Source organism: Bacillus sp. AY2-1, assembly GCF_008368965.1.
In the GTDB taxonomy this organism is placed as follows: domain Bacteria; phylum Bacillota; class Bacilli; order Bacillales; family Bacillaceae_G; genus Bacillus_A; species Bacillus_A thuringiensis_S.
Window position 1 is genome coordinate 1 of the sequence record NZ_QPEL01000020.1, and the last position, 57,671, is coordinate 57,671.

A 57,671-nucleotide genomic window follows, 5' to 3' on the forward strand; every position below is an offset into this window, starting at 1 on the left:
AAAATAGCTCCCCTATACAGGAATTTACCTTTTTATTTTTCTTGAAGTTTGTCATAATAATATTATTGTCTCAGTTTTCTTATACAAGGAGAGTTGTATTTATGTCGTTTTCATGGAAACGTTTCTTACAAATCGGGAAAATTATCTTCCCATTTGTTGTATTAACAATTGTATTCTTTCAAGCAAAAAAAGAATTAGCGGGCATTTCTTTTTTAGAAGCGATTGATACAATTAAAAACATTCCAACTGGAGGAGTCTTTTTAGCAATTACACTTGGTGCATTCGCTGTATCAACAATGTTCTTTTATGACTATGTTATGCTTCGTTACTTAAAAGCTGATATCCCTGTCCAAAAGATTTTCCGTATCTCGTGGATTGCTAATACTTTAAATGGATTTATCGGGTTTGGTGGTCTAGTTGGAGCTGGCGTACGCACAATGCTTTATCGTCCATACATAAAAGAAAATGGAAAACTTATTAAAAGTATCGCTTGGATGACAACTGCCTTTATTAATGGATTAGCCATTCTTTCATTTCTTGGTCTTATCGGAATATTAGACACGAGATTTATTTTGCATGAAAAACCATGGCTATGGCCTGTTCTTATCTTCTTTGCTCTTTTCGTCCCTATATATATCGGATTTTCTAAATTAAAAAATAGAAAAGCGATGCAAACAGAGGGACAAGAAGAAGAGGAGAAAAACCCAACTGTTTTATACTCATTAGTTTCATTAGTCGAATGGGTATCTGCTGGTATTGTTATGTACGTCATATTACTATTATTTGGAATTGAAATCGAATTCCAAAAGTTTTTAGGCGTATATGTCATTGCTGCTTTAGCTGGTGTCGTTAGTCTTGTTCCTGGTGGTCTTGGATCATTTGATCTTGTCTTCTTAACTGGGCTTGGGCAATACGGCATCGATACAGGTGTTTTGCTTCCTGCTATGTTATTATATCGTCTCGTCTATTACATCTTACCATTCTGCCTTGGTCTCATTTTTGCAGCTTTTGACATGACAGGAGTAGCCATTAAAAAGTTTGAAGATAAACCCTTTATTGCGCCTGCATTAGAGACAACTGGTGTTATATGGACTTTGCAGCGTGACTTTCTAGGAAAGTTAGGTTCTTGGGCATCTGCTGCTTTAACAGTATTTGCTGGCTTAATGGTTATTTTATCAACTATTCTACCGACAAGTATAAATCGGGCACACGCCTTACATATTCTAGCTCCAAAACATCTTATTCAATTTTCTTTTAGCTTATCGCTAACATTCGGTATTCTCCTCCTCATTCTTTCACGAGGGATATATTACGGAACAAAACGTTCTTATTATATGACGATTGTTTCTTTAATTGGAGCGGCTATTTTTAATACACTAAAAGGAATTGATGTTGAAGAAACTTTTATTTTATTAATCGTACTCGCTGTATTGTATATGCTTCGTAAAAGGTTTGTACGTGAGAAAATGGAAGTCTCACTTTCCGATATCGTAAAAGTTTTTATATTCCTACTTGTAACGTTATATTTATATAAAAACTTAGGTATTTTATTTGCAAGTGCAAAAGAAGCTTTCCAACCTGATTTTGTCGTTCGTAATATTACACAAGTGAAACGAAGTGCATTAGCAGCTGCCTTTTTTGTTCCTACTTTTTTACTAATTGGTTCACTCATTGCAAATCGTTATCGAAATGAATTTCCCGGGCAACCAGCTAATGATAAAAGATTACAAAACTTCTTAGATGAACATGGTGGAAATGTACTTAGTCATTTAGGTTTTTTAGGAGATAAACAGTTCTTTTTCAGTAGTGATGGAAAAGCACTCATTCTCTTCTCAATAACTGGAAAACGACTTATTGTACTAGGTGATCCAATCGGGGACCCTTCCTCCTATCGTACTGTATTGCAAGAGTTTTTAGCTGAGGCTGATCGATTTGGATACATTTGTGTATTCTACCAAATTGAAAGTAAATGGATGAGTTTATATCACGATTTTGGTTATAACTTCTTTAAGCTCGGTGAAGAAGCTGTTGTTGATTTAAATACATTTACAATAACAGGAAAGAAACGCGCTGGCATGCGAGCTACTTTCAACCGTTTTGAAAGAGAAGGCTATACATTCTCTATTCATGAGCCACCTTTCTCAGACGAATTATATGAAGAGTTAAGAAAAGTTTCAGATGCATGGCTTGGTGGAAAAAAAGAGAAAGGTTTTTCACTCGGATACTTCGATCGTGAATATATTAGTCGCGCTCCCATTGCAACATTATCTGATGCGGATGGAAAAATTATTGCATTCACAACATTCATGCCCGTATATCAAAACGGATCATTATCTGTCGATTTAATGCGATATTATCCAGATGCGCCTAGCGGCATTATGGACGCAATTTTCATCCACTTATTCCAATGGGCAAAAGAAAATGAATACCACTCCTTTAATATTGGTATGGCACCACTTTCAAATGTTGGTTTATCCACACAGTCTTTCTGGTCTGAACGAGTGGCTGCTGCAATCTTTAATAACGTTCGTTATACGTATAGTTTCAGCGGATTACGACATTTTAAAGAAAAATATAAACCAGCATGGAGCGGTAAATATTTAGCATTTAGGAAGAATCATTCTTTACCAATTACAATGCTCTCTGTAACAAAATTAATAGGAAAAAGAAAAAACAGCTAAATTCTTAGCTGTTTTTTCTTTTTTGAACTTGTACAATAAATTCTTTTTCATATTTCTTACCATTTATATAGAAATTCCCCCACATTTTATACGTACCCTCGGCAGGAAATGTAATACGGTATTGTAATTGTTCATCCGTATCCACAGGCATAGCGTATAAAAAGTTCTCCTTCGTTTCATCCACGATATAGAGTGACTCTACTTCTCCTCTCTCTGAATGTAATTTCAATTTTTCACCCTTTTTCGCTTGAAACTGAAATGTTAACGTAACTGGTTCATTCGGATGTAATGCGCCAAATAAAAGAGAAACTTCATACTCCCCTATTTTTTTTGTAAGTACACTGTCGATTGGAAATTTCACTTTTTTCTTATTGTTCTCCTCTTTCGTTCTACCAAAATCTTTCCTAGCGAATGACTCTACGGACTTATTTTTATCTTCGTATAAAAATATCGTATATTCTTCATCTTTCGCTATTTTGGAAGATAACTTATATGACCCGTTCCCTGCAAATGTAGGTTTAATTTGTTGTATGTGTTTTAACTGTCCATCTACAATCACTGCCCGTATTTGATCATTTACACCACGAATTTCATTATTCTTTTTGTTTAACAACTGAAATACAATATCTACTTTCTCATTTCCCTTTCCATTTGACACATCCCACTTTACTTCCTGAACATCTCCTACAGTCTCTTCGTTTTCTTGATATTTTTTTATGTAAAATCCTCCTGCCACAATAAGTACTAACGCAATAAGCCCAATGACAAGATTTTTCAAAACATCACCTACCATTTTTATTGTCTCTGTTCACATAAAACTTCTTAAGCTATATATTCTAGATTATGATTTATGAAATCCTCCTATTTTGCACATATTACAAATAATAAAAAGATTTTAATTGAAAGGATTCGTAGTGTATAATGCAAATGATATTGATTTCTATCAATACATTATAAGGAGGACTTTTCATGAGTGTACATATCGAAGCAAAACAAGGCGAAATCGCTGAATCTATTCTATTACCAGGTGATCCATTACGTGCAAAATATATCGCTGAAACATTTCTAGAGGATGTTACTTGCTATAATAACGTACGTGGTATGTTAGGTTTTACTGGAACTTATAAAGGAAAACGTGTATCTGTTCAAGGTACAGGTATGGGTGTTCCTTCTATTTCTATTTATGTAAACGAATTAATCCAAAGCTACGGAGTTAAAAATTTAATTCGCGTTGGCACTTGCGGTGCAATTCAAAAAGATGTAAAAGTTCGTGATGTTATTATCGCAATGACGGCTTGTACTGATTCTAATATGAACCGTTTAACATTCCCAGGATTTGATTTCGCACCAGCTGCAAACTTTGATCTTTTAAAGAAAGCTTACGATGCTGGAACTGAAAAAGGATTACACGTTCGTGTCGGTAACGTCTTAACAGCAGATGTGTTTTATCGCGAAAGCATGGACATGGTTAAAAAACTTGGAGATTACGGTGTATTAGCAGTAGAAATGGAAACAACTGCTCTTTATACATTAGCAGCGAAATACGGCGTAAATGCATTATCTGTATTAACAGTTAGCGATCACATCTTCACTGGCGAAGAAACAACATCTGAAGAGCGTCAAACTACATTTAACGAAATGATTGAAATCGCTTTAGATGCAGCAATTCAACAATAATACACTAAAGAACTTGTCATACGTCTGGCGAGTTCTTTTTATGTGACTTTTTATAAATAACTATTTTATAAAGAGACAGATTTCTCCCCTCTACTTTATTGTAACGTTTGTTATAATAAAGTGAAACTTTAATCAGTGGTTTTTTTCCATCCCCCACTGATTATTAGTTGAACCAATCAGGCTTTTACGGACAGTTGATCTCCCACCTAACTCCCTTGTATTCGCCGAATTTTGAAGTGGAAGTCTTATTGCCCGAGCGGGATAAAGAAATCATTTACAGTATTTCTCATAAGAGGTGACGCAGTGAAAAACAGAAGTATCGTCTTTAAACTATTTTTATTAACATCAACTTTATTTACAATAATATTCCTACTTTTTTTCCTAGGACAATCTCTATTTTTAGAGAAATTTTATATTAATAAAAAAGTAAAAACAGTTCAAACTGCTTTTGAAAAATTCGTAGATAATTATGACAAAAGTGATAAAAGTTATGAGAAAGTTAGAAAACTAAAACAAGAATTTCATGATAAAACAAATGCCGATATGCAGTTTTTGGATTCTAACGGCATTATTAAAAAAGTGATAACAAATACTATATCGATGTATTTAATCCCAACAATAATAAACAGTATTCCATTCCACTCAATAACCTTTTAACACCAGAAGAATATAATAAATTCGAAAATTTAGGTTTAAAAAAAGATGTAATAATTAATGTTGATGGAGTCGTACAAGAGAATAATATTATTACACCACAAAAATTAGGAACGAATTATAATCAATGGCAAAACGAACATTTCTATTCGGATTTTCAGTCAATTAATGGTAATCCTTCTAAGAATAGACTTGCAAGCCGATACAAATCTACAACTCGTATCGTCTTTACAGGTGTTATAACTAAGTTACAGCTCCCATCAAAAGCTGAGGTTCGTCTTGCAAATGATATTGAAACATTACAAGCCGTTCAATATTTTGCAGATATTATTAGAGATGGCACTTCTAACTCGAACCAATTAAACACTTTCATATTAGATGGCGGCGAAAATATAAAAAATAGTATCTTTGTAAAGCCGATTATAGAAAACGGAAAGATTACAGAATATGCTTTTGCGATAGCGTCTTTACAACCCGTTAATGAAGCGATGCTAGTTTTAAAAGACTATTATGTTTATGCCTTAATCATCGTGTTTCTCGTTATTATTTTGTTATCCTTCTACTACTCAAAAATCATTGTTAAGCCATTAATTAAAATGAATCGTGTTACAAAAAAAATGGCTAATTTTGATTTCAGCGAGAAATTACCTGTTACAGCCGACGATGAAATTGGTGGGCTTTCCGGCAGTATCAATACATTATCTGTAAATTTAAAAGATCGAATCGATCGATTAAATGTTGCCAATACAAAGTTACAACAAGACATTGAACGTGAACGTCAATTAGAGAAAACAAGAAAAGAATTCATTTCTGGCGTATCACACGAATTAAAAACACCACTGAGTGTAATTAGAAGTTTTGCAGAAGGTATTAAAGATGGTGTTAGTAAGGATACTTCGTATTATACTGATGTTATTTTAGAAGAAACAGAAAATATGAACAGGCTGATTGTTGAAATGTTAGAATTAGCAAAGTTAGAATCTGGTACTTACAAACTAGATATGACGACGTTCTCAATTGGTGAATTAACGCAACAAGTCTATACAAAATTATTATTTAGCATGGAAGAAAAGCATCTACAAGTGAACGTCGATGCAGACCCTTCTATACTTGTTAAAGCAAATCGTAGCCGTATTGAGCAAGTAGTTGTGAACTTACTAAGTAATGCCATCCGCTATACGCCGGATGGAGAAAAAATACAAGTCTCCATTATAGAAGCAGAAGATACCGTAAAAATCGAAATCGAAAATACAGGAAACCCTATCCCTGAAGAAAGTCTTGAAAAAATTTGGGATCGCTTCTATCGCCTAGATGCATCACGTAGCCGTCACACCGGAGGTACCGGTCTCGGATTATCTATTGTAAAAAACATTTTAGACCTCCATCATGCCGAGTACGGTGTGTATAATACGACTAACAGTGTTGTATTCTATTTCAATTTACAAAAAGTAAAAGAAGTCAAATAATTTGTCTTAATTTCACTAGGAGTTCACATGAAATTCACACTCTCCCTTTATAGTAAGAAACAAGTTAATCCTTTCCTTTACACATATAAAAGAGGAGAGTGCGTGAAATGAAACAAGCAGGACAACCTATTCAAAATGAAAAACAATTAGAAACTATCAAAAATATACTTTTACAATCTTCGAAACGTGATGGCTTATTATTCGTATTAGCTGTAAATTCTGGCTTAAAAGTAAGTGAAATCTTACAATTAAAAGTTAGTGATGTAATCGATGAAAATGAAAATGTTCGCCATTCCATTTTATTTTACAATGAAAAAGTGAAGAAACATAAATGGTTTGCTGTAAATGAAGACTTACAGCACGCAATCGAAGACTACATGAAAGAACGTAAAACTTGGAAACGTAATGAACCATTGTTAAAATCTCAAAAAGGAACAAAATCTATTACGAGACAACATGCATGGTACATTTTAAACAAAGCTGCAAAAGAAGTTGGATTAGAAGGGATTAGCTCACATACACTTCGAAAAACTTGGGGTTATTGTGCATACAAATCAGGTGTTGATATTGCATTTTTACAACACTTCTTTGATCACAGTACTCCATCAAAAACTTTAAAGTATATCGGTATTGCTTAATAACTCTTATACATAAAAAAGGTTACCATTTGAAAATTTGGTAACCTTTTTTATATTTCATATTCTCTTTTCTTGTCTCTCCTATACTGTAGTGGTACTCTAATAATAAGGGGGAGAAATTATGAACACACTTACAATTGAATTACCAAAAGAAACGGCTGAAAAACTTGATTTATTAAAACAAGCTTACGAAAAGAAAACAGGTGCTTCTATCTCTGAGAGCACTCTCGTGCAAACACTTATCTCAAAAGAATTTATCCAGGCGATAACTCCTTTTGATTTACAACAATTCATCAACGGAAAAGAACAGCATTAATGCTGTTCTTTTTTTATCTCTATTTAAAATATACAAAGTTTTTTATATATTTTTAGAAAAACCATTGACAATGATAATGATAACCATTATCATTTATTATGAAGCCAACAATTGATGAATCAACCAAACGCTCAGTAACATTGTTACCCCTCTTTTTCATATAGAAAGGCACTGTACATTCCCCCTGTTTGTACAGTGCCTTTCTTGTTTATTATCATTCAAAAAAATTTAATTGCTCCGGCTTCGGCTCACCATATGTAATGTTCATCATTTTCATAAGCTGTTTCGCATTATCTGCTGCATCCCCACCTGAATTGTTGTTAAACAGTACGTATATATCCTTTGTTTTCTTTTTTAATTGCTCTAGTCGTTCCACCCATTCTTCCAGTTCTTTATTGTTGTAGCGATATAAACAACGAACCGCTCTCCAATTTTCCCCTTTATCAAGCCAACCATGAACATTTCGACCGTGAAAACGTATTAATGCCATGTTTGAATTCGTAACCTCTAATACGAGTGGCACAGAACCTATCCCAGCCTGTGGTTCATCACAAATTGTATGAACCCATTTCTCCTGTTCTAGAAACTGTAACGTCTTATCTCTCATTTCTGGATAAAACCATGTTTGATTTCGAAATTCTATTGCACATGGTAAACCTTCCATTTTTTCTTTCGTATATCGAAGAAAATCTACATTTTTCTTTTTGCAATCAAACCATGGTGGATATTGAAATAAAATTGTTTTTAATTTATTAGCTTCTATTAAAGGAAGAATGGACTGCTTATACACATCAAACATCTCATCAAACGTAGAAAAAGGAAATTCCCCTTTCATATGTCCTGTCATTCCTTGATACGCTTTTACGACAAAAGAAAAATCTTTCGGCGTTTCCATTGCCCATTTTATATAATTTCGTGCAGGTTGCATCGCGTAAAATGAACTATCCACTTCCACAATAGGAAAATACTCACTATATGTTCGTAATTTATTTCTATTTTCATAGGAATCTACGTATAAAGAATCATGATCTCCCCATCCTGTCACTCCAATGAACAGCACATATATTCCTCCCTTTTTAACTTTATCTTCTATTCACTCCCCAAACACTTTTGCTAATCAATTTCATTAAGTGGCCCTTTCTTTAAGAGTATCCTTATTAAAATATGATATACTATATGGAAGAATTTTTAAAATGAGGGGTTATTTATTTATGCTTCCAAACGATGCTACTGTATCTCATGAAAAACGAATTGAAGAACTAGAAAATAAAGTGCGTTTTTATGAAGAACTTGTAAATCAATTACCACATCATTTCACATACAAAAATCCACATATTGGTTTACAAATAAAGAAAACTAGAGCAACTCATTCCATTCAAGAAATACCAAAAGAGAATAAAGAGGCTCATTTTCAACTTACTTGTGATTCATTATTCTTATTTGAACAACTTGAAAAACACTTTGTACATATTTTTGATGCCTTTTCACATCATGTAACCTTTGTCGATAGTAAAGGGAATATTACTTTATGTAATCAAGTTGCCGCAGATGATTTCGGTGTAATACGAAATGATATTATCGGAAAACCGATTCAACAATTACTAAGCTTGCCGGAAGAAAAAATTAAAGCGATTGAAACATTAAGAACGGGAACAGAAATATATAATGAAGAAGTTTTAGACAAAAACTATGGCATTATAAACAACCGAATTATTCGCGATTATAACGGGGAGATTTTTAGGGTTATTAGTGTCTTTCATTATTTAAACACAGAGCGTGATGCAGAGAAGTTTTCGTTAGCAGGACGAATCGCAGCCGGAATTGCACACGAGGTACGAAACCCTCTTACGACAGTACGAGGATACTTACAATTTTTACAAGAAAGTGTTTCTCCATCAAATAAAGAGTTATTTAAAAGCTTACTTATCCCTGAATTAGATCGTGCAAATAGTATTATTACAAAATTTTTAGCCATTTCAAAAACACGTGAATTTACAAGAGAACCGTTTCCTATTAATACATTTTTATGCGACTATATTCAACAGTTACTAGCTAGTGAAGTCTTCTTGCATAACATTTCAATTGATTATAACTTTTCTAATGAATTAGATGATATTTTAGTCAATATTGATCGACATGAACTTGTTCAAGTATTTTTAAACCTATTTCAAAATGCCGTCGATGCTCAAGGCGAAAAGCCTCTTTCTATTCAAATCACTAGTTATCGCCTAGATAACTTCGTTCGGATTACTTTCACAGACAATGGAATTGGTATTCCTCTAGCTATTCAAGAATATATCTTTGATCCATTCTTCTCAACGAAGGATTCGGGGACAGGACTAGGCTTATCAGTAACAAAAAAAATCATCCAAAATCATAACGGTACGCTCAAAATGACTAGTGATCCAGACGGTACAACCTTCACTATTTCTATTCCGATTTTACCTAAAGTAAATCGTGAAGCAATTAACTTATAAAATGAGAATGCTGTTCTATTAACTCCCTTTAATTGTTAAGCACACTCTAACAATTAAAGGGAGTTTTTTAAAACATATAGATTTTTCTCTACTTCTTTATTGTTCGTGTTAGGTAGGTAAACTTCTTATTTTTTGAGAAATAGTAGTTTGTCCATCACGAATTTAATTTAAATTTCATTATAATATATAGTAACGACTATTATTCTATGAAAGAAAGGAATGCAAAGATAAACAACAAAAATAAAGGGAAAGTATTTTATGGTAATGATTGTTGCGAAGTAAGAGCTTGTAGTTATATCAACATCTCTAAGTCCGAACTTAAATAATTTGTTAGACTTCTTCAAGCTCTCGGCCAAGCTATTCAAGCTGTCTTAGTTCAATATGGATCTGGTTCCTAGGTGGAGGCGCTACTGGACCAGCGGGTACTCCGATTCGGGTAACTATAGCTGCAATAGGAAACTCCAATGCTCAAACAATATCAACTGGAATTAATATTCAATTAAATCAAGTTTTTGAAATAAATAATATTAACTTTAATGACACTACACATACTTTACAGGCGTATATGATATTAGTTTCTCGGCATCTACAACTTTCCCAGGCTCTTCACCGTTTGGATTCGGTATTTCATTCAATGGCCAACCACCTACTCGTAATTTTTCAACTAATGTTATCGGTAGTGCTGTTTCTTTCTCTACAATTGTTACTTTACAAGCTGGTACAACGATTTCTGTACAACCTACAGCAAATACTATTTCTATTCCTAACACGGGCGATACAACTGCGACACTATCTGTACTCCGAATTTACTAACCACAATTTCCGATAATATTTTGGGAGGACTAAACACATTTATAAGTAATAGGTGTGATTTTGATTGTCTATTAAATCTCTCTTTTAATAAAAAGGAGCACTTATTTGGGAGGATAAGTGCTCCTTCTTTACGTTTCTTTACCTCAAATTTACTCTATCTTAATCCTCATTTTGTATGATAAATAATGAAGTCAAAGATATGAAAGAGGGATGAAAAATGAGAGTTATGTCACCGATACGCATTTGGATTGCTCTTATGATATGCATTATTTTATGTGTAGGGTTTTTTTTAACTCTAAAATATTCTACTATTTCAAAAGCAGAGAGAAAAACAGTTCCATACACACTTTTGTATACGAAACAAAACAACATCCTTTATTCCAATTCCACAAATAATGAAAAAAAAGTTATAAAAGGAATGCTTATTACGAAAGCTTCTAGTTACGAAACTCTACTTCAAATTACTGAAACGATTAAAGATCAGTATACAAATAAAGGAATTGATGAAATCACGCTGACTATCCATAATGAAAATAATGGTAGTTATGAAGAAGAATTACCATACGAACCGATTAGTAAAGGAACAATAATCATCACATACGATTCTCAATCCTTTGGCAGTACCAACATTACTCTTAATGAATAGTAGCATTTACCCCACTAATTATGAGCTCACTTCATTTTTCACATGAGAAAGAGGCGAATAACGAAATTCGCCTCTTTCTTTTACCATAACGATGGAATCCACTCTTTTACTTTATTAAACCACTCTTGCTGTTCTTTTTTCCTTTTTTGTTCTTCTTCTTGCCTTTTCTTTTCTTCTTCTTTTCTTCGCTTTTCTTCTTCAATTGTTTGCAATTGTTTTTTATAGTCCGCCTCAGATATTAACGACAATTGGAACGCTTTTTGGGCTGGGTTTGCATTTGCTTTTTTCATGATATCCCGGAACATCGTCGTTGTAATTTGACTACCACCTGGAACATAATGCTCGCTATCTGTTTTGTCATATCCTACCCAAACTGCACCTACTAAATCTGGTGTGTATCCTACAAACCACGAGTCCTTTGCCCCTACGCTCGGGCCATTTACAAGTTGAGTAGTCCCTGTCTTCCCTGCTGTATCAACATTAGTAACTTTCGCTTTTCCACCTGTTCCCTTTTCTACAACACCTTTTAATAAATACGTCATCTTTTGAGCAATTTTCTCACTCGTCACTCGTGTCTCTTTCTTATACCATTTCCCTATTATTTCCCCTTCAGCATTTTGAACTTCTCTAATTGCATGAGCCTCTACTTGAACCCCATCATTAGCAAATGTACTATATGCTTGGGCCATTACAAATGGTGATGTCCCTACATGCATCCCACCTAAAGCAATTGGATACGTACGGTCTTCTGGTACTAACGGAATACCAAATCGCTCTAAAGATTTCAATCCTTTATCTAATCCTATTTGTTCTAATAGCCACACAGCGGAAACATTATACGACTTTGCTACCGCTTCATACATTGTCACATTACCATGAAAGGCCTGATCACTATTTTTCGGTTCATATTCTTTAATATGAAATGGTTCATCTTTTAATATATCGTATACTTCATACCCTTGTTCTAAAGCGGGTACATATACAGCTAGAGGCTTTAATGTTGAACCTGGCTGTCTTTTTAATTGCGTAGCATGATTAAATTGTAAAAACTGATATGGTCCTCTACCTCCAACTAAAGCTGGAACACCGCCTGTTTTTGGATTTATAAGGACTACACCCGTTTGCATAAGTTGATCTGAGCCACTATCTTTGAAATAACTATCATTATTCACAACACCTTCTACAGCTTGTTGTTTTTTCGGATCAAGCTCTGTATAAATACGATAACCACCTGCTAAAATTTCATTTTGTGTTAATTCATACTTATCCATCGCTTCTCTAACTATATAGTCTACATATTGGGAGTATTTACCTTTGTATTTATCATCAACCCCACGTTTTAATACAAGGCCTGACTCTTTTTCTTTATTGTATTGCTCTTCAGAAATATATCCTTGTTCCTTCATTAAACTTAATACGACATTACGTCGTTCAATTGATTTATTAAAGTTTTTATAAGGAGAATACGCAGACGGCGCTTTAATTAAACCTGCAATCGTTGCAGCTTCTGAAATTGATAAATCTTTTACCTCTTTATCAAAATAAGATTTAGCTGCCCTCTTTATTCCCCAAGCACCTTCCCCAAAATAAATTTGATTCATATACATTTCAATAATTTCATCTTTTGTATAAGTACGTTCTATTTTTTTGGTTAAAAAGTATTCCTTTATTTTACGAGAAAATGTACGATCTTGTGTCAGAAATACATTCTTTGCAAGCTGCTGTGTAATTGTACTTCCCCCTGCTACAACTTCTCCTGCTGTAATATTTTTAAAAACTGCACTTATAATTCCACTATAATAAATACCATGATGGTTAAAAAAACCCTTATCTTCTACTGCAACAATTGCCTGAACCATAATATCAGGAATATCTTTTCTTTTAACACCTTCTGTTTTCGAAGAAGCTAATTTAGTTGCGACCTCATTATTTGCATCATAAATTAAAGTCGGTTGTGGAACAGCTTGTTTTAATTCAGATATGTCTTGAATGGATATTATTATATTTATAGCAATAAATAGAGTAATGAGTACACTTCCCAATACAATTAATGAATTACGAAGTTTCTTCCTCTTATTGAACCACTCAAGCATTTTTTTAAAATGAGTGTTCTTCAATTTCATTCGTTCACTTCCTTCATTTATTTACACTCTTCTTTTTAAAAAGAAGAATATACCGCCTTTTAAATTTACTATAATAACGTAGTCATTCCTATAGTGTAAAGCTTTTCTTTTACATTCATACTTTTTGCAAGAAAAGGACATTCTACAAGTAAGATATTCACTATTGGATATTAATATTATTAATAGAACAACGAGAGTTATGTTAAGTTTTTGTAAACTTTTCGATAAAATGTTTTAAAAAACGACAGTTTTTTGTTAGAATTGATTAGCCAATATATTTTACATATATTACTTTTGTGGGGGTAACAATAATGGTCTTTAAATCAAAAAAAGATAAATTTTCTGAAATGTTAATGAATGTTTCCGAAAATTTAAAAGAAGGCGCGCAGTTTTTCGTGGAGTATAAAATTAAAAATGCTAGCGATTTAAAAGAGTTTTCTATGCGCATGAAAGAGTATGAGTCAAAAGGTGACTCATTTATTCACGAAATCATTATGGAGCTAAACAAAGCGTTTATTACTCCAATTGAACGTGAGGACATCCTACAACTTGCAATGAGTATGGATGATGTATTAGACGGATTAGATCACAGTGCTGGTCTGTTCGAAATGTATTCTATTACAGAAGCTGATGAATACATGATTAAATTCGTGGAAGCAATCAATCAATGTGCGATTGAGATTGCAAACTCTGTTGAACTACTGTCTAAAAAGAAGTTAGTCGACATTCGTACGAACGCGATTAAGATTAAGGATTACGAATCACAATGCGATGATATTCGTCGTCATGCGATTAAGCACTTATTCTCTCGTGAAAAAGATCCGATTAAGATTATTCAATTTAAAGAGATTTACGAAGAGCTTGAAGAAGTAGCTGATAGCTGTCAAAGCGTTGCAAACGTATTAGAAACAATTATTATGAAGAACGCGTAAGGAGTTTGATCATGGATACACTCTTGATACTGACCGTTTTAGTAGTCATTTGCGCTTTAGCTTTTGACTTTATCAATGGATTTCACGATACAGCAAACGCTATTGCAACGGCTGTTTCAACGAAAGCTCTAAAGCCTAGACATGCAATTATTATGGCAGCTATTATGAACTTTTTAGGTGCAATGACATTTACAGGTGTAGCAAAAACGATTACAAAAGATATCGTTGACCCATTTGCTTTACAAAATGGTTCTCTTGTAATTTTAGCTGCTTTGCTTGCGGCGATAGCATGGAACTTAATTACTTGGTACTACGGTATCCCAAGTAGTTCTTCGCATGCAATTATTGGCTCAATCGCAGGTGCAGCCATTGCTGCTGCTGGTATTAGCTCATTAAACCTTAAAGGATTCATTAAAATTCTTGAAGCTTTAATCATTTCACCAATTATCGCTTTCGTTATTGGTTATATCGTTTACAGTATTTTTAAAGTGGTCTTTAAAAACTTTAACTTAACGAAAACGAATAAAAACTTCCGTATATTCCAGATTTTCACTGCAGCATTACAAGCCTATACACACGGTACGAATGATGCACAAAAAGCAATGGGAATCATTACGATGGCTCTTATGGCTAATAACTATCATACTTCTAGCGATATCCCGTTCTGGGTACAATTATCTTGTGCTATCGCAATGGGACTTGGTACTTCTGTCGGTGGATGGAAAATTATTAAAACTGTCGGTGGACAAATTATGAAAATTCGTCCTGTAAATGGTGTAGCTGCCGATTTATCATCATCACTTGTTATTTTCGGTGCAACATTCATTCACTTACCGGTTAGTACGACGCACGTTATCTCTTCTTCTATTTTAGGGGTTGGTGCTTCTCACCGTGTGAAGGGGGTAAAATGGGGAACTGCAAAACGTATGTTAATTACATGGGTTATTACACTTCCTATTTCAGCTTCTTTAGCTGCTCTGTTTTACTACCTATTACATTTTGTTTTCTAATCAAAAGTCGTCTTCCTTATTTTTCTAGGAAGACGACTTTTTTGTGAACAAGCCTATTTCTCATTAAAAAGCGTGTATAATAATTGGTGGATAAGTTATTTAGAGGAGTTGGCAATTTTGGAATACATCATGTTACTTTTCATCGGACTAATCGCCGGGACAGTCGGCAGCCTAGTTGGGCTTGGAGGCGGAATTATTATTGTTCCGTTATTAATTGGATTACACAGTTTATCACCACAACTTGCAGTAGGGACTTCTATGGTAACAGTCGTTTTCACAGGACTATCTTCTACCCTTACTTACATGAAGCATAAGCGAGTGGATTATAAAAGTGGACTTATTTTATTTATCGGAAGCGGTCCTGGTGGTATTATCGGATCATGGGCAAATAAATTTTTAAACCAAGACACATTTTCTTTATACTTTGGGATTTTCCTTATATTCGTCTCAATTCTACTTATGCTTCGAGACAAATTAAAACCTCTTTCCCTCTCAAATACGTCTGTAATTAAGCGTTCTTTTACAGATAATGATGGAAATGCTGTACACTACCAATTCCCACCGTTTCTTGCTATCTTTATCGCCTTTATAGTTGGGTTTATATCTGGGTTATTTGGAATTGGTGGCGGTGCCTTACTTGTTCCAGCAATGATGCTTCTTTTTGCATTCCCAGCACATATTGCAGTAGCAACTTCAATGTTCATCGTATTTCTATCAGCAATTGTAAGTTCTGCAACTCACATCTCACTTGGAAATGTCAGCTGGATTTATGCATTAATCCTTATTCCTGGTGCATGGATCGGCGGAAAAATCGGGGCTTACATTAATACAAAACTGAGTGGTAACGCCGTAATTAATTTATTACGTATTACGTTAATTATTCTTGGAACTAGATTAATCATTATTTCCCTTTTATAACGTATTCTTTTTAGAATGCGTTTTTCTTATACACATGAATATAAAAATCCTCCGAGGAGAACAAATAAAATTAAACAAGCACTTAATAACATATAATTTGAAATATGTACTTTCTTCAAGTTGACCACTCCTATAACTGCGACTGTTATCTTTATGATAGCGAAAAAATAGTTCACTTGCAGTTACAGAGTGCTAACAATGCAAAATCAATTATTACAAATTTTATCCTTATATTTCATTTCTTTGTATATTCTATCGATTTAATAAAAAAAGATGTCATATTGACATCTTTTTTAGTGAAGAAGTGACCATCCCATAAAGTCTTCATGTACTTGGCACGCCCTCTTATCGTTTCGATCATATAATTCAGCATAACTATCTGTTTCTTCATCATAAGCCATCGTATAAATAATTTGGCCGTCTACTTCAACGGATAAAACGACTCCACCTTTCATCTCTTCTACATGAATGATAGCATTCGCCGGAATTCTCATATCCGTCATTCTTATCGCATCTAACAATATACTAAACCCCCTACAGCGTATTCATTGCTAGTACTATTACACACTAAATAGTATACTACTGTAATAGCATACATTTCGTCAATGAAATTGCTGTTGAAATAGCATATTGTCTATATACATATACGCTAAAATAGAAGAAATAGAAACATATTAATGGGGGGCTAACATTGATTCTACACAAAGGAGATGTACTATTCCGTCAAGGCGAGGACGGTCCTTTATACTTTATAAAAACAGGCTTATTAAAAGTAGTTCGGCTAGAAGAAGACGGAACACCATTTTTATTCAACATTATCGTTCCAGGTGAAACGATACCTCATCATTCTTTAATTTCACCGAAAGAATATCACGGTACAGCTATCGCTTTAATAAAGACAGAAGTGGAACCGATCACTAGTAGTGAATGGTACGAGAGACTTCAAGCAAATCCCGAATCGTATGCCAACATCGCTATGCAATTGCAATCTAAATTAAGAATGATGCAACAACGAATTGATCAATTGACAACTGTCTCTCCGAAAGAACGTCTTCATCGTTTACAAGAATGGTTCACATTATATTTAGGTGACATTCCTATATATGAAATATTAACACAAACTGAAATTGGTCAACTGATAGGCATACGCCGTGAAACAGTTAACCGTTTATTACGAGAACAAATAAAAAACGAGGTAAAATAAATACCTCGTTTTTTTGTTTATTCTCATCTGTCTTATTGTAAGCTTGTTGCTGGGCCGAAAAATTCATAATGAATATGCTCTTGTTTCACACCTAAATCAGTTAGTGCAGCATTTATATGCTTCATAAATGCTACTGGACCACAGAAATAAAATTCTGCTTCAGTTGTCTGAATAATAGTTTTTAACCATTCGCTTTCAACGAAACCTTCTTTATCAAAGTTCTTCATTTCTAAATCTTTTTCAGTCGGTGCAGAATAACAAGTATATGCTTTAACTTGTTCATATTCATTTTCTACTGCCTTAACGTGTTCTTTCATTGCATGTGTATTACTATTTATTGCTGCATGAATAAAATATACATTACGTTTTGAATCTTGTTCAATTAACGTATTTAACATACTCATCATCGGTGTAATCCCTACTCCACCACTAATTAGTACAACTGGTAATGTTGAATCCATATTTAACACGAAATCTCCCGCTGGTGCACTTACTGGTAAAACATCTCCTTCTTTTACATGTTCATGTAAGTAATTAGACACTTTACCGTCTGGTGTATCTACACCTTTTTCTTTCTTTACACTAATACGATAATATTCTTTCCCAGGTGCATCGGATAAACTGTATTGACGATTATGTGTATATGTCTCACCTTCAATATTGATTTGAACCGTTACATATTGACCTGGGATGAATGAAGAAACTTTCCCTCCATCTTCAGGTTTCAAATAAAATGACGTAATAACATCGCTTTCCTTCACTTTTTTAACAATCACAAAGTTACGGAAGTCTTTCCATCCACCTTCTTTATGTGCAGCTTCTTCATACATCTCTGCTTCAATGCTAATAAATGCATCAGCAATGACACCATATGCTTCTCCCCATGCATTTAAAACTTCATCAGGTGCACCTGCGACCTCTTTAATGGCACGTAGTAAACATGTACCTACAATCGGATAATGCTCAGCTTTAATACCTAAACTTCTATGCTTATGACCAATTTGTTTTACAACTGGAATAATTGCTTCTAAATTATCAATGTACGTTGCAGCTGCATAAACAGCATTCGCTAACGCTTGTTGTTGTCTTCCCTTTTTCTGATTCGTATGGTTGAAAATATTCAATAACTCCGGATGTTCTGAAAATAAAATTTCATAAAATCTCGTTGTAATTTCAACGCCTTTTTCTTGTAATAATGGTACTGTTGACTTTACGATTTCAATTGTTTTTGCACTTAACATTGTATCCCACTCCTCTATTTCCTTAACTGTTTTTAGTTTAACTGAATCTTATAATGCAGATTGTGATTTTAATCACTATTAACACGTTGTTTTTGTGAATAATATATGAACATTGTACTTACAAAAGAAAATAAGCTAACTAGAATTCTAGCTAGCTTATTATTTTGTTTGTATAGCTTGTTCAATTACTTTTATATCTTTCCCCTCGCCAAACTCTGTATACCCCCAGATATTCGTTTCCCCCCTATATTTATTTACGATAATATCCAAGTCATGATATACACGGTGGGCATACACTACATACTCAATATTTTGAAGTTCCACACCCTTTTTTACAATTTCATAGCTTCTATTTACATCGCGTTTTATTTTTTCATTCTTTATTTCCGTATGTATATTTTTTAAAGATGGTTCTTGTTGTTGAAACCATTGCTTAAATTGATTCCAATCCCCGTCTGTATAATTCTCTGCTTTACCGTAATTTAAGAAATTATTATAGCTTTCATGTGTCATTCGAATAAAATCTAGCACTTTTGTCTCTTCTTGCACATCTTCTACTTGAGCTATTGTATTTACCTCAGCAGGCTTATTCGCATAATGTAACAGCACTTTCATAAGACTATAACTCGCGATGATCATTACGATAATAATCCCGAATACACGTAACAATTTCTTCATATACAGAACTCCTTCTCTACTAAAGATATTATAATGTATGGCTATACTTGTAACATTCTCTCGTAGAAATATACTTCCTGTATAAATTCTTCCTATCATTTCGACAATATTTTTCTATACGTTTCTCGTTGGCAAATGTTCTTGTAAAACAATATATCCTTCATAAGCTGTGTAACCGAGTATAGCCATTAATCCGATATAACAAGCAAATACTGTCCATTTCGTTTTCGCATCCACTTTATAATAGTTTTCCTGTTGTCTCTTGTCTGCATCCCATTCCTGTAATTTTCTTTCTGACATTTCAAATGCTTCTCTTATATGAATTGTATATGTTTCTTTTTCATCTTCATATGGGACGTAATCAAGTGGCTCAAACTTTGGTAAAAGATACTCTAACACTTCAAGCTTTTGAAGTTCTCCTGTTTTTAATTCTTTCTCTCGTTCTTTTTGCCTTAATACATTTATTTCATGTTGCATCATATATATATTTCGATGTACTGCACCAGTTTCTTTTAACTCCTCTTCAAGCCTTGCAACATATTCTTTCATTCCATCAATTCTATATCCTAATTCCTTAATCGGCTCATCTCTCTTTATCACTCTATATAATTCCATACAACCGATAATAACAATAAATCCTCCCAAAATACTTTTAAAGTAAATTGAATAGCCAAGTAATAAAATAAGGCCTGCTCCCCAAATTTTAGTGCTGACAACTGAAATAATTCGCCCACCATCTAGCGGCGAAACGGGAATTAAATTAAAGAAATTAATCATACTTCCAAGCAAAATAACAAGCGCCCAAAATGGTTCTTTCGTCATTATGTAAAGCGGTATCGCGGGTAAATATGACAGAAGCCCGAAAAGCGGACCCATATAGGCAATGTAAGCTTCATCTTTTGCATTTTTCGGCATCTCTTTCATTCCAATAAGAGCCCCCATAAATGGGATAAAGATTGCTGGCGATGTTGGAATCCCTTTTCTTTTCGCAGCCCATAAATGGCCCATTTCATGAACAAACAACAAATAAATGAGCGCCACCCCAAATTTCCAACCATATAGAACTGCGTATGCGCCAAGCGATAGAAACATACTAAATACCGTTGAAAACTTTGCTAATTTAAAAATTGCAAATACCCACTTTAACTTAGACAGTAAAAATAATCCTATGGCAACAATAATTCCCCATAATCCTTTTTTATTATTTTTCATCTCTCTCCTTTAACCCCCTGTAACGAGTCATACAAGCTCATCAAAAATTATTCTCCTCTTTATTATGACATATTTTTTTCTATTGTTAGAAATAATGTTTATTTAATCCATTTTTAGCCAAAAATATAAATAAAGGAGGTATATACGAATGAATTTACAATCTCTCATAATAAGTGTTTTATCATTTTTAGCTTCAACTCTTATTTTTTATACAGTGAGCTATGTATTATTATTAGATTGGTTGCCAAATCACTTACTTATCACTCTTATCATTCTTTCCGCTCTTATGATTTCATTTCTTATTACACGAAAATCAATGAATGAGCCATCTGCAAAAGCAAAATAATAGAGAGGGTGTTCTTCTCCCCTCTCTATTATCATTTCCTAGGAAAGGCTATATAGAATTTACAATTCAGTTACAGCCAATAAGGGTCTTACCCCAAAATTCAGTTGAAACAAAGAAGTTAAGTGAGAGTCAACGCCGAATTGGCAAAGACTATTAATCAATGAGAAATGAGCAGCCTCCGCCGATTAAATTCTCACTTTATCTTTGGAAATTCATTTTTTCACCATACTCTTTAACGATTTGAATTATATTTTGAAACACACCTATTTTTTCTTTTTCACTGTTTAATATTTTTAAATCATACTTTTCGTAATATGTTTCTAATGATTTTAATTGTGATTCTGAAGCGCCTTTTACCTGCACAGTAGCATGCAATTCATATTGCTTATACCCTTCCTTTACTTTTTCACCTAAAATCATTTCACTCTCTTTTGCTCCAATTAATTTTTGAACTTTTTCTGGGAAAGTGAGTTGCAAATAATATTCTTGTTCCTTCACTAACTTGTTGTATAGTGATTGTGAAATCGTATACCGTACCATATAATTCACGTTTTGATCGCCTGCTTTAATATGAAACGCGGTAATCTGCAAATCTTTTTTTGTTACCTCCGTTAAAGGACCTACCTGCACCTCTTCTTCTTTTTGTTCTGAAACATTTGGAAATATAGCCAAAAGCTTTTCCGTATCTTTTTCATTCAACATATACATAACTTTCTTATATTGCACCCATCCTCGTCTATCTTCTCCCCTTAACCATGCATAATAAGTTTCTTTTTTCCCCTCTCTACTAATTTGTATTTCATATTCAGGTTCACCGAAGCTTCCGGTTATTTCTTGTTTCTCAGCTTTATCCAAAATGTCTATTACTAACTTCGCTTCTGATTCCTGCAACTTTTTCTCTTTATGTTTTTTTTGTATAACGGTTACCCCTATTGTTTCTTTCACTTCATTCACCGTCTCTTCTACTTTTTTTGTTTCTTGTTTTTGCTCAGCTTGACCACAAGCTGCTAGTAACATAACAAATAACAACAATACATATTTCCCTTTCAAATTAATCCTCCTTTTACGATAAGAAATTCTTATAATCTTCATACATAAAACAAAAACGTGACATCCTATTAAATAAGTTATACTAATCATTGAAAGGAGGTCTTTATCATGTCCATTAATTTTCATGATGCAAATAATAAATACACATACGCAACAAGAAACGCTCATATTTCTTGGGCTGAAATGGTAAAAAACATTACAGACATACAAAACAAGCAAATAATTGATATTGGCTGCGGTGGCGGGATTTATACGAAAGAACTCGCTCTTATGGGAGCCAAAAATGTTGTGGGACTTGATTTTTCACAAGAAATATTACAAGCTGCAAAAGAAAATTGCAACAATTTCCCAAATATTTCTTTCATCCACGGTGATGCACATAATATCCCATACCCTAACGAAACATTCGACATAGTTATTTCGCGCGCAGTTATTCATCATTTACAAGACATTCCTACATTTTTATGTGAAGCTTCTCGTATATTAAATAAAAACGGTGTACTTATTTTACAAGATCGAACGATTGAAGATTGTACAGTTCCAGGAAGTCCCGAACACATTCGTGGATATTTTTTCTCTATATTTCCAAAACTCATTGAAATAGAGTCAAAAAGACGTCCAAAAACCAACACGATACAGAAAGAATTACAAAAACATTCTCTTCACGTGCTTCCCACACAAACACAATGGGAAGTACGAAAAATACATGATTCTGTAGAAGCATTGCTACAAGATTTATCTCCTCGAACAGGTCGATCCATTCTATATGAGTTAACAGATGATGAACTTTCTCAACTTCTACAACATATACAGACCACATTACAAAACGTCTCTCCTATTATTGAAAGAGATCGATGGACAATTTGGAGCGCCATGAAGTTGTAAGGAAGGAAGCCTCACAAAATAATGTGAGGCTTCCTTTCTTTCATAATCTAATTTTGCAACACTCTTGATATCCTCCACTTCTGGCCTGTGCACTTCCACACTTCGGACATACTAAATATCTAGACTGATTTGTCAACAAACTACCTTTTTGAAAGAGTAAAACTTCTGCTTGTTTAAACGAACGCGAATAATATAACCACATAAAACCAATTATAGCAATAATGCCAAATAATACTCCCATCGCAAGCATTTCAGTCACCTCTTTTGGTTTGTTCTTTCCAGCAAGTGGATTGTTGTAATATTCTCTGTAAATTCAAATAATCCCTTCTTTACTCCTATAAATATCAACTTTCTCTATAAATTTTACAATTCTCCACAAATTTTTACTCCCATTTTACAATTCATTATTCCTTTTGCAACAACGAATATTACTTTCGATATTTCCGTATATAAATATATCTTTCAAAAAACATATTGACTTTCTAAAAAAAACATGCAACAATACTGTCAGAATACTTGAATAAAAATTCATTGACGAGAACGAGTACGTTATAGAACTGTTCCCCAGAGAGTTGGCGATTTGCTGAAAGCCAACGTTCAGTGCGTAACCGAAAATCATCTCCGAGAAGTAGAACCGAATGTTACAGTAAGTTCTTACCGGCCGTCCCCCGTTACAAGGAACACGTATCATGTTGTACGTTGCAAAGCCGTATACATATAGATTTATTTCTACATGTGTAAATTAGGGTGGTATCGCGGGTAAATATAACTCGTCCCTTTCTTTAGGGACGAGTTTTTTGTGTTCTTACAAATGAATTTAAAAAAGGAGGAAAAACAATGAACACTGTATCAAAAAAACATATTTTTTTCACGGGTCTTATGCTATTTTCTTTATTTTTTGGGGCAGGTAATTTAATTTTCCCTCCCATGCTTGGCCAAAACGCAGGTGAAAACTTTTGGCCCGCAATGATTGGATTTTTACTAACAGGAGTTGGCTTACCACTACTTACTGTTATCGCAATTTCTCTATCAGGAAATGGAATGCAGCAACTTGCAAGTCATGTTCATCCATTATTCGGAATTTTCTTTACGGTAGTTGTATACATTGCCATCGGTCCATCCATGGGCATCCCACGTGTTGCAAATGTTGCTTATGAAATGGGTGTTAGTTCTTTCTTACCAGAAACAATCCGCTCTAGCAGCCTAGTGCTATTTGTATATACAATCATATTCTTTACTATCGTATTTTGGCTGAGTTTAAATCCATCTAAACTTGTCGATCGTATTGGAAATATATTAACACCTATTTTATTACTCTCAATTTTCTTATTGTTTGTTAAAAGTGTCTTTACACCACTTGGACAATCAGGACCAGCTATGCAAGAGTATCAAACTTCTCCAATCTTCAAAGGCTTTATGGAAGGGTACTTAACAATGGACACCATTTCAGCACTTGCATTTGGAATTATCGTTGTAAATGCAATTCGCTCTAAAGGTGTGAATGATCGTAAGTCCATTGCCATCGCCACAGCAAAAGCAGGGCTTATTGCCGCTACAGGACTCGTACTTGTATATGGTGCACTCGGCTGGCTTGGGACAACTAGTGTCTCTCTCGGATATGCAAAAAATGGTGGACAGCTACTTACTGTTATCGTACAACAATTATTCGGCCCATACGGTTTGCTCCTATTATCTCTTATCGTTACACTCGCTTGTTTAACGACATGCGTTGGACTCGTATCTGCGTGCAGCCAATATTTTTCAACATTATTGACTACATTTTCATACAAAACGTTCGCGAGTATCATTTGCGCATTAGGATTATTAGTTGCCAACTTAGGTTTAACAAAAATTATCGCAATCTCTGTTCCAATTCTACTTGTTGTATATCCAATTGCGATTGTACTCGTACTACTATCGTTACTTCATAAATACTTCGGTGGATATCGCTCTGTTTATGTAGGTGCTTTAATCGGAGCAGCAGTTGTGAGCGTATTTGATGGATTAAAACAAGGCGGTATTCCAGTCTCGTTTATCACGTCCAACTTTGAATTTATTCCTTTATATAATGAAGGAATAGGCTGGCTATTACCAGCATTAGCCGGAGCACTTATCGGATTTACTATCGCTAAACTAAACGGTGCTAAAAAAGTTCCCTTAATAACCGACGCAAAAGCATCCTAAAAAAACTCCCGAAAGGGAGTTTTTTTACATTTGATAAGCAGTATGATTAAAACTACTTATTTTATACGCTTTCGTATAATATTCAATATTCGTATCAACTGTTTCTACCTTAACAACATCATAGCAGTCTTCTTGCTTTACTAAAAATAAATAGTATTCCTCTGTTGCCTCAATAATCGCAATTTTATCTGTTTCAACATTATATTGTTCACAAAGCGCTTGTAATGCGTTCACATAATCCCCTAATTTTTTAGACTTATCCATTCCGAATATAGTTTGAACTAACATATACATTCTCCCCTTTGTATGTACTGTTAACAACTTAATGATAACGCTTACATTTATTAGCGTCAATAAAAAGATTTGATGCAAACTAATAATCAATGGGGATAGTCCCCCACTGATTAAAGTTGCACTTTATCATTTCGTTAATTGATGTCTAAATGCATAAATAACCGCCTGTGTCCGGTCACTTACATTTAGTTTATTTAATATATTACTCACATGTGTCTTTACTGTTTTGAGGGCAATAAACAATTCATCTGCAATCTCTTGATTACTTTTCCCCTCTGCAATTAATAACAAAATTTCAGACTCTCTTTCTGTTAACTCCTCATGCAAAGGTTGCTCTTTCTTTTGACGCATACGGGACATCATTTTCCCGGTAACTTTCGGCTCTAATACCGTTTCTCCATCATAAGTAGCTCGTACAGCGTCCGCTATATCACTTGCTCTTGATGTTTTTAATAAATAACTAGTCGCCCCAGCCTCAATAACAGGATACAATTTTTCGTCATCTAAAAAGCTTGTTACAACTACAATTTTTGCTTCTGGCCATTCTTGAATAATAGCACGTGTTGCTTCGACACCATCCATCTCATCCATAACAAGGTCCATTAAAATAATATCCGGTCTTAATTGCAGTGCTAATTCTGATCCTTTTTTTCCATTTTCAGCTTCCCCGACCACTTCAATATCTGGTTGTGTAGATAAATATGCCGATACACCCATACGAACCATTTCATGATCATCGACAAGCAATACTTTTATCATACTTCTCCCCCTCTCTCAAGCATAATCGGTACTTTCACTTCTATTTGTGTACCTTTGGCCGGGAAACTCAGTACCTTGAGTGTCCCACCAATTTCATGAACACGCTCTTGCATCGATCTTAAGCCATAGGAACCGGCTTTATTAACGCCTACTTCAAACCCAACACCGTCATCAATGATTTTTAAAATCGCATATTGATCAATTTTTCGAAGGCGCACTTCTGTTTTCTTTGCCTTCGCGTGTCGCAACGTATTTGATAGCGCTTCTTGCACAATACGGAATAAATGATCTTCTACACCTTTTTTTAATTCTATTGGCTCAATAAGCCATTCAATTTTCATATGTTGTTTTCGCGATAATTCCGTTAATAATTCCTCTATACCTTCTGTCAGTTTCTTACCTTCCAATTGTACAGGACGTAAATGAAGGAGCAATGCTCTCATTTCTGATTGAGCATTTACAACCATATTTTCAACAAGTTGTAATTGTTTTTTTGTCACATCTGGAAATTCAGTTATTTGTTCATTAATCGCTGACATCATCATCGACATTGCGAAAAGCTGCTGACTTACTGAATCATGCAACTCCCTTGCTAAGCGATGCCTTTCTTGAGAAATCGCTTCTTGTCTCATCTCTTCATTCCAATGAGCTCGTTCATTCGTTACTTTTTGAAAGAGTCCAGCTTGCTCCTCTAATCGACGAGCCAGAACGATTACTTTTCGCTCCACTTCATGAAATTCATCATCCGCAGTAAACGAAACATCACTCGGAAAATTCCCTCGCTCTACTTCAAATAGAAAAGTATTTAATCCTTGTATACGCTGCTCTATATAGTAACCGATTGCATATCCTACAATTCCCCCGATAAGTAAACTTGTAGTCATAATAAACAAGCCAATTGGAACAGAAGCGATGGATTCCTTCCATAATAAATCATACACTTGTTGCTCGCTTTTCCAAACATATACAATTGTACAAATGAGTGCGATACTAACAGAGGACAACATAGAATAACGAATATACATCCACGAAATATTTTTTTGTTTCTTCATTATACTTTCCTCACTTCCGTGTCGCCTACGACAAGCGAAGAAATAATTTTAATACGACGAGGAGCCTCTTTATACTGCTCTGTTCTAAATGTAACATTGCGGTTAAACCCTGTCTCTTCATGACCTGGCAAGAGCACACGGCCGACAATAACAGAGTGATTTAAAGAAAGTTCAATATCATATGGCACATATAAACGAATATTACCAACGACACCTCGAATAACAATTACTGTTTCTCCTTCTGGAATCATAGCAGTTGTTAAATCTATTTCCACATCACAAGCACCATATTGAACATTAATATCCTCAAGTTCATAAATATGATCCATCATTCGTACATTGCCTACAAACATATTTTTCAAATATGGTTCTGTACGATATATTTGCTTCTCTTCGTCTATAATTCCTTTTTCTTTAATTTCAACCTTCATTGCTTTTTGCTGATGTCCTTGTTGAATCAATTGATAACCAATTAAAGCTAAACAAGCAAATACGACAAGAACAAATGCTGCTGATGAAAATAAGAAAAATAAAAATACGATACCACCAACAAATAAAAATACATTCCCCCGTACATAACGATTCTTTTTACGATAATGCCTTCCAAACATAAGCATAATAAATGCAAAAATGAGACCACCTGGTTCAAAATGTCCAAGTATCATATCAAGAAAAAGACCGAACCCAAATATGATGAGGAGCATCCCCATTAATTGTGTCTTTGAAAAATGTTTCTTCACTTCAGCTCCCCCCCTTCTTGTCACATATACATAGAAGAAAAGGCATTGCTTTCCAACACCTTTTCTCCTATCACTATATCATAAGCCTGTTTTATAATATACTACTATTATTTTGTTAACTCTTTCGTTAACGATACATCATTCTTTTCTTTCATTTCACGCTCAAGTTTTGCAATTTTCATATCAAATGTGTCACGCTCATGCCCTTCATTCATACGAGTTTCTAAGTCACGAATGTGATCTTCAATTTCTTCAAATCGTAAGAACGGATTATTTTCATCCATTTTATGCATCGCAGTATTCATCCGACGATTTGCATGTGCCATATTTTCACGTGCCATTAGTTCCATACGCTTTGCGTGCATTTCTTTTAATTTATTTTTCATTTCAGAAAGACGACGCTCTAACTCATCAATTTGCTCTACAACACCTGCATACATTTCTTCTAATCGAGTTACTTGCCCTTCATAATAAGCTACCTCTTCTAACGCACGTTCGTGCAATTGTAATTCGCCTGCTTCTTGAGCAACGATAGCTTGCTTTGATCTTTTATTAACGAAATAACGTGCTTGCTCAAGCTCACGAGCGAAGTTAGATTTTAATGTTTTATGACGCTCAATTAACTTCTCAATTTTTGTTATTTCACGCTCACTATCACGTAAATATTGGTTTAACATCGCAATTGGATTTTTTCTTTCCTTCTCATCTAACACGTTATGAAAATCAGCTAAAATTGCATCGCGTACACGTCCGAATAAAGATTGTTTCATTATAAATCTTCCTCTCTTCTACTTTAATTATAATTTGATTTATTGTTTTAGTTTTTCATTAATTTGTTCCACTCATCTTCAAAGTTGCTATATGGTTTAGAACTTTCTGGAGCAGATTCAACAACTACATCTTTTTCTTTTTTCCACTCACGGTATCCGTAGTATAAAACCACTAAAGCAGCGATACCGATTAATGCTGGTGAATGAGAAAGTGCAATGGATAAACCGATTAAACCAACAATACCCCAAGCTAACTTTCCAAAAAATGATTTAGCTCGCACAAATGATTTATAGCTCCAATATACAACTCCTGCTCCGATTGCGAATCCTACAATACCAGCAAGACTACCAAGAGCAATTAAAGCCAAAATACCGGCTGCGATAAACGCTAGAAATTGTTTCATCTTGTGCTTGCCTCCCTTCGATTTGATACTCTTATCTTAACTATTTTTTCATCTTTCCATAACGAGCTTAAGAACCGTTTTTAACTCAGACTTAAGACCGAGTCATATTCAGCCCTTTACGCAAAAAAACGTGCAGAGTCTATTCTCTGCACGTTTTTTAATTACTAACGTTCATATTAGATTAAGCTGTTTTATGATACTTTTTTTTCTCAGCTACTTTCGAAAACCTTGGAAACCCAATTAAAATAGAAATAATCCCACATACTCCAACTAAAATTGGATAAAATGCATATGGTAACAATTCAACCGGAGATAACGCTGCAAATCCTGCTGCCGTTAACATTTGGGCACCGTACGGGATCAACCCTTGCACACAACATGAGAAAAGATCTAATACACTCGCTGATTTACGAGGATCTATTTCATATTGATCCGCAATATTTTTTGCAAGCGGGCCTGTAAAAATAATCGAAATCGTATTATTTGCTGTACACATATTCGTCATACTCACTAAACCAGCAATACCAAATTCCGCTCCTTTTTTCGAACGAATATTACGTGTTAATACATTCATTAAATATTGAATACCACCATTATATTGGATTAATTCAACCATACCGCCAATTAATATAGCAAGTAATACTAACTCCATCATACCGCCCATTCCAGTCGTTACACTTTTAAAGAAACTTTCTAACGTGTAACTTCCATCTATAAGACCGATAACACCAGATAGTACAGTTCCACCAGTTAATACGATAAGTACATTCCAGCCAAGTAGAGCTGTAATAAGTACTCCTGCGTACGGTAAAATCTTTATCCAATCAAAGCTATGCGCTTTAACCTGCGTATCACTTCCTGAAGTAACTATTACTAATAGTACAATTGTAATAATAGCCGCTGGTAATACAATTAAAAAGTTCGTTTTAAACTTATCTTTCATTTCTGTTCCTTGTGAACGAACAGCTGCGATTGTTGTATCTGAAATAAATGATAAATTATCACCAAACATCGCTCCGCCAACAACAGTAGCCATCGTAAGCGCAATTGAGATATCAGTTTGACCACTAATACCTACAGCAATTGGTGCTAACGCTGCAATTGTTCCCATTGAAGTCCCCATAGCTAATGAAATAAATGCACCAATAACAAAGATTCCAGCTACGATAAATCCTGGCGGTAAAATAGTTAACGCTAAATTAACAGTTGAATCTACCCCGCCCATTCCTTTAGCAGTTTCAGAAAATGCACCAGCAAGCACAAAAATTAATACCATAATCATAATATCTGGATTTCCTGCACCTTTAGCGAACCGCTCTACTTTCACATTAAAACTTTCTTTACGATTCATCACTAAAGCAACTCCTACAGCAATTGAAATCGCTACAAGTATCGGCAATTTATAGAAATCACCTGTAATAATTCCAGAACCAATAAATAGCGCCAAAAATATCCCAAGTGGTAATAAAGCTAAACCATTTCCTCTCGTTTCTTTCAAAGTACCATCTCTCCCTAGTTTCAACCTTTTTCTAATGAATAACAAAAGACCTCTTCCGATGAGAAGAGGTCTTATACATCTATAAGAAACACTCTTCTCATCTTTCAAGCACACGCTTGCTGGATTTGGCACAGCACTCTGAAATCGAGTCCGCTGCCGAGGCATCGTAGGGCCAGTCCCTCCGCCTCTCTTTATAAGAAGGTTTCATATTTATTTTTTAATAATAATTTCTTCCCTAACTTTACTCGCTTACAAAACAAAAGTCAATTATTTTTTGTATAGATTTTTTTGGTAATTATACAAAAATTTGAATACAACAATCATTTTAACTTTTCGATTTCTTCTTCCAATATTGAAATCCAATAAAATTCACTATTTTTTATTGCTGCTAATATCCATTTCGTAGTGTACCAAGCTAACTCATACTCTTCCTTCGTGACATCGCCACTTTTATAAGCATCCTCTAGCTCTTCTTCATCTAATATATACACCTTACCGCTGGGTAATAATACTACATCTAAATATAAATCATCAAAATACGGTAAACCACGATCGTCTATTTCATATTCTTTCGTCACATCAATATAATATTGCACTAAATTGTGCCTATCATCTAACATAGCTGTAATCGCAAAGTTCTTTCCATTAATGAAATATTGAACCCACGTATACCCATCACTTGCAATACAAATTTCTTTACCATCATATTCTTTACAACTAGGCTCTCTCACTTTTTTTATATCCAGTATTCCGAGCATTCCCTCTTCCACTTGCTTAACCGTATAACTCTTTTCTATTAGTCTCTTCCACGAAGCACCGTCACCATATTTACGTTTCATTATGTCTGCTCCTCTTCTATATACAGAAAAGCTCCCACATATTATGTGAGAGCTTGTTCATATTATAATTAAGCAGCTTGACCCTTTTCAGAAATCTCTTTTAAATAAGCTTGTCCTTTTTCAGCGTCATATTGACCTTCCCACTTAGACATAACTACAGCTGCTAAAGAGTTTCCTACAACGTTAACTGCTGTACGAGCCATATCTAAAATACGGTCAATACCAGCAATGAACGCTAAACCTTCAGGTGGAATACCTACTGTACCAAGTGTCGCTAATAATACAACGAATGATACGCCCGGTACACCTGCGATACCTTTTGATGTAACCATTAATACAAGTAATAATGTAATTTGTTGTGTAATAGATAAATCAATACCGTACATTTGCGCCAAGAAAATCGCCGCAATTGCTTGATATAAAGTTGATCCATCTAAGTTAAATGAATAACCTGTCGGAATAACGAAAGATGTAATTGCTTTCGGACAACCGAATTTCTCCATTTTCTCCATGATTTTCGGTAAAACTGTTTCTGAGCTTGCTGTAGAATACGCTAAGATCAGCTCGTCTTTTAAAATCTTAAAGAATTGGAAAATGTTAATTCCAAATATTTTCGCTGTAAGTCCTAAGACAACTACGACGAAGAAGATCATTGCTCCATATACGACAATTAGTAATTTCCCTAATGGAATTAATGAAGCAAGACCAAATGTAGAAACTGTAACACCAATTAGTGCAAACACACCAAATGGTGCAAATTTCATAACTTGGTTTGTTACATAAAACATTGCGTCAGCTACACCTTGGAAAAATTGAAGAACTGGTCTTCCTCTTTCACCAATTGCTGCTACACCTAAACCAAATAGTACAGAGAAGAAGATAATAGCAAGCATATCTCCGTCAGCTAATGACTTCATAATGTTCGTTGGAACAATATTTACAAATGTATCTGCAAATGAATGACTTTGTACTTGCTCTGTTGTATGTGTATATTTTGAAATATCTGTCTTTGTTAACTGCTCCATATTCACGCCTTTTCCTGGTTGGAAAATATTCGCTATTAATAGACCAACAATAATTGCAATTGTTGTAATAATTTCAAAGTAAATAATTGTTTTTCCGCCTAGTCGACCTAGTTTTTTAACATCGCCAACACCAGCAACCCCAACAACAATACTTGCTACAACAATCGGTACAACGATCATTTTAATTAATCGGATGAAAATATCACCAATTGGTTGTAAATAACTCACTACAGCCGGATTGCCAAAGAAAATCGCCCCAACTGCAATACCAAGTGCAAGTCCTATTAATATTTGCCATGCAAGTCCTATTCTTTTCATATTTGTTGTAACCCCCTCTTCGATGTGTCACTCTATCTCTCATTCTATCTCTATAAAACTAAGAAATTAAGAGTATTACATATTATTCGACAATTCACTACATTTTGTCCCTGTTAAAAATCATAAATCAAAATTTAAAATCTGACAACAAAATAACTTTGCTCGAACACAAATAATTTTCTTGACAAAAAATAAACTCATGTCAGAAAACCTCACATGAGAACGATTCCTTACTAGTATTTCATTGGCTTTCTAAGTAATATTTCACCCCATAAAAACTCTTACTTCCCTCCTGCATTTTACAAATAAATCAAAAATTTACCTTTGTTACACATATAAATAAAATGTAAGTACTATGACAATTAAAGTTGAAAAATGATAAATTCCGACAAAACTTAGCAATTTTATAAAGTTTTCTTTACATTATGATTACAACGATAGACACCCTTCTTCTTATGATATATAACATTCATAGGGAAAGGAGTCAGACAACAATGAAAAAGAAATTTGCAGCGTTTAGTGTTTTAGCAGCAGGAACGATTTTTGCTTCCCCGTTACTTTCACCCGTATACGCTGAAACGAATCAAGATAAATTAACTAACATTCAATCTGAATTAGAAGGCAAACAAAGTGACTTACAAAATAAATCAGTCGAGAAAGAACAAATAGAAAAAGAAATTCAAGAATTACAGAAGAAAATCGATGAATTAACTACTTCTATTAATAAAAACGAGGCTGAATTAAACGATACAAAAAAAGAAATTAGCAAAACACAACAAGTAATTACTGACAAAAAGAAACATATAGAACAATTACAAACAAACATAGATACACGTCAGGAAGTTATTAAACAACGATTACAATCTATGCAAGAAAAACCGCGTACAAATATCATTACAGAAGTATTAACAAACTCTACAAACATTGCTGATCTTGTTGATAATATGTACTCCGTAAGTTTAATATTAAACAACGATACAGATATTGTAAAAAAACAAACATCTGATCAAAATGCTGTAACTACAGAAAAAGAAGCTGTTGAGAAAAAAGAACAACAACTGAAAGAATCTGAGCAAAAACTAGAACAAAAACAGCAAGAATTACAAAATAACCAACAACAGCAACAAACTCTTATTAACGATCTACATACGAAAGTAGCAAAAGTAGATTCAGAGATTGAAGGATTAGAAGAATCCAAAGGTATTTTAGAAAATCAACGTCAAGCTGTTCAAAAAGCAATTGAAGAAGAAAAACGTGCCGAAGAAGCTCGTAAAGCGGAAGAAGCTCGCCAGGCAGAAGAGGCTCGCAAACAACAAGCTACTAAATCTGCTCAAGCAACTCAAGCAACTCAAGCAGCTCCAACACCACATGATACAAATATCGGTGGCTTTATCAAACCAGCAGCTGGATCAAAAACATCCGGATTCGGTGTACGTTCTTTAGATAACCATAAAGGAATTGACATCGCTGCTTCGGGAACGGTTCCAATTATCGCTGCTGCAGATGGCGTTGTTATTCGCTCAGAATTATCATCTAGTTACGGAAACGTAGTGTACTTATCTCACCGTATAAACGGAAAAACATATACGACAGTATATGCTCATATGAATAGCCGTTCCGTATCGAATGGACAAACTGTAAAACAAGGCGATCAGCTTGGATTTATGGGGAATACGGGCCAATCATACGGACAACATTTACACTTCGAACTTCATCTTGGAGAATGGAATGTCGGCAAGACAAACGCAGTTGACCCATCTCCTTATATCGGATTATAAAAAACCTCGGTGCCTACCGAGGTTTTTTATTTACACTTCACACAATATAGGCATTCTACATAAACTATAACTAAATGCCTATAGTTTACGAGGTGATCCATATGAATACGCAATTACAACAAAAAATAGAAGAAGCTAGAACGACATATATCGGCCGGATATTTACATTTGGCGGCTCAGTTTTATTTTTAATCGGTTCATTCCTCGCAGTCACCACAGCCTATAAAGCGTATAATCGGCTATTACATTCATCAACATAAAAAAGACGGTAGATCCCCGTCTTTTTTATGCAAACATTTTAAATATACCTATCGCATTTAAAAATACAATTATTACAGTTACCGGAATGACATAACGAAGTAAGAAGAACCAAATGTTAAATAACGTTTTCCCTTTCGTTTCCGTCACTTCTAATTCTTTCATCAACAATTCTTTACTCATTTTATTTGGTACAAATAATGAAATAGCTAGTACTCCTAACGGCAGCAATACGTTACTTACTGAAAAGTCGACTAAATCAAAAAATGTTTTCCCGAATATTTTCACGTCACTCATTATTCCAAATGATAACGCTGATGGAATACCGACTGCAAAAATAAGAATACCAATTAATAATGATGCTGACGGACGCTTCTTCTCATTACCTTTCGCAACAGATGCTACTACAATTTCAAGCATTGAAATTGCTGATGTTAAAGTCGCAAAGAAGAATAAAATTAAAAACATAATAAAGAAAAATTGACCAAATGGTATTTTTGCAAATACTGCTGGAAGGACGATAAACAGTAATCCCGGTCCTTCAGTCGGTTTAACTCCTAATGCGAAAATCGCTGGGAAAATTGCTAATCCTGCAAGTACTGTAACAAAAACAGTTAAACTTACAATAGATGTTGCTGATTTCGCTAAATGTTCTTCTTTCTTTAAATACGAACTATACGTTACCATTACCGAGGCACCTACAGTTAGCGAGAAGAAAGATTGTCCCATCGCATATAAAATCGTATCTGCTGTAAGCTTTGAAAAATCTGGCTTTAAGAAGAACTCTACTCCAGCAAAAGCACCATCGAGTGTTAACGCACGAACAATAATCGCTATAAATAAAATAAATAATAGCGGCATCATGTACTTACTTGCCTTTTCTATACCTTTCTCTACACCTTTACTTACGACAAAAATTGTACAAAGCATAAAGATAAATTGTGCTCCAATCGCACTTAACGGATTTGAAATCGTTTCACCAAACAATTGTCCATAATCAGCTACTCCATTCCAGAAACTGCCTGTCACACTATAATATAAATAAAGTAAAATCCATCCACCTACAACACTATAAAAAGATAGTACACTAAAACAAGTAACAACTCCCATACGACCAATCCAAGGATATAATTTGCTATTTGGCACTAATACTTTATAAGCTGTAACCGCCTCTTTTTGCGTGCTACGTCCAATAACAAACTCCGCTATTAGAAGAGGCATACCTATAAATAAAGTTAATAGTAAAAATACAAGGAAGAATGCTCCTCCCCCGCCATTACCTGCAACATATGGAAATTTCCATATCGCACCAAGACCTACTGCGGCTCCGGCTGCTGCGAGTACAAAGCCTATTTTCGACGTCCATTGCTGTGTTTCTTTCATCATAAATTCTCCTTTTCTGAATATTTAAACTTTTGTTAATTATACACTTTCATTTCATACTCGCACACCTCCTTTAGAAAATAAAAAAGTCCCCTACACGCAAATATGCATGTAGAGGACGATATATGTAATGTAAATACCGTGGTACCACCTCAATTGGATTGATAAATCCCACTTGTTCAAGTACAGGAATAATTCCGATACTCTATCCTTTTAACGGCGGAACCCGGGTTGCCTACTACAATGTTCAACATACCTCTCGCAAGCCCATTCTGTATAATTTATCGTACCGGGCTCCCACCTAACCCCAGCTCTCTGAACGCATCAAATATACGTACTCTTCTTGCTCATCGATTTCATCTATTGAAGTTACTTGTGATTATAAATTATATTTTTATATTTGTAAAGCGCACTTTATCTTTTATTATTTTAAAACCTTTTCCTCTAATTCTCGCAAAAAACTTTCTCTTTTCCCCTCGTTTTGCATATATACTGATTTCAACACTTCCTGGAGCAATATATTTCGTTCCCTCTTTTCTAACTGTAAATCTTTTAACTTCACCCTTACTTCATATAAAAAATCTAAATACGATTCATATGTCTCATCATATTTATTTGCAATCTCATCTCGAATTTTTTTTGCGAGCTTCGGGCTCGCTCCCCCAGTAGAAACTGCTATATTAAGCAAACCACGATGAATCGCTGCCGGAAAATGAACATTACCACTTTCCGGATTTGTAATAACATTTACTAATTGATTCTCCGCGGCATCTTCAGCAACTTGTTCATTTAATATTGAATCACTACTCGCTGCAACAACTAAAAAAGCACTTTTAATATCACTTTTTTCATATTCTCTTTGATACCAACGAATTTTCTTTTCTTCCACAAGTTTTACTAAATTCGCATCTAATTCTGGACTGATTACAACTATATCTGCACCTTGTTTGAGTAAAGGAATAATTTTAAATCCTGCAACTTTTCCCCCACCAATAACAACAACACGTTTCTCATTAACTCGCACTGTAAGTGGATACATACTGATCTCCCTTCAATAACTCCGTCGTTTTCTGAATTAACATATCTTGAAACGCTTCATTCTTCCCTAAATATGGACTGATTTTTATCTCTTCCAATTCATATTGGCGCACTTCTTTCTCAATATGTTTCATAAGTAAACCTGTAAATAACAAGTAAGGCAGTACAACGATGTTCTTTTCTTTTCGTTCTACAACTTCCTTTAACTTCTCCTCAAATTTTGGCTCTGCAGCCGCTAAATAACAAACTTCTACTTTTTTAACCTTCTCTTCCGTTTGAAATAAAGAAGCAATCCAGTTTATATCTCTTAATACTTCAGGATCACTGCTCCCTCTTGCAACGAGAAGTAACGTCACTTCATTTTTATCTTCCTGTTCGATGCCACTTCCGCTATACACCGATTTAACAAGTGTTTCTGACACACCAAACGGATTACCATAAGTCACTTTAACATTCGGATATTGATTCTTGAGCTTTACCAATTCAAACGGGATATCTTTTTTTACATGACCTGCCGCTAATAAAAAAACTGGAATAACAATAACCTCTGTAGCACCACGCTTCAAACATATACGGAACCCTTCATCAATATTTGGATTCGCTAACTCTAAAAAACAAACTTCTTGAATATTCGCTTCTATACGACTCATACACGATGTAATAAATTGAATCGCCTCTTCTTTTGCTGTCTTCAAACGACTTCCATGACATATATATAAGACGGCTTTCATTTTACAACACTCCACTTACTTGATAAGCATTTTCCGTTTGCTTCTCAAACCAATGGATTTTTTCTCTAAAACGGACAACTTCTCCAATTACAATCATGCTCGGATTTTGAATTTGCTCTTTTTTCGCAACATCTACAATTGTCCCTAACGTTCCAACAACTGTGCGCTGCATAGACGTCGTCCCCTGCTCAATAATAGCAACTGGCGTACTTTTATCTTTTCCATGCTTCATCAGTTGTTCGCATATGTAGGGTAAATTACTAACCCCCATATATACAGCTAACGTCTCTACACCTTTCGCTAAATTTTCCCATTTCACTTCTTCTTTAGCACCTTCTTTCCTATGCCCAGTCACAATAGCAAAACTTGCACTTGCATCACGGTGCGTCACTGGAATACCAGCATAAGCAGGTACAGCTATTCCAGACGAAATGCCTGGGACGATTTCAAATGGTACACCTTGCTTTGCTAATGCTTCCGCTTCTTCTCCTCCTCTACCAAATACAAATGGATCACCGCCCTTAAGCCTCGTTACAACTTTTCCTTTTTTCGCATACTTAATAAGAAATGTATTAATTGTTTCTTGCTTCATCGTGTGATAATTCGGGAGTTTCCCGCAATAAATTAAATCCGCATCAGGCTTTGCGTGTGAAAGCAGCTCTTTATTCACAAGGCGATCGTATAAAATAACATCTGCCTTCTCAATACATTTCAATCCTTTAACAGTAATTAAATCTGGATCGCCAGGACCCGCTCCAACAATATAAACCTTTCCCATCATCTCTCCTCATTTCTTCTATTAAAATGAAACTTCCATTCGTATATAAGAATGGAAGTTTTTATTTTTTCGTATTACTGATCTCTACTCATGAATAACAAATGCCGCACCTTTTCGAATCTTCTTTTTTTCAAACAAAGAAATCTCTTTTACCTCTGGCAACGGTAAAAAATGCTTTTCAAGCTCAATCTCCGCAAGCTTAAATGCCTGTTCTTCACTTTGAGCAACAACAACAATCGGAACAATATCACTCACTAATACAGCTTCAAATCGATATAAATCCATATTGTCCTCCCTAAGACGCTATGACATCTTCTAACACGTTATTTAACGCTATTTGTAATGTATCTACACCAACACGACCTACAAAATCATAAAATGTTTCGGCTGGTAATTTATTCTCTTTGAAATAACTTATAAATGATGCGAGTACATCAGGTAAATCCTCGCCATCTATTTTTCCTTTTAACTTTTGATTGTAGGCACCGCCATCTAACAACGTTCCACCTACGTATATTTCAAACGCTTCAACAATTCCCTTTTCCTTCGTTTTCATTTTCACCCCTTGTAATCCAATGTCAGCAATTTGACGTTGACCACATGAATTCGGGCATCCTACCATATGAATTCGAACTGGAACATCAAGTGCAATTTGTGTATCTAAGTATTCTGCAATTTTTCGTAATCTTTCTTTCGTTTCTACTAGTGCAAGATTACAATATTCAATACCAGTACATGAAACCGCATGACCAATAAATGATTTCGGGCTTGCAGATATCGCTTCAAACAACGGTTCACTAAGTAATCCTTTTACATTTTCCGGCGGAACGTTCGGAATAATAAAATTTTGTGAATTACATGTACGAATTTGTCCATTTCCATATTGCTTTGCGATTCTTGCAATCTCAAACATTTCTTCTGCATGTAAACGACCTACTGGTACATTAAAACCTACATATTTTAATCCCTCTTGTTTTTGGTCTTGAACACCATAAAAATAGCCTGCATTCCATCCTTTGAGTGCACTTTCCCCTTTACTTTGTAAAGGCCCTGTATACTCTATTAGTTTCTCTTTAAATTTCTCTGCTCCCCAGTCCGCAACAAGAAATTTCAAACGGGCTAAATGACGTTTCTCACGATATCCAAAATCACGGAATATAGTAGCAATCGCAATCGCCACTTCCTTCACTTCTTCTGGTAAAACAAACACATCTAATTCATCAGCTAAATATGGACGGGCTGATAACCCTCCGCCTACTTTTATATGAAAACCAACTTTTTTCTCACCATCTATTTCTTTCGTAGCAGGTGTAAATGCAACACAGTTAATCTCTGCGTTTGCTGAGTTATAAATATTAGAACTAATAGACATTTTAAATTTACGTGGCAAGTTAGAAAACTCTTCATTATGTTGGAAGTAGTCATATACTTCTTTCACAATATGTGTCGTATCAAATAGTTCATTTGCATCAATTCCAGCAAGCGGATTACCTGTAATATTCCGCGTAATATCACCACAAGCCCCCGCTGAAGATAATCCAACTCTTGCTAATCTTTTAAAAATATCTGGAATTTGCTGAATTTCTAACCAGTGAAACTGAATCGCCTGTCTCGTAGTAATATCTATTACATCACGTCCATAATCCTCAGCGATAGAAGCAAGTACTTCTGCCTGCGCATTTGTAATAATCCCTGACGGAATATTTACCCGCATCATAAAATAACCAGCTTCTTTTGGACGTTGTAAATACAATCCTGCCCATTTAAAGGCATCCCACTCTTCTTTCGGAATAGATTCAAATCCATTTTCCGCATAGTAAGGAATATCATTAAAAATTTCTAAACCATCTTTTTCTAATTTATTTTTCTCCGTCTGATTTAATTTTTCATTGTTAGCCCATACTTTTTCATAACTCATTTTTAAATCCCCCTATATAAAGTGAAACTTTAATCAGTAGAGTTTTGTTCATCCCACGCTGATTATTAGCCTTAACCAATCGGGTATTTACGGGCAACCCGACTCCCACCTAACTTCTTTGCCCCAACCGAATTTTGAGGTGGGAATTTTACTTCCCGGCAAATAGCGGGATAAAACTACGCTCTTGTAAGTACTTCACGATTTGTTCTGCACATTCTTCAATAGAATATTTGTGCGTTTCTACAATTAATTCTGCTTGTTCTGGCTCTTCATAAGGCGAATCAATACCTGTGAAATCCTTAATATCACCTTTTCTTGCCTTTTTATAAAGCCCTTTCGGATCACGTTTCTCACACTCTTCAATCGGACACTTCACAAAAATTTCAATAAATTCATCTGCCGCTAATAAATCTCTTACTTGTTTGCGATCTACTCGAAATGGTGAAATAAACGCTGTAAGGACAACTGTTCCTTGATCTACAAATAACTTTGCCACTTCGCCAATACGTCTTATATTTTCCATGCGATCACTTTCAGAAAATCCTAAGTCTTTATTTAAACCGTGGCGAATGTTATCCCCATCCAGCACATAATTTCCAATATTCTTTTCAAACAGTTTACGAGCGACCGCATTCGCTACTGTAGATTTACCCGAAGCTGATAAACCAGTAAACCAAATTACAAAACTGTGATGTCCATTCTTCACTCTTCTATCATCTTTTGAAACCGAAGCTATATGCCAAGTAATATTCGTATCCATCTCGTTCTCTCCCTATTCTGTTACTACTTCTTTTTTTAAACCTTTAATTAGCACTTCTACTACTTCTTTACGACTAAATGTACTTGGCGGAATCTCACCGTTTCTTAATAATTCTCTTACTTTCGTACCCGATAAAATAACATGATCTTCTTTTCCGTGCGGACATGTTTTCGTTGAAGCCATCGCTTCACATTTCGTGCAGTAAAAACTATGTTCAAAGAATAGTGGTGTAATGCCTAACTCTTCTATCGTAAAATTCGTGAAGATTTCTTGCGCTTCGTATGTTCCGTAATAATCTCCTACTCCGGCATGATCACGCCCTACAATAAAGTGTGTACATCCAAAATTCTTTCTTACTAACGCATGAAATATAGCTTCCCTTGGTCCTGCGTAACGCATTGCAGCAGGAAATACACTTAAAAAGACACGATTTTTCGGATAATAGTTTTGAAGGAGTACTTCATAGCTTTCCATTCTTACATCAGCAGGAATATCATCCGATTTCGTTTCTCCAACGAGTGGATTTAAAAAGAGACCATCTACAATTTCAAGAGCAGATTTTTGAATATACTCATGGGCACGATGTACCGGGTTTCTCGTTTGAAATCCGACTACTGTTTTCCACCCACGTTTTTTAAATTCTTCTCTCGTTTCAATTGGGTCTAAACGATAAGAAGGAAATTGATTATTTTCAAAGCGTTTTGTTAGAATAATAGTTCCTCCAACGTAAACGTTTGGCCGTTCATATAACTTTTTCACTCCTGGATGAACCTCATCCGTTGTTTTATATACAAGTAACGCTTCTTTTTCTTTATCTGGTACGAAAATATCTTCTATTTGAATAACACCATATATATTTCCATTGTTGACAAGCTTTACTTCCTCTCCAGTCTTCAGGCTTTCTGCGACTTCTTCTGTTACCGGTAATGTAATCGGTATACTCCACACACTACCATTTGCTAAACGAAGCGTTTCTACGACTGAATCATAATCTTCCTTCCCTAAAAAACCAGTAAGCGGGCTATATCCACCTGTCGCCAATAGTTCTAAATCACTTAAAGCAATATTGTCTAATTTAATTTCTTTTTCAATTTGTGATACCTCATATGTCTCATCTATACGGTTTACTAATTCGTTTACTGTGCTCATTTTCTATATCCCCTCTTAGCTTTATTTCAAGATTCATCTTATTGATAATGAAGACCACATTCGGTTTTCATTTTCCCAGCCCATCTACCATCTCTTGAATCGCCACCATCCCCTACAGGTAAAGTACATTTCTCACACCCAATACTTGGATAGCCAACATCATGCAACGGATTATACGGCAAGCTATGTTTGTATACATATCGCCAAACTTCTTTCCACGTCCAATGAATGAGTGGACAAACTTTAATAGATTGAAAACGATGATCTTGATTTATAAACTTTGTATGCTTACGTGTTTCTGATTGTTCCCTTCTTAAGCCCGATATCCATGCTTTTTCCACGACTAATGATTTTTCTAAAGGTAAAATTTTTCTAATCTTACAACAAAGATTCGGATTGCTCTCCCACAGTTTTTCACCATGCAACTTCGCCTGTTCATCAAGTGTAAGTTCTGGCTGTTTTTCTATAATATTCAATGAAGGAAATCGTTCCCTCACTCTTTGAATTAATTCATACGTTTCTTGAAAATGAACATTTGTATCTAAAAATACAACTTTAGCAGATGGATTTACTTGGTTTATAAGGTGCAGCAATACCATACCTTCCACCCCAAAGCTACATGCATAGACGATTTCATCTTTATACTCTTCATAAGCCCAATTTAATACTGATAACGCGCCTTTTGTTTCATCTTCTTCCGAAAATGAAACAACATTTTCTTCCCACGTTTCATACGTCAACATGTTTTTTCCCCCTGTAAAAGCAAAAAGACGGTTTTAACCTAATGAAAATAGGTTAAAACCGCCTCTAGTTTTTCTAGTCAGCGCTTTTCACTTTAAACGTACTTTTTCACTTTTCTCTAACTGAATTACTTTTCCATCTTGCACAACAATTGTAATTGAACCATATTTCATATCAGCAAGCATCGCTTCAATCTTCTCGGATACTTCATCAAAATGTTCCCGTACACTCACGCGAACAGCCCCCCTTTTTATTCATAAAAAAAATCTTTCCCATTTCGAAAAGACTGTTCGGTAATATATTTTACCTTATCTTTCAAAATGGATTCCATTTTGCTGGATTTAGCACCTTGCTTTCTATAAGCAGGTTGCCGAGCTTCTTCGGGCCAGTTCCCTCCGCTTCTCTTGATAAGCTTTGTATTTGTATTTTATCACAATTCTGATTTTTTTCAATCCTAGTTTTCCGATATATTTTAATTATTTTATTTTACAAAAAAGGAATTGCCCATCCGAACAACTCCTTTTCTATTTAGACAAGCTCTTTAATACGTATGCGATCGTTCCCAATAATATTTTCATATGTTTCGCGTTCCACAACTACTTGCGATGTTCCGCCTTTTGCAAAGACCACGGCTGGTCTTCGAATCCGATTGTAATTATTCGCCATCGAATACCCGTAGGCTCCTGTACAGGAAACTGCTAGTAAATCAGCAGAAGCGACTTTTGGTAAATGAATATCCCAAATCAACATATCTCCACTCTCACAGCATTTCCCAGCAATCGAAACGAGTTCCTCATTCTCATCATTCCCTCGATTCGCTAACATTGCTTCATAACGCGCACTATATAAAGCAGGTCTTAAATTATCTGTCATTCCACCATCGACTGATACATATTTCCGAATACCAGGAATATCTTTCACAGATCCAACTGTATAAATTGTTGTCCCAGCATCACCTACAATGCTACGGCCTGGTTCAATCCATATTTCTGGCAATGGATATTCACATACAGTAAATTGTTCTCTCACTGCACTTGTTACAGCTCGCACATATGTCTCAAGAGTTAATGGTGTATCCGACTCTGTGTAGCGTATTCCAAATCCCCCGCCTACATTTAACACTTTTACTACATAGTTTGTTTGCTCTCTCACTTCTTCTAAAAATTGGCGAAGAACTTCAATTGCTCGAACAAAACCAGCTGTTTCAAATATTTGCGATCCGATATGTGAATGAATCCCTAGCACATTATAATTTGATTTTTGTAAAGCAAATCCAATTGCCTGCATCGCTTGACCGTTTGAAACGCCAAATCCAAATTTCGAATCATCTTGGCCTGTTGTAATATATTCATGTGTGTGCGCCTCTACTCCAGGCGTTACACGAATTAATATGTTCACAAATTTTCCATGTTGCATCGCTAAATCGTGTAAAATTTCTAATTCAAAGAAATTATCTACGACAAAACAACCAATATTCGCCTGAAGAGCCATCACTATCTCTTCTTCTGTTTTATTATTTCCATGAAAATGAATACGTGATGCTGGAAATCCTGCTTGGAGCGCAGTATATAATTCTCCCCCAGAAACAACGTCTAATGACATATTCTCTTCACGAGCTACTCGGCACATCTCCATGCACAAGAACGCCTTGCTTGCATATGCTACTTGATAAGAGAAACCACTTTCTTTAAAAGCACGATGAAACGCTCGGCATTTTCCTCGAATAGACTCTTCATCATATACATAAAGTGGTGTTCCGTATTGCTTTGCTAGCTGCGTCGTATCGCACCCTCCAATTTCTAAGTGTCCTTGCCCATTAATTCGGCTTGTGCCGTGTAAATACATTTAAATTCCTCCCTTATTTCCTCTAAAACTCATAACCCCAATCTTCTATTCATTGCAGCACGCTTTTAGATAGACAAAAAACGCGCGGAACAATGTTCACACGCGTTTCTTATTAGGAAAAATATATATTGAAAAAATAAACGAGTTGTTATCTCCTCAAAATAAGAAACCGCATCAACATCTCCAAATAGCTCTCCATAAAATAAATCTTATGACAGTACTACATTTATTCAATGTAGTCCCAATATATGAATAAGATGGTTATTCTTATATTTCGGCAATAGTCCCTTTCAACCTATGATCACAGATTCCATTAAATCTCCCATAGCTTACTCTTTCCTATCGCGGCCTCTACCTTTGAGAGTAGATGAGGTAAGTCTATTTAATTTTCAAACATCTAATTGTTGCTATTAACAATACCAAAGGACCATTTTATTTGTCAAACAATTTTTTATATTGTTTTTTTACAGTTTAATTTTGTATCGTTTGGTAAGCGCTTTACTGAAATCTTTGTCACTTCCCATTCGCCTTCTTCGTTATTAAATGTAATCGTTACCTTCTCAAATGGTGGAGCAATTTTCCCAGCAACACGTTCATACTTTGTCACTTCAATACTTGCTTGAAATAAATATGTACCGCTATACACTTTTTTTAAACTAATAATTTTAGGACATTGATAAGGTTTCAAACTTCCATATTGTTTTTCAATTGCTTTATTTATTTTTGGAAATAAAACAGAATAAAGTGCATCTTCCATAAGAGGTGCATCATATTGAGCTACCGACACACTCGGTGAAGTAAAAAGTATAACACTACTGCATGCTATAAAATATAATAATTTTCGCATTATAACCTCCGTATATCACGCGATTCTTTCTACGTACGATAATTATCATACATAGAAATTCTGTTTTATTGTCTCCCACCAATCTTTTTCTACTCGATTATTATAAAAAAGCCCACAACCCCCTTTTATTTTCGTATAATGATACTCATAGTATAATAATCATAATAACAAAGGACTGTTCGTATATATAAAAGGAGTCGTTAAGCAAACTGACTCACAAGAACTGTCATGCTTTTTAGGAGAGGAGTATATTATGCTACAACATCTGTTTCCAAAACTGCGATTTGCACTCGTTGCAGTCGTTTTACTATGGATTAAAACATATATTGTGTACAAGCTAGCATTTGATATTAAAATTGATAATTTCTTTGAAGAATTCATGCTTTTTATTAATCCACTAGCTGCGTTACTTTTATTTTTCGGCTTAGCTTTACTTGCATCTAAGCACCGAAACCGAATTATAATTGGAATCAGTTTTATACTGTCATTTATTTTATTTGGAAACGCAATGTTTTATGGGTTCTATAACGATTTCGTTACTTTCCCGGTTTTATTCCAAACAAACAATATGGCTGATTTAGGGACAAGTATAAAAGAACTCTTTACGTACAAAACATTACTTTTATTTGCAGATGCAATTATTTTAATGTTTATTTCGCGTAAATTCCCATCATTTGGCGACAAAACACCACTTTCCCGCTCAGAGAAGCGAACTTTCTTTAGCGGTGTAACAGCTTTATTAGCACTACAAATTGTTGTATCAGTTATTTATAAACCACAAATGTTCTCACGCTCATTTGACCGTCAAACTGTTGTGAAAAATTTAGGTTTATACACATATCATCTATTTGATATTACACTTCAATCCAAGTCTTCAGCTGAGCGTGTATTTGCAAGTGGCGATGGATTTTCTGAAATTAAGAACTATACAGACTCAAAAGACAAGCAAGTTGATAAAAACTTATTTGGAGCTGCAAAAGGTAAAAATGTAATTTTAATTTCAATGGAATCTACACAAAGCTTTGTTATTAATAAAAAAATAAATGGAAAAGAAATTACACCATTTTTAAATGAATTTATTAAGGATAGCTTCTATTTCGATAACTTCTATCATCAAACTGGACAAGGTAAAACTTCTGATGCTGAATTTATCGTTGAAAACTCACTTTACCCACTAGATCGTGGTTCTGTATTCTTTACTCATGCAACAAATGAATACACAGCTACACCAGAACAATTAAAGAAATACGGATATTCTTCCGCCGTCTTCCATTCAAACGATAAAACGTTTTGGAATCGGGATGTAATGTATCCTACACTTGGATATGATCGTTACTTTAATTTAAATGATTACGTAGGAACGGAACAAATGTCTGTCGGTTGGGGATTAAAAGATAAAGAGTTCTTTGAACAATCTATTCCAAAGTTAAAATCTTTACCGCAACCGTTCTATACAAAATTTATTACATTAACAAATCATTTTCCGTTTCTTCTAAATCCGGAAGACCAATATGTTGATGAATTCAACTCAGAAAGTGGTGTTGTAAACCGCTACTTCCCAACTGTTCGTTACACAGATGAAGCTCTTAAATTATTTATTAAACAATTAAAAGAAGAAGGACTGTATGATAATTCCGTTATTGTCATTTATGGTGATCATTATGGTATTTCCGAAAACCATAACGCAGCTATGGCACAGTTCCTAGGAAAAGATACTATTACACCATTCGATTCTATGCAATTACAACGCGTTCCTCTTATTATTCATGTGCCTGGTCAAGAAGGAAAAGTTGTTTCTAAAGTATCTGGTCAAATTGATATTAAACCAACGCTCCTTCATTTACTTGGTATTAAAACAAATAAATCCGTTGAATTTGGAACTGACTTATTTATTAAAGAAAAAGACCCGCTTATGGTAATGCGTGATGGTAGCTTTGTTTCTGAAGAGTATGTTTATACAAAAAATATGTGCTACAAAAGAAGTACGGGTGAAGAAGCTGACATGACGCTATGTCAGCCGTATGTTGAAAAAGCAAAAACAGAATTAAAACTCTCCGATAAATTAATTTATGGAGATTTATTACGTTTCGATCCTAATAATCGATATAAAACCGGAACGATGACAACGAAATTTGAATAGTAAAGGAAGCAACTTTATACAAGTTGCTTCCTCTTTTTATTTTCACTTAATTTATTCCTCATCCTTCTATGAAATCTTTCACAAATTGGTAATTTCTTTCGTATGAGGAATAAATTTATGGTATGATAAAATAAGTAAACTTTCATACACTAATTAAGAATTTATTACAGAAAGCAAGGGATCAGATTTTGTATAGAGCAGCTATTCCAAACTTATTTACGCTCGGAAATTTATATAGCGGATTTTTATCAATCGGCTATGCATCTTTAGGATATTATAAATCAGCTGCTATTTTAGTACTTATCGGGATGATGTTAGATAGTCTTGATGGTCGTGTTGCTCGTTTATTACGTGTTGATTCACAAATGGGAAAAGAGCTCGACTCGCTTGCAGATGTCGTAACATTTGGTGCAGCACCTGCTGTTTTAATGTATTACACATCTTTCTCAAACTACGGAATCATCGGATTATACATAGCGGGATTATTCCCTCTTTTCGGGGCATATCGTTTAGCACGATTTAATGTAACACCATCTTCTACTTCAATGAAATATTTCACTGGAGTACCGATTACAGCAGCGGGAGGGCTTGTTGCTTTCTTAACATTATTTTCACATACCATTCCAAAAATCGTTCTTATTACCGTATTTGTAACGTTCGCATTTTTAATGGTGAGCCGCATTCGTATCCCAAGTTTAAAAGATGTACCAATTCCACGATATAGCATCATTATTACACTATTTTTAGTTGGAATCATTATTACAATGTATCAAACAGGATTTGGCAATTTTTCTGTTTTCTTATTCATTGCCATTCCACTATATATTTTGTACATGTTATCTCAATTCATTAGACAAAGACCGTCTAAAAAAGCGAATAAAGAAAAATAAGAAACCTTCCGAGTCCGGAAGGTTTCTTTTTATTTTGTGACTAATACCTTTTGATTTACAGGTGTTACTGGCTCTTCGCCGTTTAATACAGCTAAAATATTTCTGACAGCCATTTCAGCCATCGCATCACGAGTTTCAAACGTTGCATTCCCTACGTGTGGAGCAAGCACTACATTCTTTAATTCTTTTAGCTCTTCTGTAATTTTCGGTTCAAATTCAAACACATCAAGAGCTGCCCCTTCAATTTCATTCGTTTTTAATGCATGAGCAAGTGCCGCTTCATTCATAATTGGTCCACGTGAAGCATTTACAATATACGCTGTTTTCTTCATCATTTTAAACTGCTCTTCATCAATCATATGATGTAATTTTGGATTATAAGCACAGTTAATTGTAATAAAATCTGCTGTTTGTAATAATTCTTCCAACGTCACATACGTTGCTCCCAGTTCACTTTCAGCTTCAAGCTTACGATTTGGCCCTGTATATAAAACACCCATTCCAAATGCTCTCGCACGTTTTGCAACAGCCTTCCCGATTTCTCCAAGACCAATAATTCCAATTGTCTTACCGTGGACTTCTCGTCCTAAGAAAAATAACGGTGCCCATCCGTTAAATCCAGTCGTACGACATAACGTATCCCCTTCAGGAATTCTACGCGCCGCTGCTAAAAGAAGTGCAAATGTTAATTCTGCAGTCGCTTCCGTTGATACTTTCGGTGTATTCGTTACTGCAATTCCTTTTTCGCCAGCATACGTGTAATCAATATTGTCGTAACCAGCACCATAGTTTGCAACAATCTTTAAATGAGGCGCTGCATCAATAACTTCTTTTGGCACCTTTGTTGAAAGTAAACTTAACAATGCATCTTTATCTTTTACACGCTCTGTTAATTCATCTATAGAAATTAACTCCTCTTTATCGTACATTTCTACATCATGATCTTTTAATAGTTCTAATCCAATTTCTGGAATTTTTCCCGCTACTAATATTTTTGCCACTACTAACACCTCTTCTATAGAAAATAAGATATCTCTTATATTTCATTGTAAGAAATCCATATATAAAAACCAAGGAATTTGATTATAGTTTTGAAAATCGACACTTTTCCATAAAAAAAGAGGAGATACAACTCTCCCCTCTTCTTACGCTTTTTCCTGCGATTCTTCTCCGAGCTTCACATCAATAGTTCCTTCTGCAACCGTATCGCTAATTTGCTCCTCAATAACCGATTGAGATGCAGCATTCGTTTCAGACGTATAAGCTTGTTGCTGTGCAACTTGTACATTTTGTTTATTTTGTTGTTTCGCCATTTCTTACCCTCCTTTTCATTCTTTCTTATTTTGAACAAAAAGGACGGTTTTCATCAAAAAATCGCGTTTCATTTTAAATTTGTTACTTCTTCTTCAAGCAACCTCATTACTCTTGCTCGCTTCGTAAATGTTGCGACCTGAGTAACACCGTGAGCTCGTAATGTTTGTACATTTTCTTGTACATAATTCCCTAAATCATTTGGATAATGGGCATCCGAAGAAATCGTAATTGGAACACCATACTTAGCTAATACTTGTAAATATAGTGGACTTGGGCACATTTCACGAACAGGGTAACGATAGTACAGTCCTGCATTTATTTCTGTTGCCGTATTCGTTTCTACTAACGCACAGGCAATTTCCTCATAATAAGAAAGCTGTTCATTCTCATCCAATCGATAATTAAATACCTTTATATTATCAAGATGAGCGATAATATCAAATAACTCTGTATGAATCGCACTCTCAACTGTTTTAAAAAACGTATCGTATAATGTGCGTAGGTCATGCACCTCAAAATATTCTTTCGTATCCGGATTATCAAATCCCCAGCCATTTAGAAAATGAACGGAACCAATTACATAATCAAAGTCTCCTAGCGCTAATAATTCTTTTAACTCTCCTTCACAATCAAGAAAATAATCCGCTTCAATTCCAAGTTTAAGTGTGACACCTCTTTTACTCCATCGTTCTTTCGCTTCTTCAATTGCCTTTGTAAAATCATACAGTGAAACTACCCTTACTTGATCTAACCATTCCTTCTGTATACGACCAAGCTTAGAATCACTAATATCTACATATTTTTCATAATATCCTTGCGCTTCATGAAAACGATATAGATGATCAACAATTCCCACTTCTTTTATTCCTTTTCGCACAGCTTCTTCTAAATAGAGATCCATCCATTCTTTTGTAAATGGCCCTTCCTTCACACGCTTTTGCAAACGCTCTTGTGTTTTCATAAGCCAATCAATAGAATGCCTTTCTTGAAGCGGTTCATAACATTCCAACGCTTCATTTATTTTAGCAAGCCATCTTATTGAATACGGTCCTTCTTCTAAGTGAAGATGATAATCTACTTTCATATACATTCCCCCTTATAATGTATCTATTTCCCTTCTATCCCCAACTCTCGAAAGCTTTCCATTTCGTTCTTTCACCTCTCGCATGACATCTTCCAATGCAATATTTTTTTCAGCCAATAAAACGAAACAGTGATAAAATACATCAACCATTTCTTTCACTACTTCTTCTTTATCATTATTTTTACATGCGATAATTACTTCAGCGCACTCTTCACCAATTTTCTTTAAAATTTTATCTTCTCCTTTTGAAAATAAATAATTTGTATACGATTCAGGAAGTGGGCTTTCCTTTCGTTCTTCAATTGTTTTATACAGCAACTTAAAGGCATTTTCCATATGTATCCCCCCTATATAATTTGATAGTGAAAGCATGTCTTCTCCCCCGTATGACAAGCAGGCCCTACTTGTTTCACATTCACAACAATTGAATCTTGATCACAATCTAAGTATAGAGATTGCACATATTGAACATTCCCTGATGTTTCTCCCTTATTCCATAACGACTGCCTCGAACGAGAATAAAACCATGTTCTTTTCGTCTCTAACGTTTTTTCATATGCGTCTTCATTCATATAAGCTAGCATTAAAACTTCTTTCGTACCTTCTTCGATGACAATTGCTGGTATTAATCCTTTTGAAAAATTAGGTTTCATAACCGCACCTCAACATTTGCATCTCTTAATTTTCGCTTTACACTCTGCACTGTCGCCTCACCATAATGAAATATGGATGCCGCTAACGCTGCATCAACCGTTGTCTTTTGAAAAACTTCTATAATGTGATCCGTATGACCACAGCCCCCTGATGCGATGACTGGAATGGAAACACTTTTTGAAATCTCTTCTGTTAAACGAAGATTATATCCACTTTTCGTTCCATCTGCATCCATACTCGTTAACAAAATTTCACCCGCCCCGAGCTTAACAACACGCTTCGCCCATTCTATAGCATCCATTTCTGTGTCAACTCTTCCACCGTTGACGTATACGTTCCATTTATCTTCCGCTACTTTTCTAGCGTCAATTGCGACGACAATACATTGTGATCCAAAGTGTTCTGCCCCTTCTTCGATTAGCTTCGGGTTTCGCACTGCCGCTGAGTTTATTGAAACTTTGTCTGCTCCAGCTCTTAGTAAATTGTACATATCTTTCACACTTGAAATCCCCCCGCCAACCGTAAGAGGAATAAATACTTTTGCTGCTGTTTTTTCTACAACATCTATAATCGTTTTTCTTCCTTCATGGGTCGCCGTAATATCTAAAAATACGATTTCATCTGCCCCTGCCTCGTTATATGCTTCAGCTATTTCAACCGGATCACCGACATCTTGTAATCCTATAAAATTTACACCCTTTACGACTCGCCCTTCTTTCACATCTAGACATGGAATAATTCGTTTCGCTAACATAACTTCGTTACCTGTAATACTTCTTCTAAATCAATCTTTTTCTCGTAAAGCGCCTTTCCAATTATGACACCATATATATTCATATCATTTAACTTTTTCACATCTTGAATAGATGCCACTCCTCCAGAGGCAATGAGACGAATGCCCACACTTTTTTGAAGTAACGTCAATTGTTCAAAATTTGGCCCTGCAAGCGTCCCGTCTTTCGAAATGTCTGTAAACACAATCGTTTGAACACCTAAACTTTCCATTTGTTTCGCTAAAATAATATAAGAAATTTCAGACAAATCAAGCCAACCTCTCGTTGCTACGAAACCATTTTTCGCATCAATTCCAACAATGATTTTCTCTTTATATAGATGAACTGCTTCCTCTAAAAATGACTTATCATAAAGAGCCGCTGTTCCTAAAATCACTTTTTCTACACCTACTGACAATAACTTCTCCACCGCTTTAAGTGAACGAATTCCTCCTCCCACTTGCACAGGAATACGTACCGCCTTGCAGATTTTTTCAATGACGAGAAAATTTAGCGACTCGCCAGCAATTGCACCGTCTAAATCAACAATGTGTAGTATTTCCGCTCCAAGCTTTTCAAATATGATCGCCTGCGCTACCGGATCTTCATTCATCACCGTTTCTTTACTAAACTCTCCTTGATAAAGTCTAACGCATCGCCCTTCCTTTAAATCGATAGCCGGGAAGATTTCCATACTTCTACCACCCCTTGAAAATTTTTTAATATTTGCATGCCAATTTCACCACTTTTTTCTGGATGAAACTGTGCACCAAATACATTTCCTTTCGCTACAAACCCTGGTACTTGCATTCCATAATCACTTACTCCGCATACAATTTCATCTGGACAATCCGCGTAATATGAATGAACATAATACACGAAAGAACCATCTACTAATCCATTCCAAAGGGGAAATTCTCTTTCCTTCCTTAATTCATTCCATCCCATATGAGGAATTTTATACGAAACTTTTAACTTACGAATTTCCCCTGGTAGTAAACCTAACCCACTACAACCTTTTAGTTCCTCACTTCGTTCAAATAAAAGCTGCATGCCCAAACATATACCGAGGAGTGGTTTTCCTATATCACAAACTTCTTTTAGTACACACACTAAATCTCTTTCTTCTAATACTTCCATCGCTTTCGGAAATGCACCTACTCCCGGTAAAATCACGCCATCGCTTCTCAATATCTCTTCTTTATCACTCGTTACAATGTGCTCTGCCCCAATATATTTTAATGCTTGCTCTACACTACGAATATTCCCCATTCCATAATCTATAATGGCAATCAATTACAACATCCCTTTCGTTGAATTTACACCAGTAATGTTGGCATTTTTTTCGACCGCTTCTCTAAGCGCTCTACCAAAAGCTTTAAATAATGCTTCAATTTTGTGATGTGTATTACTTCCATATAGAACGCGCGCATGTAATGTAATATTGGCAGCATGTGCAACTGCTCTAAAAAATTCTTCCGTCAATTCTGTATCAAAATCCCCGAGCTTCGGATTTGTTAATTCCCCTTGAAATACACAATATGAGCGTCCACTTATATCAATTGCGACAAATCCTAAAGATTCATCCATCGGTACATACGCTGAACCGTAACGATTAATTCTCTCTTTATTTTGCAATGCTTCTTTCAAGCAATTTCCGATTACAATTCCAACATCTTCAACGGTATGATGTGCATCGACAAATACATCACCTTCTGCCTCAACTTGCAATCCAAATCTTCCATGTCTAGCAAATAAAGTCAGCATATGATCGAAAAAACCAATCCCCGTTTGAATAGATACATTCGTACTTTCATCAAGCTGCAAACTTAATTTAATTTTTGTTTCTGTCGTCTGACGTACTTGACTGGACTGACGCATTATTTTTCCTCCTCAAACCTTATTTGGATTGCTCTCGCATGTGCATGTAACCCTTCTTTATTTGCAAGCTCTACAATATGATGCTGTACATTTTTTAATGCTTCCTCCGTATAAGAAATAAAACTTGATTTTTTCACGAAATCATCGACTGATAACGGAGAAAAAAATCTTGCCGTTCCGCTCGTTGGTAATACATGATTCGGTCCCGCCAAATAATCCCCGAGCGGTTCAGGTGCATATGGCCCAAGGAAAATAGAGCCTGCATGTTTCACATAATCTAGAGCATTCATCGGTTCTTTTATATGTAACTCTAAATGTTCTGGAGCAATTTCATTTGATAACTTTAGTGCCTCCTCTAAAGAAGGAACGATAAAGATGGCTCCATTTCTATTTATTGATTCACGTGCAATTTCACTTCTTGGTAACATTTCTAACTGTCTTTCTACCTCTTTTTCTACTTCTTTAGCTAGTTCCATATTCGTTGTAATACAAATTGCCGTTGCTCTCTCATCATGCTCTGCTTGCGATAATAAATCCGCTGCGATATATTTTGCATTACCTGTTTCATCCGCGACAACTACAATTTCTGATGGACCAGCAATCATATCGATATTTACTATTCCGTATACTTCTCGTTTCGCTAGAGCGACGTACAAATTTCCCGGTCCAACTATTTTATCCACTTTCGGAATCGATTCCGTCCCGTATGCTAAAGCCGCAATTGCTTGCGCGCCACCTATCGTATAAATTTCATCTACCCCCGCAAGATTTGCAGCAGCTAATATATGAGGATCAATTCCTTCTTTCCTCGGCGGTGTTACCATTACAATCTTTTTCACACCTGCGAGTTTCGCCGGCAATACATTCATTAATACTGAAGAAGGATATGAGGCTGTCCCACCCGGTACATATACACCTATATTTTCTAATGGCCGAATGAGCTGCCCTCTAATTATGCCTTTACTTTCACAATCGAATATTGAGTACTTCTTTTGCTTTTCGTGATACGAAACAATGTTTTTCTTCGCCTCTTTTAAAGCTTCTAAAAATGAATTCTCTACAAGCATACTCGCTTGCTGTATTTCTTCTTCACTTACACAAAAATCTTTCATCTCTACACCATCAAACTTTTTTGTATAGAAAGATAAAGCCTCATCTTTCCCTTCCCTTACATTTCTAATGATTTCTCTTACACTTCTTTGAACAGTTTCTTCTATTATATTAGCGTTTTCTCTTAGCACTTTTATTTTAGATAATGCCTCCTTAAAGTCTTCATAAATGATTTCCATTTTAAGTCCTCCTATTTCCCTGATAAGATTTCTTGCTCCATCATATTTACAATACTGAATATTTCGTCTTTTTTAGTTTTTAAGGCCGCCTTATTTACAATCATCCGAGCCGATATAGATTGCATTTCCTCAAATATAATAAGTCCATTCTCTTGTAATGTTTTTCCTGTTTCAACAATATCTACAATTGCATCTGCCAATCCAAGAAGAGGAGCGATTTCTACAGAACCTTCTATTTTAATAATTTCTACGTCCTCTCCCTTATCATGAAAATAAGTAGAAGTAATATGTGGGTATTTCGTAGCAATTCTTTTCTTCCGGTAACTTTTCGGATTATACGTAGGAATAGAAGCAACACAAAACTTACAAATCCCTACTCCTAAATCCAGCATTTCATAAATATCTTTCTCGTTTTCCATTAAAATATCTTTTCCAACGATCCCAATATCAGCTACCCCATGTTCTACATAAGTAGCAACATCAACCGCTTTTACTAAAATAAATGAAACATTTGTATTTTTACTTTGAAATACAAGCTTCCGACCTTTATTTTTGAGTTCCGAACAATCAATTCCAATCTGCTCAAAGAGTGGAATTACATGTTTTTCTAATCTTCCTTTCGTTAACGCAATTTGAATGTTACGCATGAAGTCTCTCCTTCTTTCTGGACTACCCATTTCTCATTCCACACATATTCCACTAAGTATTCATTCTTTGCCTCAACGACCGTTCCTATTTTATTTTTTCTTGCAAATTGAAAGGTATCGCTTAAATTAGAGAATAGAGATAACCAGGCATTTTTCCCGTCCTTTCGAAGTAAATTTCGTAACCTTTCTGCTTCTGCTAATCTATTTAACTCATAATGAATCACAATATCAATTTGATTTCGTTCATATGGTTCTTGCTGCTCTTGTAGCGCCTTCACAATTTGATTTACTTGCAGCGCGAGTCCAACAGCCGGCAGCGTTTCTCCAAAATTCCCAATTAGCTCATCATATCTTCCGCCACTAACGATTTCTTCTCCAATTTCATATATATATCCTTTGAAAATAACACCCGTATAGTAATCTAAGTGTTGAATCATGCCTAAATCAATTGATATGTAAGAACCATATCCTAACGTTTCCATTGTTTCATACATTTCTTTTACTCTTGCAATTGCCATTTTCATTTCATTACTTGAAGCAAGCTTTTCTGCTTCCTCAATAACTTCTAAATTTCCAAATAGCCTCGGTAATTTCTCAAGTAATCTTACTGTCTCATCGCATCGATCAAATTTCTTTTCTCCGATGAAATTTGAGAGGGCAGCATAATTTTTACTTTCTATATACGTTCTAAGTACCCTTTCTTCTTCATCATGGATGGAGAGTTTTTTTACAATACATTTATATAACTGTACTTGCCCAATCTCAATTGTAAAAGATTGCACATTCAACTTTTGAAGTGCTTGAATGACACTTATTACGCATTCAATTTCAGCTCTTACATTATCAATCCCGATAACTTCAATACCACTTTGTACGATTTCATTATATTTTCCAGAATGGGATTCATTTGCTCGAAATACATT

59 protein-coding genes, 2 pseudogenes, 3 riboswitches and 2 other annotated features (1 of these 66 running past the window's edge) are annotated in these 57,671 nt (G+C 35.1%); of the genes and pseudogenes, 19 read left to right on the plus strand and 42 right to left on the minus strand.

Features of this window, described 5'->3' with window-relative positions; genetic code table 11:
* The first annotated feature begins 101 nt into the window (after positions 1 to 101).
* Positions 102 to 2,681 (plus strand): bifunctional lysylphosphatidylglycerol flippase/synthetase MprF, encoded by a 2,580-nt coding sequence (mprF, locus tag DN403_RS05660; protein WP_149185345.1) that lies wholly within the window; start codon positions 102 to 104, stop codon positions 2,679 to 2,681.
* 4 nt (positions 2,682 to 2,685) lie between these two features.
* Here mprF and DN403_RS05665 read toward each other — a convergent pair whose 3' ends face one another.
* Positions 2,686 to 3,474 (minus strand): hypothetical protein, encoded by a 789-nt coding sequence (locus DN403_RS05665; RefSeq protein WP_000232602.1) that lies wholly within the window; start codon positions 3,472 to 3,474, stop codon positions 2,686 to 2,688.
* 176 nt (positions 3,475 to 3,650) lie between these two features.
* Here DN403_RS05665 and deoD point away from each other — a divergent pair, with 176 nt between their 5' ends.
* The 4 genes and pseudogenes from deoD to DN403_RS05685 all read left to right on the plus strand — a co-directional run bounded on the left by deoD (position 3,651) and on the right by DN403_RS05685 (position 7,432).
* The gene (gene deoD / locus DN403_RS05670) at positions 3,651 to 4,358 is read left to right on the plus strand and encodes a purine-nucleoside phosphorylase (RefSeq protein ID WP_000110707.1); all 708 of its coding nucleotides are present in this window, start codon (positions 3,651 to 3,653) and stop codon (positions 4,356 to 4,358) included.
* Positions 4,359 to 4,661: 303 nt separating this feature from the next.
* A pseudogene (locus DN403_RS05675) lies at positions 4,662 to 6,478 on the plus strand (sensor histidine kinase).
* A gap of 107 nt (positions 6,479 to 6,585) precedes the next feature.
* Entirely contained in the window at positions 6,586 to 7,116 is a 531-nt protein-coding gene (locus tag DN403_RS05680; RefSeq protein WP_000806236.1) for a tyrosine-type recombinase/integrase, read from the plus strand.
* 121 nt (positions 7,117 to 7,237) lie between these two features.
* Positions 7,238 to 7,432 (plus strand): DUF3924 domain-containing protein, encoded by a 195-nt coding sequence (locus DN403_RS05685; protein WP_001094856.1) that lies wholly within the window; start codon positions 7,238 to 7,240, stop codon positions 7,430 to 7,432.
* A gap of 214 nt (positions 7,433 to 7,646) precedes the next feature.
* Here DN403_RS05685 and DN403_RS05690 read toward each other — a convergent pair whose 3' ends face one another.
* Positions 7,647 to 8,492 (minus strand): DUF72 domain-containing protein, encoded by an 846-nt coding sequence (locus tag DN403_RS05690; protein ID WP_000897362.1) that lies wholly within the window; start codon positions 8,490 to 8,492, stop codon positions 7,647 to 7,649.
* 151 nt (positions 8,493 to 8,643) lie between these two features.
* On the opposite strand from DN403_RS05690, the gene DN403_RS05695 reads away from it, so the two are divergent.
* The 3 genes and pseudogenes from DN403_RS05695 to DN403_RS05705 all read left to right on the plus strand — a co-directional run bounded on the left by DN403_RS05695 (position 8,644) and on the right by DN403_RS05705 (position 11,368).
* Positions 8,644 to 9,909 (plus strand): ATP-binding protein, encoded by a 1,266-nt coding sequence (locus DN403_RS05695; protein ID WP_000937233.1) that lies wholly within the window; start codon positions 8,644 to 8,646, stop codon positions 9,907 to 9,909.
* Between the two features lie 206 nt (positions 9,910 to 10,115).
* Positions 10,116 to 10,722, plus strand: a pseudogene (locus DN403_RS05700) (Gly-Xaa-Xaa repeat protein).
* Between the two features lie 217 nt (positions 10,723 to 10,939).
* Positions 10,940 to 11,368, plus strand: a complete 429-nt coding sequence (locus DN403_RS05705) for a hypothetical protein (RefSeq protein WP_001265587.1) — start codon at positions 10,940 to 10,942, stop codon at positions 11,366 to 11,368.
* Positions 11,369 to 11,448: 80 nt separating this feature from the next.
* Here the strand turns inward: DN403_RS05705 and DN403_RS05710 are convergent, their stop codons facing one another.
* Positions 11,449 to 13,491: a transglycosylase domain-containing protein gene (locus tag DN403_RS05710; RefSeq protein ID WP_044797922.1), complete on the minus strand. Its 2,043-nt coding sequence runs from the start codon at positions 13,489 to 13,491 to the stop codon at positions 11,449 to 11,451.
* 311 nt (positions 13,492 to 13,802) lie between these two features.
* Between DN403_RS05710 and DN403_RS05715 the strand changes: the two genes are divergently transcribed.
* From DN403_RS05715 to DN403_RS05725, 3 genes are all read left to right on the plus strand, one after another.
* Positions 13,803 to 14,423 carry a DUF47 domain-containing protein gene (locus DN403_RS05715; protein ID WP_000231445.1) on the plus strand — a complete coding sequence of 207 codons (621 nt, stop codon included), beginning with the start codon at positions 13,803 to 13,805 and terminating at the stop codon, positions 14,421 to 14,423.
* Between the two features lie 11 nt (positions 14,424 to 14,434).
* The gene (locus DN403_RS05720; protein WP_000380276.1) at positions 14,435 to 15,433 is read left to right on the plus strand and encodes an inorganic phosphate transporter; all 999 of its coding nucleotides are present in this window, start codon (positions 14,435 to 14,437) and stop codon (positions 15,431 to 15,433) included.
* 117 nt (positions 15,434 to 15,550) lie between these two features.
* Positions 15,551 to 16,351, plus strand: coding sequence for a sulfite exporter TauE/SafE family protein (locus DN403_RS05725; protein WP_000455760.1), 801 nt, complete (start codon positions 15,551 to 15,553; stop codon positions 16,349 to 16,351).
* A 293-nt stretch (positions 16,352 to 16,644) separates the two neighbouring features.
* Here DN403_RS05725 and DN403_RS05730 read toward each other — a convergent pair whose 3' ends face one another.
* Positions 16,645 to 16,872 carry a hypothetical protein gene (locus DN403_RS05730; protein WP_000882911.1) on the minus strand — a complete coding sequence of 76 codons (228 nt, stop codon included), beginning with the start codon at positions 16,870 to 16,872 and terminating at the stop codon, positions 16,645 to 16,647.
* Between the two features lie 170 nt (positions 16,873 to 17,042).
* On the opposite strand from DN403_RS05730, the gene DN403_RS05735 reads away from it, so the two are divergent.
* Entirely contained in the window at positions 17,043 to 17,555 is a 513-nt protein-coding gene (locus tag DN403_RS05735) for a Crp/Fnr family transcriptional regulator (RefSeq protein WP_000600585.1), read from the plus strand.
* Between the two features lie 32 nt (positions 17,556 to 17,587).
* On the opposite strand, the gene hmpA is transcribed toward DN403_RS05735, so the two are convergent.
* The 3 genes from hmpA to DN403_RS05750 form a co-directional block, all read right to left on the minus strand.
* Entirely contained in the window at positions 17,588 to 18,796 is a 1,209-nt protein-coding gene (gene hmpA / locus DN403_RS05740; RefSeq protein ID WP_000947319.1) for an NO-inducible flavohemoprotein, read from the minus strand.
* Between the two features lie 159 nt (positions 18,797 to 18,955).
* The gene (locus tag DN403_RS05745) at positions 18,956 to 19,474 is read right to left on the minus strand and encodes a hypothetical protein (protein ID WP_000735433.1); all 519 of its coding nucleotides are present in this window, start codon (positions 19,472 to 19,474) and stop codon (positions 18,956 to 18,958) included.
* A 114-nt stretch (positions 19,475 to 19,588) separates the two neighbouring features.
* A complete protein-coding gene (locus DN403_RS05750) occupies positions 19,589 to 20,686 on the minus strand; it encodes a site-2 protease family protein (protein WP_000794497.1) in 1,098 nt (365 codons plus the stop codon).
* Between the two features lie 148 nt (positions 20,687 to 20,834).
* On the opposite strand from DN403_RS05750, the gene DN403_RS05755 reads away from it, so the two are divergent.
* Positions 20,835 to 21,032: a hypothetical protein gene (locus DN403_RS05755; protein WP_001053359.1), complete on the plus strand. Its 198-nt coding sequence runs from the start codon at positions 20,835 to 20,837 to the stop codon at positions 21,030 to 21,032.
* Positions 21,033 to 21,230: 198 nt separating this feature from the next.
* Here the strand turns inward: DN403_RS05755 and DN403_RS05760 are convergent, their stop codons facing one another.
* Complete coding sequence (locus DN403_RS05760; protein WP_000677057.1) at positions 21,231 to 22,082, minus strand: YhfM domain-containing protein; 852 nt, start codon at positions 22,080 to 22,082, stop codon at positions 21,231 to 21,233.
* A gap of 108 nt (positions 22,083 to 22,190) precedes the next feature.
* Here DN403_RS05760 and DN403_RS05765 point away from each other — a divergent pair, with 108 nt between their 5' ends.
* Positions 22,191 to 22,967, plus strand: a complete 777-nt coding sequence (locus tag DN403_RS05765; protein ID WP_079245288.1) for a class I SAM-dependent methyltransferase — start codon at positions 22,191 to 22,193, stop codon at positions 22,965 to 22,967.
* Between the two features lie 40 nt (positions 22,968 to 23,007).
* On the opposite strand, the gene DN403_RS05770 is transcribed toward DN403_RS05765, so the two are convergent.
* On the minus strand, positions 23,008 to 23,217 hold the full coding sequence (locus DN403_RS05770; protein WP_000880630.1) for a hypothetical protein: 210 nt from the start codon (positions 23,215 to 23,217) through the stop codon (positions 23,008 to 23,010).
* A 272-nt stretch (positions 23,218 to 23,489) separates the two neighbouring features.
* Positions 23,490 to 23,748, plus strand: a binding site (T-box leader).
* Positions 23,749 to 23,804: 56 nt separating this feature from the next.
* Here DN403_RS05770 and brnQ3 point away from each other — a divergent pair.
* Positions 23,805 to 25,151: a branched-chain amino acid transport system II carrier protein BrnQ3 gene (gene brnQ3 / locus DN403_RS05775; protein ID WP_001099170.1), complete on the plus strand. Its 1,347-nt coding sequence runs from the start codon at positions 23,805 to 23,807 to the stop codon at positions 25,149 to 25,151.
* A gap of 24 nt (positions 25,152 to 25,175) precedes the next feature.
* Here the strand turns inward: brnQ3 and DN403_RS05780 are convergent, their stop codons facing one another.
* The 9 genes from DN403_RS05780 to gltP form a co-directional block, all read right to left on the minus strand.
* Positions 25,176 to 25,514 carry a DUF3922 domain-containing protein gene (locus DN403_RS05780; protein ID WP_118961699.1) on the minus strand — a complete coding sequence of 113 codons (339 nt, stop codon included), beginning with the start codon at positions 25,512 to 25,514 and terminating at the stop codon, positions 25,176 to 25,178.
* 57 nt (positions 25,515 to 25,571) lie between these two features.
* Positions 25,572 to 26,204 carry a response regulator gene (locus tag DN403_RS05785; protein WP_000598702.1) on the minus strand — a complete coding sequence of 211 codons (633 nt, stop codon included), beginning with the start codon at positions 26,202 to 26,204 and terminating at the stop codon, positions 25,572 to 25,574.
* Complete coding sequence (locus DN403_RS05790) at positions 26,201 to 27,256, minus strand: sensor histidine kinase (protein WP_000744327.1); 1,056 nt, start codon at positions 27,254 to 27,256, stop codon at positions 26,201 to 26,203. The genes DN403_RS05785 and DN403_RS05790 overlap by 4 nt, the downstream gene beginning before the upstream one ends.
* Positions 27,256 to 27,996 (minus strand): cell wall-active antibiotics response protein LiaF, encoded by a 741-nt coding sequence (gene liaF, locus DN403_RS05795; RefSeq protein ID WP_000716094.1) that lies wholly within the window; start codon positions 27,994 to 27,996, stop codon positions 27,256 to 27,258. Before liaF ends, DN403_RS05790 begins: the two co-directional genes overlap by 1 nt.
* A gap of 107 nt (positions 27,997 to 28,103) precedes the next feature.
* A complete protein-coding gene (locus tag DN403_RS05800) occupies positions 28,104 to 28,766 on the minus strand; it encodes a PspA/IM30 family protein (RefSeq protein ID WP_000814131.1) in 663 nt (220 codons plus the stop codon).
* Positions 28,767 to 28,813: 47 nt separating this feature from the next.
* Positions 28,814 to 29,170, minus strand: coding sequence for a lmo0954 family membrane protein (locus DN403_RS05805; protein WP_000808640.1), 357 nt, complete (start codon positions 29,168 to 29,170; stop codon positions 28,814 to 28,816).
* A 181-nt stretch (positions 29,171 to 29,351) separates the two neighbouring features.
* The gene (locus DN403_RS05810; protein WP_033668892.1) at positions 29,352 to 30,668 is read right to left on the minus strand and encodes a Na+/H+ antiporter NhaC family protein; all 1,317 of its coding nucleotides are present in this window, start codon (positions 30,666 to 30,668) and stop codon (positions 29,352 to 29,354) included.
* Between the two features lie 94 nt (positions 30,669 to 30,762).
* A riboswitch (SAM riboswitch) is annotated at positions 30,763 to 30,868 on the minus strand.
* A 120-nt stretch (positions 30,869 to 30,988) separates the two neighbouring features.
* Complete coding sequence (locus tag DN403_RS05815) at positions 30,989 to 31,507, minus strand: ribonuclease FAU-1 family protein (protein ID WP_000824630.1); 519 nt, start codon at positions 31,505 to 31,507, stop codon at positions 30,989 to 30,991.
* Positions 31,508 to 31,575: 68 nt separating this feature from the next.
* Positions 31,576 to 32,850: a glutamate/aspartate:proton symporter GltP gene (gene gltP, locus DN403_RS05820; RefSeq protein ID WP_000821134.1), complete on the minus strand. Its 1,275-nt coding sequence runs from the start codon at positions 32,848 to 32,850 to the stop codon at positions 31,576 to 31,578.
* Between the two features lie 494 nt (positions 32,851 to 33,344).
* Between gltP and DN403_RS05825 the strand changes: the two genes are divergently transcribed.
* Together DN403_RS05825 and DN403_RS31030 are read left to right on the plus strand one after the other, a co-directional pair.
* Positions 33,345 to 34,628, plus strand: a complete 1,284-nt coding sequence (locus DN403_RS05825; protein ID WP_017762944.1) for a murein hydrolase activator EnvC family protein — start codon at positions 33,345 to 33,347, stop codon at positions 34,626 to 34,628.
* A 101-nt stretch (positions 34,629 to 34,729) separates the two neighbouring features.
* Positions 34,730 to 34,888, plus strand: coding sequence for a hypothetical protein (locus DN403_RS31030; RefSeq protein ID WP_001096007.1), 159 nt, complete (start codon positions 34,730 to 34,732; stop codon positions 34,886 to 34,888).
* Between the two features lie 25 nt (positions 34,889 to 34,913).
* Here the strand turns inward: DN403_RS31030 and DN403_RS05830 are convergent, their stop codons facing one another.
* The 12 genes from DN403_RS05830 to DN403_RS05885 all read right to left on the minus strand — a co-directional run bounded on the left by DN403_RS05830 (position 34,914) and on the right by DN403_RS05885 (position 46,076).
* Positions 34,914 to 36,269 carry a sodium-dependent transporter gene (locus tag DN403_RS05830; protein ID WP_000665434.1) on the minus strand — a complete coding sequence of 452 codons (1,356 nt, stop codon included), beginning with the start codon at positions 36,267 to 36,269 and terminating at the stop codon, positions 34,914 to 34,916.
* A 111-nt stretch (positions 36,270 to 36,380) separates the two neighbouring features.
* Positions 36,381 to 36,629, minus strand: a binding site (T-box leader).
* A gap of 64 nt (positions 36,630 to 36,693) precedes the next feature.
* Positions 36,694 to 37,308, minus strand: coding sequence for an NAD(P)-binding protein (locus DN403_RS05835; RefSeq protein WP_000283361.1), 615 nt, complete (start codon positions 37,306 to 37,308; stop codon positions 36,694 to 36,696).
* Positions 37,283 to 38,038 (minus strand): sirohydrochlorin chelatase, encoded by a 756-nt coding sequence (locus DN403_RS05840; RefSeq protein WP_042597455.1) that lies wholly within the window; start codon positions 38,036 to 38,038, stop codon positions 37,283 to 37,285. Before DN403_RS05840 ends, DN403_RS05835 begins: the two co-directional genes overlap by 26 nt.
* Before the next feature lies 1 nt (position 38,039).
* Positions 38,040 to 38,816, minus strand: a complete 777-nt coding sequence (cobA, locus tag DN403_RS05845) for a uroporphyrinogen-III C-methyltransferase (protein ID WP_042597454.1) — start codon at positions 38,814 to 38,816, stop codon at positions 38,040 to 38,042.
* A gap of 84 nt (positions 38,817 to 38,900) precedes the next feature.
* On the minus strand, positions 38,901 to 39,101 hold the full coding sequence (locus tag DN403_RS05850; protein ID WP_000366918.1) for a DUF3906 family protein: 201 nt from the start codon (positions 39,099 to 39,101) through the stop codon (positions 38,901 to 38,903).
* 10 nt (positions 39,102 to 39,111) lie between these two features.
* Complete coding sequence (locus DN403_RS05855; protein ID WP_042597453.1) at positions 39,112 to 40,734, minus strand: nitrite/sulfite reductase; 1,623 nt, start codon at positions 40,732 to 40,734, stop codon at positions 39,112 to 39,114.
* 148 nt (positions 40,735 to 40,882) lie between these two features.
* The gene (gene cysC, locus DN403_RS05860; protein WP_042597452.1) at positions 40,883 to 41,494 is read right to left on the minus strand and encodes an adenylyl-sulfate kinase; all 612 of its coding nucleotides are present in this window, start codon (positions 41,492 to 41,494) and stop codon (positions 40,883 to 40,885) included.
* A gap of 12 nt (positions 41,495 to 41,506) precedes the next feature.
* Positions 41,507 to 42,643 carry a sulfate adenylyltransferase gene (gene sat, locus DN403_RS05865; protein ID WP_000108784.1) on the minus strand — a complete coding sequence of 379 codons (1,137 nt, stop codon included), beginning with the start codon at positions 42,641 to 42,643 and terminating at the stop codon, positions 41,507 to 41,509.
* A 38-nt stretch (positions 42,644 to 42,681) separates the two neighbouring features.
* Positions 42,682 to 43,386, minus strand: coding sequence for a phosphoadenylyl-sulfate reductase (locus DN403_RS05870; RefSeq protein ID WP_000959017.1), 705 nt, complete (start codon positions 43,384 to 43,386; stop codon positions 42,682 to 42,684).
* Positions 43,387 to 43,473: 87 nt separating this feature from the next.
* Positions 43,474 to 43,617 (minus strand): YezD family protein, encoded by a 144-nt coding sequence (locus tag DN403_RS05875; RefSeq protein WP_000116158.1) that lies wholly within the window; start codon positions 43,615 to 43,617, stop codon positions 43,474 to 43,476.
* A 72-nt stretch (positions 43,618 to 43,689) separates the two neighbouring features.
* Positions 43,690 to 43,798: riboswitch (SAM riboswitch) on the minus strand.
* A gap of 114 nt (positions 43,799 to 43,912) precedes the next feature.
* Positions 43,913 to 45,229, minus strand: a complete 1,317-nt coding sequence (gene lysA / locus DN403_RS05880) for a diaminopimelate decarboxylase (RefSeq protein ID WP_000280641.1) — start codon at positions 45,227 to 45,229, stop codon at positions 43,913 to 43,915.
* A gap of 180 nt (positions 45,230 to 45,409) precedes the next feature.
* Positions 45,410 to 45,591, minus strand: a riboswitch (Lysine riboswitch).
* Between the two features lie 89 nt (positions 45,592 to 45,680).
* Positions 45,681 to 46,076: a DUF3888 domain-containing protein gene (locus DN403_RS05885; RefSeq protein ID WP_001228823.1), complete on the minus strand. Its 396-nt coding sequence runs from the start codon at positions 46,074 to 46,076 to the stop codon at positions 45,681 to 45,683.
* Positions 46,077 to 46,329: 253 nt separating this feature from the next.
* On the opposite strand from DN403_RS05885, the gene DN403_RS05890 reads away from it, so the two are divergent.
* Both DN403_RS05890 and pssA read left to right on the plus strand, forming a co-directional pair.
* A complete protein-coding gene (locus tag DN403_RS05890) occupies positions 46,330 to 48,216 on the plus strand; it encodes an LTA synthase family protein (RefSeq protein ID WP_000939085.1) in 1,887 nt (628 codons plus the stop codon).
* 188 nt (positions 48,217 to 48,404) lie between these two features.
* Positions 48,405 to 49,106: a CDP-diacylglycerol--serine O-phosphatidyltransferase gene (pssA, locus tag DN403_RS05895; protein WP_000285417.1), complete on the plus strand. Its 702-nt coding sequence runs from the start codon at positions 48,405 to 48,407 to the stop codon at positions 49,104 to 49,106.
* A 29-nt stretch (positions 49,107 to 49,135) separates the two neighbouring features.
* Here the strand turns inward: pssA and DN403_RS05900 are convergent, their stop codons facing one another.
* From DN403_RS05900 to DN403_RS05955, 12 genes are all read right to left on the minus strand, one after another.
* Positions 49,136 to 50,107 (minus strand): NAD(P)-dependent oxidoreductase, encoded by a 972-nt coding sequence (locus tag DN403_RS05900; RefSeq protein ID WP_001062837.1) that lies wholly within the window; start codon positions 50,105 to 50,107, stop codon positions 49,136 to 49,138.
* A 144-nt stretch (positions 50,108 to 50,251) separates the two neighbouring features.
* Positions 50,252 to 50,419 carry a DUF4025 domain-containing protein gene (locus DN403_RS05905; RefSeq protein WP_001118892.1) on the minus strand — a complete coding sequence of 56 codons (168 nt, stop codon included), beginning with the start codon at positions 50,417 to 50,419 and terminating at the stop codon, positions 50,252 to 50,254.
* A 68-nt stretch (positions 50,420 to 50,487) separates the two neighbouring features.
* Positions 50,488 to 51,504: a histidinol phosphate phosphatase domain-containing protein gene (locus DN403_RS05910; RefSeq protein WP_000861858.1), complete on the minus strand. Its 1,017-nt coding sequence runs from the start codon at positions 51,502 to 51,504 to the stop codon at positions 50,488 to 50,490.
* A gap of 12 nt (positions 51,505 to 51,516) precedes the next feature.
* Positions 51,517 to 51,840, minus strand: coding sequence for a phosphoribosyl-ATP diphosphatase (gene hisE / locus DN403_RS05915; protein WP_000426355.1), 324 nt, complete (start codon positions 51,838 to 51,840; stop codon positions 51,517 to 51,519).
* An 11-nt stretch (positions 51,841 to 51,851) separates the two neighbouring features.
* Positions 51,852 to 52,157: a phosphoribosyl-AMP cyclohydrolase gene (gene hisI, locus DN403_RS05920; RefSeq protein WP_000803959.1), complete on the minus strand. Its 306-nt coding sequence runs from the start codon at positions 52,155 to 52,157 to the stop codon at positions 51,852 to 51,854.
* A complete protein-coding gene (gene hisF / locus DN403_RS05925) occupies positions 52,154 to 52,912 on the minus strand; it encodes an imidazole glycerol phosphate synthase subunit HisF (protein ID WP_000880106.1) in 759 nt (252 codons plus the stop codon). Before hisF ends, hisI begins: the two co-directional genes overlap by 4 nt.
* The gene (gene hisA / locus DN403_RS05930) at positions 52,906 to 53,625 is read right to left on the minus strand and encodes a 1-(5-phosphoribosyl)-5-[(5-phosphoribosylamino)methylideneamino]imidazole-4-carboxamide isomerase (RefSeq protein WP_042597451.1); all 720 of its coding nucleotides are present in this window, start codon (positions 53,623 to 53,625) and stop codon (positions 52,906 to 52,908) included. The genes hisF and hisA overlap by 7 nt, the downstream gene beginning before the upstream one ends.
* Positions 53,598 to 54,227 carry an imidazole glycerol phosphate synthase subunit HisH gene (gene hisH / locus DN403_RS05935; RefSeq protein ID WP_016077940.1) on the minus strand — a complete coding sequence of 210 codons (630 nt, stop codon included), beginning with the start codon at positions 54,225 to 54,227 and terminating at the stop codon, positions 53,598 to 53,600. Before hisH ends, hisA begins: the two co-directional genes overlap by 28 nt.
* A complete protein-coding gene (gene hisB, locus DN403_RS05940) occupies positions 54,228 to 54,812 on the minus strand; it encodes an imidazoleglycerol-phosphate dehydratase HisB (protein ID WP_149185346.1) in 585 nt (194 codons plus the stop codon).
* Positions 54,812 to 56,101 carry a histidinol dehydrogenase gene (hisD, locus tag DN403_RS05945; RefSeq protein ID WP_000402915.1) on the minus strand — a complete coding sequence of 430 codons (1,290 nt, stop codon included), beginning with the start codon at positions 56,099 to 56,101 and terminating at the stop codon, positions 54,812 to 54,814. The genes hisB and hisD overlap by 1 nt, the downstream gene beginning before the upstream one ends.
* A gap of 11 nt (positions 56,102 to 56,112) precedes the next feature.
* Positions 56,113 to 56,748, minus strand: a complete 636-nt coding sequence (gene hisG / locus DN403_RS05950; RefSeq protein ID WP_001244490.1) for an ATP phosphoribosyltransferase — start codon at positions 56,746 to 56,748, stop codon at positions 56,113 to 56,115.
* On the minus strand, positions 56,724 to 57,671 hold the 3' portion of the coding sequence (locus tag DN403_RS05955; protein WP_016077941.1) for an ATP phosphoribosyltransferase regulatory subunit. 315 nt of this gene lie beyond the right edge of the window; only the last 948 of its 1,263 coding nucleotides appear in the window; its start codon lies beyond the right edge, outside the window; its stop codon occupies positions 56,724 to 56,726. The genes hisG and DN403_RS05955 overlap by 25 nt, the downstream gene beginning before the upstream one ends.

What these genes read in the sequence shown, in the direction of transcription:
- DN403_RS31030 (WP_001096007.1), top strand. Translation starts at nt 34,730, where the DNA reads ATGAATACGCAATTACAACAAAAAATAGAAGAAGCTAGAACGACATAT.
- DN403_RS05710 (WP_044797922.1), bottom strand. Translation starts at nt 13,491, where the DNA reads ATGAAATTGAAGAACACTCATTTTAAAAAAATGCTTGAGTGGTTCAAT.
- hisG (WP_001244490.1), bottom strand. Translation starts at nt 56,748, where the DNA reads ATGCGTAACATTCAAATTGCGTTAACGAAAGGAAGATTAGAAAAACAT.
- lysA (WP_000280641.1), bottom strand. Translation starts at nt 45,229, where the DNA reads ATGTATTTACACGGCACAAGCCGAATTAATGGGCAAGGACACTTAGAA.
- sat (WP_000108784.1), bottom strand. Translation starts at nt 42,643, where the DNA reads ATGAGCACAGTAAACGAATTAGTAAACCGTATAGATGAGACATATGAG.
- DN403_RS05815 (WP_000824630.1), bottom strand. Translation starts at nt 31,507, where the DNA reads ATGAAACGTAAATATGGTGACGGTGCTTCGTGGAAGAGACTAATAGAA.
- DN403_RS05765 (WP_079245288.1), top strand. Translation starts at nt 22,191, where the DNA reads ATGTCCATTAATTTTCATGATGCAAATAATAAATACACATACGCAACA.
- hisF (WP_000880106.1), bottom strand. Translation starts at nt 52,912, where the DNA reads ATGTTAGCGAAACGAATTATTCCATGTCTAGATGTGAAAGAAGGGCGA.
- DN403_RS05805 (WP_000808640.1), bottom strand. Translation starts at nt 29,170, where the DNA reads ATGAAACAATTTCTAGCGTTTATCGCAGCCGGTATTTTGGCTTTAATT.
- hisD (WP_000402915.1), bottom strand. Translation starts at nt 56,101, where the DNA reads ATGGAAATCATTTATGAAGACTTTAAGGAGGCATTATCTAAAATAAAA.
- DN403_RS05665 (WP_000232602.1), bottom strand. Translation starts at nt 3,474, where the DNA reads ATGGTAGGTGATGTTTTGAAAAATCTTGTCATTGGGCTTATTGCGTTA.
- DN403_RS05840 (WP_042597455.1), bottom strand. Translation starts at nt 38,038, where the DNA reads ATGAAAGCCGTCTTATATATATGTCATGGAAGTCGTTTGAAGACAGCA.
- DN403_RS05705 (WP_001265587.1), top strand. Translation starts at nt 10,940, where the DNA reads ATGAGAGTTATGTCACCGATACGCATTTGGATTGCTCTTATGATATGC.
- DN403_RS05785 (WP_000598702.1), bottom strand. Translation starts at nt 26,204, where the DNA reads ATGATAAAAGTATTGCTTGTCGATGATCATGAAATGGTTCGTATGGGT.
- DN403_RS05680 (WP_000806236.1), top strand. Translation starts at nt 6,586, where the DNA reads ATGAAACAAGCAGGACAACCTATTCAAAATGAAAAACAATTAGAAACT.
- hisA (WP_042597451.1), bottom strand. Translation starts at nt 53,625, where the DNA reads ATGGAAATCTTCCCGGCTATCGATTTAAAGGAAGGGCGATGCGTTAGA.
- DN403_RS05905 (WP_001118892.1), bottom strand. Translation starts at nt 50,419, where the DNA reads ATGGCGAAACAACAAAATAAACAAAATGTACAAGTTGCACAGCAACAA.
- DN403_RS05695 (WP_000937233.1), top strand. Translation starts at nt 8,644, where the DNA reads ATGCTTCCAAACGATGCTACTGTATCTCATGAAAAACGAATTGAAGAA.
- cobA (WP_042597454.1), bottom strand. Translation starts at nt 38,816, where the DNA reads ATGGGAAAGGTTTATATTGTTGGAGCGGGTCCTGGCGATCCAGATTTA.
- DN403_RS05800 (WP_000814131.1), bottom strand. Translation starts at nt 28,766, where the DNA reads ATGAAACAATCTTTATTCGGACGTGTACGCGATGCAATTTTAGCTGAT.
- DN403_RS05745 (WP_000735433.1), bottom strand. Translation starts at nt 19,474, where the DNA reads ATGAAGAAATTGTTACGTGTATTCGGGATTATTATCGTAATGATCATC.
- cysC (WP_042597452.1), bottom strand. Translation starts at nt 41,494, where the DNA reads ATGGATACGAATATTACTTGGCATATAGCTTCGGTTTCAAAAGATGAT.
- DN403_RS05685 (WP_001094856.1), top strand. Translation starts at nt 7,238, where the DNA reads ATGAACACACTTACAATTGAATTACCAAAAGAAACGGCTGAAAAACTT.
- DN403_RS05830 (WP_000665434.1), bottom strand. Translation starts at nt 36,269, where the DNA reads ATGAAAGAAACACAGCAATGGACGTCGAAAATAGGCTTTGTACTCGCA.
- gltP (WP_000821134.1), bottom strand. Translation starts at nt 32,850, where the DNA reads ATGAAAAGAATAGGACTTGCATGGCAAATATTAATAGGACTTGCACTT.
- DN403_RS05835 (WP_000283361.1), bottom strand. Translation starts at nt 37,308, where the DNA reads ATGTATCCACTTACAGTGCGAGTTAATGAGAAACGTGTTGTTGTTATT.
- hmpA (WP_000947319.1), bottom strand. Translation starts at nt 18,796, where the DNA reads ATGTTAAGTGCAAAAACAATTGAAATCGTAAAGTCAACAGTACCATTA.
- DN403_RS05720 (WP_000380276.1), top strand. Translation starts at nt 14,435, where the DNA reads ATGGATACACTCTTGATACTGACCGTTTTAGTAGTCATTTGCGCTTTA.
- DN403_RS05910 (WP_000861858.1), bottom strand. Translation starts at nt 51,504, where the DNA reads ATGAAAGTAGATTATCATCTTCACTTAGAAGAAGGACCGTATTCAATA.
- DN403_RS05790 (WP_000744327.1), bottom strand. Translation starts at nt 27,256, where the DNA reads ATGAAGAAACAAAAAAATATTTCGTGGATGTATATTCGTTATTCTATG.
- hisB (WP_149185346.1), bottom strand. Translation starts at nt 54,812, where the DNA reads ATGCGTCAGTCCAGTCAAGTACGTCAGACGACAGAAACAAAAATTAAA.
- brnQ3 (WP_001099170.1), top strand. Translation starts at nt 23,805, where the DNA reads ATGAACACTGTATCAAAAAAACATATTTTTTTCACGGGTCTTATGCTA.
- DN403_RS05755 (WP_001053359.1), top strand. Translation starts at nt 20,835, where the DNA reads ATGAATTTACAATCTCTCATAATAAGTGTTTTATCATTTTTAGCTTCA.
- DN403_RS05890 (WP_000939085.1), top strand. Translation starts at nt 46,330, where the DNA reads ATGCTACAACATCTGTTTCCAAAACTGCGATTTGCACTCGTTGCAGTC.
- mprF (WP_149185345.1), top strand. Translation starts at nt 102, where the DNA reads ATGTCGTTTTCATGGAAACGTTTCTTACAAATCGGGAAAATTATCTTC.
- DN403_RS05750 (WP_000794497.1), bottom strand. Translation starts at nt 20,686, where the DNA reads ATGAAAAATAATAAAAAAGGATTATGGGGAATTATTGTTGCCATAGGA.
- DN403_RS05850 (WP_000366918.1), bottom strand. Translation starts at nt 39,101, where the DNA reads ATGGATTTATATCGATTTGAAGCTGTATTAGTGAGTGATATTGTTCCG.
- DN403_RS05825 (WP_017762944.1), top strand. Translation starts at nt 33,345, where the DNA reads ATGAAAAAGAAATTTGCAGCGTTTAGTGTTTTAGCAGCAGGAACGATT.
- hisI (WP_000803959.1), bottom strand. Translation starts at nt 52,157, where the DNA reads ATGAAACCTAATTTTTCAAAAGGATTAATACCAGCAATTGTCATCGAA.
- DN403_RS05885 (WP_001228823.1), bottom strand. Translation starts at nt 46,076, where the DNA reads ATGCGAAAATTATTATATTTTATAGCATGCAGTAGTGTTATACTTTTT.
- DN403_RS05855 (WP_042597453.1), bottom strand. Translation starts at nt 40,734, where the DNA reads ATGAGTTATGAAAAAGTATGGGCTAACAATGAAAAATTAAATCAGACG.
- DN403_RS05870 (WP_000959017.1), bottom strand. Translation starts at nt 43,386, where the DNA reads ATGTTGACGTATGAAACGTGGGAAGAAAATGTTGTTTCATTTTCGGAA.
- DN403_RS05715 (WP_000231445.1), top strand. Translation starts at nt 13,803, where the DNA reads ATGGTCTTTAAATCAAAAAAAGATAAATTTTCTGAAATGTTAATGAAT.
- deoD (WP_000110707.1), top strand. Translation starts at nt 3,651, where the DNA reads ATGAGTGTACATATCGAAGCAAAACAAGGCGAAATCGCTGAATCTATT.
- DN403_RS05770 (WP_000880630.1), bottom strand. Translation starts at nt 23,217, where the DNA reads ATGCTTGCGATGGGAGTATTATTTGGCATTATTGCTATAATTGGTTTT.
- hisE (WP_000426355.1), bottom strand. Translation starts at nt 51,840, where the DNA reads ATGGAAAATGCCTTTAAGTTGCTGTATAAAACAATTGAAGAACGAAAG.